Genomic DNA, 57,671 nt, shown 5'->3' with positions numbered 1-57,671 from the left:
CCCTCGGCGGGACGGGAGGAGACGGCCATGCCGCCATCCTAGGAGGCACGCCCGCAGCAGGCCGGAAGGACGGTCTTGTCGAGAATGATCATCATCTGGACGGCCTGCGTCGCTGGCCGAGAACTGGGAGGATCGCTCCGTGATCGCCACTCTGCTGACCCGGGTCGGGTCCACCGTGCTGACCGGCTTCGTGGGCGCGGTCGCCTACGACGGTGCGAAGAAGGCCGTCGGCGACGGCACCGCTCGCGACGGTGCCGTCTCGGCGCTCGCCTGGGGCCTGCGCGGCAAGCGTCGCCTCGAGACCGGAGCCGAGCACGTCCGACTGGTCACCGGCGACCTGGTCGCCGAGGCGCGCGAGCGGGTGGGCGAGCAGGCGCCGCCGCCCGGCACGGGCGACGTGGGTCATGACCACGACCACTGAGCCCGGCACTCGGCACAGGGAGCCCGACGCGTCGGCGCTCGTCGAGGTCCGCTGCGTCGCCGAGGCCGCCGGCCGGGCGCGCTACGCCGCACCGTGGCTGCGGTCGTGCCCGGGGCGCGCGGTGGCCGTCGAGGACGCCGTCACCCTGGTCGACGGGGTGCGGGCCGTCCACGCCTACCCGCGCACCGGCTCGGTCGTCGTGTGGTCGCGCCCCGGCGGGGTGGACCCCGACACCGTGGTCGCCGCGATCGCGGGCGCCCGGTCCGTGTCCGCCGCCGCGGTGCCGGCGCGGGCGCCGTGGTCGGCCGACGTGAGCAACGGTGACCTGACCCGGATGGTCGTCGGCGGGCTCGCCCTGCTGCTGCTCGGCGGCCGCCGCTACGTGCTGCGCCGTCCACCCGTGCTCGGACCCACCTCCCGCACGGTCGCGACCGGCGTCACGATCTTCACCGGCTACCCCTTCCTGCGCGGTGCGCTGCGCACGCTCGCGGGCCGGCGTACGGCGGGCACCGACGCGCTGGTCTCGGCCGCCACGGTCGCGAGCCTGCTGCTGCGCGAGAACGTCGTCGCGCTGACGGTGCTGTGGCTGCTCAACATCGGGGAGTACCTCCAGGACCTCACCCTGCGCCGCACCCGCCGCGCCATCCGCGACCTGCTGACCGGCACGCAGTCCGAGGCGTGGGTGCGCCGTGCCGACGGCACCGAGGAGCTGGTCGACATCACCCGGCTGCGGGTCGGCGACCACGTCGTCGTCCACCAGCACGTCGCCGTGCCCGTCGACGGCGTCCTGCTCGAGGGCGAGGGCGTGCTCGACCAGTCGGCCATCACCGGCGAGACGCTGCCGGTGACCGTGACGCTCGGCCAGCACGTGCACGCCGGCAGCGTGCTCATGCGCGGACGCGTCGTGGTCGAGGCGACCGCGGTCGGTCGCGACACGGCCATCGGACGCGTCATCACCCGCGTCGAGGAGGCGCAGTCCGACCGCGCGCCGGTGCAGACCGTGGGCGAGAGCTTCAGCCGCCGGTTCGTGCCGGCGTCGTTCGCGCTCGCGCTGGCGACGTACGCCGTGACCCGCGACGTGCGCCGCGCCATGACGATGCTGCTGGTCGCGTGCCCGTGCGCGGTCGGCCTCTCGACCCCGACCGCCATCAGTGCGGCGATCGGCAACGGCGCACGCCGCGGCATCCTGGTGAAGGGCGGCTCGCACCTCGAGCTCGCCGCGCGCTTCGACGCGGTGGTCTTCGACAAGACCGGCACGCTCACCGTCGGGCGCCCGGTGGTGACCAACGTCGTCAGCTTCGACGACGACTGGACCCCCGAGCGGGTGCTCGCCTACGCCGCGAGCTCCGAGATCCACTCGCGCCACCCGCTCGCCCAGGCGGTGATCCGCTCCACCGAGGAGCGTCACATCGCGATCCCCGAGCACGAGGAGTGCGAGGTGCTGCTCGGGCTCGGCATGCGCACCTTCGCCGACGGCCGGGTGCTGCTGCTCGGCAACGCCGAGCTGCTGCGCGGTGAGGGGGTCGAGCTGTCCGAGGACGCGCTCGGCTGGGTAGAGCGGCTGCAGGACGAGGCGGAGACGCCGCTGCTGCTCGCGACCGACGGGCAGCTCACCGGGCTGATCAGCCTGCGCGACACGGTGCGCCCCGAGGCGGCCGAGGTCGTGCGGCTGCTGCGCGCCGACGGCGTGCAGCGGGTCGTCATGCTGACCGGCGACCACCCGCGCACCGCCGCCGCCGTGGCCGGCGAGGTCGGCATCGACGAGTGGCGCGCCGAGGCCCTGCCCGAGGACAAGCAGGACGTCGTCGCGGCGCTCCAGGCGGAGGGGTACGTCGTCGCGGTGGTCGGTGACGGCACCAACGACGCCCCTGCGCTCGCGCGCGCCGACGTGGGCATCGCGATGGGCATCAGCGGCACCGACGTGGCCCTAGAGGCTGCCGAGGTGGCGCTGGCCGGCGACGACCTGCACCGGCTGCTCGACCTGCGCGACCTGTCACGCCAGGGCGTGCGGGTGATCCGGCAGAACTACGGCATGTCCATCGCGGTCAACGCAGCGGGCCTGGTCGTCAGCGCGGCCGGCGGCCTCTCCCCTGTCGTCGCGGCGCTGCTGCACAACGCCTCGTCGGTGGCCGTGGTCGCCAACAGCTCGCGGATCACTCGCTACCGGCTGGAGGAGCCTCCTCGCGGCTGACCGCTCCGCCGAGCAGCACCGCCGCCAGGGCCGTGGTGATCGGCACGGCGGCGACCAGCCCCAGCGTGCCGACGATGCTGCGCACCACCTCCTGGGCGACGAACTGGTCGGTCACGACCCCGCCCAGCGAGGCACTGTCCGCCACGGTCAGCACGATCAGCGGCAGCGACGAGCCGGCGTACGCCAGGACGATGGTGTTGACCACCGACGCGACGTGCGCGCGCCCGACCCGCTGGCCGCCGGCGAAGAGCTGGCGGGCGGTGTAGCCGGGGTTGGCCCGGGCGAGCTCGGCCACGGTGCTCGCCTGGGTGACTGTGACGTCGTCGAGCACCCCGACGGCCCCGATGACGATGCCCGCCAGCAGCAGTCCGCTCATCTGCACGTCGAAGCGGGTCGCCACCGACATCGCGATGTCGTCGGTGATGCCGCTGAGGTGCAGCGCCGAGACGCTGAGCGCGCCGACCAGCCCGGTCACGAGGAAGCTCAGCAGGGTGCCGAGCACGGCCACGACCGTGGTCAGCGACAGCCCGTGGGTGAGCGGCAGCACCACGACGATCACCGCGGTCGAGCCGACGATCGCCACCAGCAGCGGGCTCTCGCCGGCCAGCACCGCCGGCACCACGAAGGCCCCCAGCACGCCGAACGTCACGGCCAGGCCCACCAGCGACGACACCCCTCGCCAGCGCCCGAACGCGACCAGCGCCAGCACGAACGCCCCGACGAGCACCCACATGCCGGTGCCGCGCTGCTGGTCGACGATCGCGTAGACCACTCCGTCGGGCGTCGCCCCGCGGGTCACCACCACGTCGTCGCCCGGCTCGACCTGCGGTGCCCCGGCGCCGGTCGGCAGCGGGACGGTGGCCCGGCCGCCGCTGTCGGTGCCGCTCGCCTCGAGGTCGACGTCCACCTCCCCGCAGCTCTCGTCGGCCGCACTCGCACCGTCGCCGGTCGCCGGTCCCCCGGCGCACTCGACCGTGCGTACGGCGGCGACCCGCCCCGACAGCTCCTCGTCGGCGCTCGTCGCCGTCCGCTCGGGCAGCCCGCCCGCCGGCCACAGCAGCACCATCGCGACCGCTACCGCCGCGGCGACCGGCGCCAGCACGAGCCACGCCAGCCGTCTGAGCCGCCTCGGCTCCGGCGCCGCGTGACGGGGCCCGCCGTGGTGGTGCTGGTGGGTGTCGTCGTGGGCGTGGTCGTGGGCGGGCATGAGGCGCCCAGGGTCCCACGGGCTCGGTTGTGGTCGTTGCGGTCCGTGGCGGTAGTCACCGACGTTCGGTCGGTAGTCACAGACGTTTCGGGGGCCTGAGACACCTCTCACCCACCCGGAACGTCGGTGACCACCGCCACGGACCGGCTGGACCCCGTGGAGACAGAGGCCGGCCTGCGAGGATCTCGCCCGTGCGCGCGATGGTGGTCGACTCCGAACGCTCCGAGCCCCAGGTCCGCGAGGTGCCGGCGCCGAGCGCCCCGGACGGCGGCGTGGTGGTGCGCGTGGCGGCCACGGGCCTGTGCCGCAGCGACTGGCACGCGTGGGCGGGCCACGACACGATCTTGTGGCCCCACGTGCCGGGGCACGAGCTGGCCGGGGACGTCGTCGAGGTCGGGGCCGGGGTGACCCGCTGGTCGGTCGGCGACCGGGTCACGGTGCCGTTCGTGTGCGGGTGCGGGCGGTGCGAGTGGTGCCGCGCCGGTGACGCGCAGGTCTGCCCCGACCAGCAGCAGCCGGGGTTCACGCACTGGGGCTCGTTCGCCGAGCTCGTCGCGCTCCACGCGGCCGACACCAACCTCGTCGCCCTCCCCCACGAGGTCGAGCACGTGACGGCGGCCAGCCTGGGCTGCCGGTTCGCGACGGCGTTCCGGGCGCTGGTCGGGCGGGCCCGGGTCGCCGAGGACGAGTGGGTCTGCGTCGTCGGCGCGGGCGGGGTGGGGCTCAGCGCGGTGATGATCGCCCGCGCCCTCGGCGCCCGCGTCGTGGCCGTCGACCGGCACGCCGGAGCGCTCGCCGTGGCCGCGGAGCTCGGCGCCGAGCACACGGTGCTGGCGGAGCACGGCACCGACGTCGCTGCCGCCGTCACCGACCTGACCGGCGGCGCGCACGTCGGGGTCGACGCGGTCGGCAGCGAGCAGACGTGCGCCGACGCCATCCACAGCCTGCGCCGGCGAGGTCGCCTGGCCCAGGTCGGGCTGCTCCCACCGGTCGACGGCCACCCCCGCGTGCCGATGGACCGCGTCATCGGCTGGGAGCTCGACGTGCTCGGCAGCCACGGCATGGCCGCAGCCGACTACCCGGCGATGATGGCGCTGATCGCCAGCGGCGCGCTCCAGCCGCAGCGGCTCGTCGAGCGCGTGGTCGGGCTGGAGGAGGCGGCGACCCTGCTGCCGACGTACGACACCGCGGCGGTCGCCGGGATGACGGTCATCGACCCGAGCCGCTGACCGGGCCGCTGACCGGGCCGCTGACCGGGTAGCGCTCGGCCACGAACGCCGACAGCCGCCGCGCCAGCGCCTCGAGCGCGTCGGCGGCGGCGCTGCGGGAGTCCCAGGCCGCCCGCAGGCGGACCCCGAGCGTCGAGTCCCCCGCATCGATCGCGACCGGGACGAGGTCGAAACGCGGGTCGTCGGAGACGACGGCGACCCCCCGCCCCGCGGCGGCCATCGCCTGCGCGATGGTGCCGTTGGCGACCTCGAGCACCGGTCCCCAGGCGGCGCCGCTGCGCTCGACGGCGGTGTCGAGGGCCTGGCGGGAGGTGAAGGCCGGGGGCAGGCAGATCAGCGGGCGGCCCATCAGCTCGTCGAGACCGACGCGCACCCGGCCGGCCCACGGGTCGTCGGGCGGCACGAAAGCCCACACCGGCAGCTCCGCCAACGGCGTGGAGGCGTACGGCGATCGCACAGCGCGCGCGCCGATCGCCAGGTCGGCTCCGGCGTCGAGCATCTCGCCCGGGCTCAGCCCGTCGGCCGCGCGGACGTCGACGACCGGGTCCTCGGGCGGCATCGTCGCGACGAACGGCGCGACCACGTCGGTGAGGGTCACCGTGGGCGCGGCGATGCTGAGACGCTCGAGCCGTCCGGCCGCGAGGACCCCCGCCCGCGCCTGCAGCCCGTCGGCCGCGGCGAGCACCGCGCGGGCCTCGGCCAGCAGCTCACGCCCGGCGCGGCTGAGGGTCAGCCGCCCGGCGGACCGGTCGAAGAGCGCCACGCCGAGGTCGGCCTCGAGCTGACGGAGCTGGCGCGAGAGCGCGGGCTGGGTGACGTGCACCGCCACCGCCGCGCCGCTCACGGTGCCGGCGTCGGCGGTGGCCACGAAGTAGCGCAGGTGACGCAGCTGCACCCATGCCTCCTGGGCATCACGACGAGCGAGAACAGGTATTGGACAGCATAGGTGCCGCGGTTCGACGCTGGGCGCATGACACTCACCGCAGACCAGACTGCCGTGGACCAGGGACGTCGCCTCGTCACCGAGCTCCCCGGCCCGCGCTCACGCGAGCTGATGGCCCGCAAGAGCGTCGCGGTGGCCGGCGGGGTCGGCACGACGATGCCGGTCTTCGCGGCCCGCGCCGCGGGCGGGATCGTCGTCGACGTCGACGGCAACCACCTGATCGACCTGGGCTCCGGCATCGCGGTCACGACGGTCGGCAACAGTGCCCCGCGGGTGGTCGACGCGGTGCAGGAGCAGGTCGCGGCGTTCACCCACACCTGCTTCATGGTCACCCCCTACGAGGGCTACGTCGCCGTCGCCGAGGCGCTCAACCGGGTCACCCCCGGGGACCACGAGAAGCGCTCCGCGCTGTTCAACTCCGGCGCCGAGGCCGTCGAGAACGCCGTCAAGATCGCCCGCGCCGCCACCGGCCGCGACGCGGTCGCGGTGTTCGACCACGCCTACCACGGTCGCACCAACCTCACGATGGCCATGACGGCCAAGGTGATGCCCTACAAGCGCGGCTTCGGCCCCTTCGCGGGCGAGGTCTACCGCGCGCCGGTCTCCTACCCCTTCCGCGACGCCGGCCCGGACGGCGCGCTCGACGGCGCGGCCGCGGCCCGCCGCGCGCTCGACCTGCTGGACAAGCAGGTCGGCGCCGACCAGCTCGCGGCGCTCGTCATCGAGCCGATCCAGGGCGAGGGCGGCTTCATCGAGCCGGCACCCGGGTTCCTGCCGGCCCTGGCGCAGTGGTGCCACGAGCACGGCGTCGTCTTCGTGGCCGATGAGGTGCAGACCGGCTTCGCCCGCACCGGCGACTGGTTCGCCTGCGACCGCGAGGGCGTCGTGCCCGACCTCATCGTCACCGCCAAGGGCATCGCGGGCGGACTGCCGCTCTCGGCCGTGACCGGCCGGGCCGAGCTGATGGACGCCGCACACGCGGGCGGCCTCGGCGGCACCTACGGCGGCAACCCGCTGGCCTGCGCCGCCGCGCTGGCCGCGATCGAGACCATCGAGGCCGAGGGGCTGCTGGGCCGGGCCCGCGAGGTCGAGGCGCTGATGACCCGCCGCCTGCGGGCGCTGCAGGAGCGCGACCCGCGGATCGGCGACCTGCGCGGTCGTGGCGCGATGATCGCCGTCGAGCTGGTGCGTCCCGGCACCACCGAGCCCGACGCCGACCTCGCCAAGGCGGTCGCCACCGCGGCCCACCGCGACGGCGTCATCGTGCTGACCTGCGGCACCTACAGCAACGTGCTGCGTTTCCTGCCGCCGCTGTCGATCTCCGACGCCCTGCTCGAGGACGCCCTCGACGTGCTCGACACGGCGTTCGCCTCGGTCCCGGGCAAGGCTCGCTGATGAGCACCTTCGACGTCGTCGACCCGGCCACCCTCGAGCTGGTCGCCCAGCTGCCCGACCACGGCGCCGCGGAGGCCACCGCGGCCGTCGACCGCGCCGCCGCAGCGTTCCCGCTGTGGGCCGCCACCCCGGCGCGGGAGCGCTCCGACGTGCTGCGCCGCGCCTTCGAGATGGTGCTGCGCGACCGCGAGGAGCTCACCGCGCTCATCTCCCGCGAGAACGGCAAGTCCCTCGCCGACGCCTCGGCCGAGGTCGGCTACGCCGCGGAGTTCTTCCGGTGGTTCTCCGAGGAGGCCGTCCGACCCGGCGGTGAGTACGGCGAGTCGCCGGCCGGCGGCACCCGCGCCATCGTGCGCCACCGACCGGTGGGCGTCGCCGCGCTCGTCACGCCGTGGAACTTCCCCGCCGCGATGGCCACGCGCAAGCTCGCCCCCGCACTGGCCGCGGGGTGCACCGCCGTGCTCAAGCCGGCCGCGGAGACGCCGCTGACCACGCTGGCCGTCGTACGCCTCCTGCACGAGGCGGGACTGCCCGAGGGCGCGGTCGAGGTCGTCACGACCACCCGCGCCCCCGAGGTCGTGACCGCCTGGCTCGAGGACGACCGCGTGCGCAAGGTGTCGTTCACCGGCTCCACCGGCGTCGGTCGCGTCCTGCTGCACCAGGCCGCCGACCGCGTGCTCAACGCCTCGATGGAGCTCGGCGGCAACGCCCCGCTGGTCGTCACGGACGACGCCGACCTCGACCAGGCCGTGGCCGGTGCGATGGTCGCGAAGTTCCGCAACGGCGGCCAGGCGTGCACCGCCGCCAACCGCCTCTACGTCCACCGGGACGTGGCGGACGAGTTCCTGGCGCGCTTCGGGGCCGAGGTCGAGAAGCTCAGCGTCGGCCCGGCCGTCGACGGCGCCGCCATCGGCCCCCTCATCACGGCCGCGGCCGTCGAGCGGGTCCAGGCGACCGTCGACCAGGCGGTCGCCGAGGGAGCGCGCGTCTCCCACCGCGCCGCGCTGCCGGACTCCCCCGGCACGTTCTTCGCGCCCACCGTGCTCGCCGACGTGCCGGCCGACGCCACGATCCTGCGCGAGGAGGTCTTCGGACCGGTCGCGCCGGTCGTCGTCTGGGACGACGAGGACGAGCTGGTGCGCCTGGTCAACGACACCGAGTTCGGCCTGGCCGCCTACGTCTTCGCCGGTGACCTGGGCCGCGCGCTGCGCCTCGGCGAGCGGATCGAGGCCGGCATGGTCGGCATCAACCGCGGCCTGGTCTCGGACCCGTCGGCGCCGTTCGGCGGGGTCAAGCAGAGCGGGCTCGGGCGCGAGGGCGCCCGTGACGGGATCCGGGAGTTCCAGGAGACGCAGTACCTCTCCGTCGACTGGCCGGCCTGATCCAGGTCACCGCCGGGTCACCGCCAGGCCGCGACCAGGTCGGCGTAGGGCCCGGCCACGCCGAGGAGGTCACGGTGGTGGCCCGACTGCGCCAGCCGGCCGTCGGCGAAGACGAGGACGCGGTCGGCCTGCTCCGCGGTGACCATGCGGTGGGCGATGGAGATGGTCGTGCGCCCCTGCGTCAGCACCGACAGGGCCTCCTGGACCCGCACGTCGGTGGCCGGGTCGACCGCGCTCGTCGCCTCGTCGAGGATGACGAGGTCGGGGTCGACCAGGGCCGTGCGGGCCAGGGCCACGAGCTGGCGCTCGCCGACCGACAGCAGGTCGCCGCGGGAGCCGACCCGGGTGGCGAGGCCGTCGGGCAGGTCGGCCACCCATGCGGTCAGCCCGAGGGCGTCGAGGACCCCCCGGACCGCGGCCTCGTCGGCCCCGGGCTGTCCCACGGTGACGTTGTCGCCCACGGTGGTGTCGAAGAGGAACGGGTCCTGCGGCACGATCACCACCCGGCGGGCGAGCGAGGCGTCCGCCAGCTCCCCGAGCGGCACCCCGCCCAGCCGTACCTCGCCCGCGAGCGGCTCGAGCCGCCGGGTGAGGAGCTTGGCGAAGGTGCTCTTGCCCGATCCGGACTCCCCCACCACCGCCACGTGCTCACCGGGCTCGATGCGCACGGTGACGTCGTGCAGCACCGCCGGGCTCCCGGCGTACGCCGCCGACACGCGCTCGAGCTCCACGGCGACCGGGCCGTCGACGAGGTCGCCCGGGCCACCCTCGACCACGGCCGAGGGGGTGGTGACGAGCTCGAGCACCCGCCGCCACCCGACGAGCGCGTTCTGCGCCTCGCCGAGCGACTGCACCAGGAACTGCAGCGGCCGGACGAAGAACGTCACGAGGAAGACCATGGCGACCAGCTGGCCGGAGGTGAGGTCGGGCGCCGGCCCCCAGTCCTGGTGGGTGGTCCACGCGCAGCCCAGCAGGATGACGACGACGGTCATCGTCGAGATGGCGACCTCGCCGAGCGCGGTGTTGCCGTGGAGCGGCACCAGCGTGCGCAGCTGGGCTGCGCGGGTCCGGTCGAGGGCGTCGTCGAGGTGGCGTCCGGTCCGCGCCGCCGTGCCCGTCACCCGGATCACCGGGGCTCCGATCACGGCCTCGGCCACGACGCCCTGCATCGCAGCCACCTCCGTGCGGACCCGGACGAAGCGACGGGCCACGACCCGCTGCAGGCGCACCATCGCGACGAGCAGCACCACGGCGAGCAGGACCACCGGCACGGTCAGCTGCCAGCAGAAGACCGCCATCACCGCCGTCGCGACGGCCAGCTGCGCGAGGTTGGTCAGCATCTGGACGCCGCCGTTCTGGGTGAACGTCGTGACGGTGTCGACGTCGCTGGTGAGACGGGCGACCACATCGGTGCTGCGCACGTGGTCGGCGGTGGCGGCCGACATCGCGTGGGCCCGGGCGAGCCCCTGGCGGCGCAGCGAGGCGAGGGCGTGCTCGGTGCGGGACTGGACGCGCCGGTTGAGCGCCCACGACGACAGCCCGGCGAGCACGACGGCGAGGGCGCCGACGCCGAGGGCGTGGGAGACGGCGGCGGGCTCGAGGCCCCGGTCGATCGCCCGCTGGACGGTGAGGGGCGCGACGATGCGCCCCGTCCCCGCGGCCAGGGCGAGCAGCGCGGTCAGGAGCAGCCCGGAGCGCAGTACCGGGGTGACGCCGACGCCGAGGGCCACGAGGGCGCCCGGTGTCCGCTCCCCCAGGTCGGCCAGGCCGGGCTCAGCCGGCGAGGGCGCGGTCACCGTCACGACCCGGCCTCCCGTCGGCGTACGCCGTGACGATCCGGCGGTACGCCGGTGCGCGCTCGAGCAGCTCGTCGTGGGTGCCGGTCGCGGCGACGGCCCCGTCGGCGAGGAACACGACCCGGTCCGCGAACGAGAGCGGCGCCGGCCGACTGGCCACGAGCACCACGGTGCACGCGCCCGCGTCGACGCGCCTGCGCAGCCGCCGGAGCACCCGCAGCTCGACGCGCGGGTCGAGGGCCGAGGTCGCGTCGTCGAGCACGAGCAGCCGCGGGTCGCGCAGCAGCGCCCGGGCCAGGCAGACGCGCTGCCGCTGCCCGCCCGACAGGGTGGCTCCCCGCTCGCCGACGACCGAGTCGAGGCCGGCCGGGAGGTCCGCGACCACGTCGGCGACCTCTGCCTCCTCGAGGGCGGCCCACAGCCGCTCGTCCGCGACCTCGAGGTCGAGGGCGAGGTTGGCCCGGATGCTGTCGGCGAAGAGGAACGGCGACTGGCCGACGAGCCCGAGCGCCCGGGAGCGCGCCGCGATCGACAGCTCAGTCAGCGGCCGACCGTCGACGAGCACCTCGCCGCGCGCCGGAAGCGCGAGCCCGAGCAGCAGGTCGACGAGCGTGGTCTTGCCGGCGCCGGTGGCGCCGACGACCGCGAGGAGGGTGCCGGGCTCGACCCGCAGGTCGACGTCGCGCAGCAGCGTGGCACCGTCACGGTGGACGCTCGCGCCGCGCACCTCGATCCCCGTCGGGAGGGGCGTCGCAGGCTCCGTCGGCGTCTCGGCACCGATCGCGGCCAGGGGCGCCGCGAGCACGTCCGCGACCCGCTCGTGACCGGCGACGGCCAACGGCAGGATGGACAGGAACCGGCTCAGCACGCTCAGGGGGATCGACACCGTGAGCAGGAGGTAGCAGACCCCGACGAGGGTGCCCAGGCTCAGCTCGCCCGCCGTGACCGACCGGGCGCCCAGGCCGAGGACCGCCAGCACCGCGACGGTCGGCAGCAGCTCGAGGAGGGGGTCGAAGACCGCGCTGACCGCGGCGATGCGGGTGTTGGCCAGGCGCACCCGCTCCACCCCGGGCGCGACCCGTGCGTCCTCGACGTCCGCGAGCCCGAGACTGCGCACGACCGGACCGCCCTCGATGCTCTCGTGGACGGTGCGGGCGACCTCCCCGCGGGCGGCCTGGCCCTCCCGCGTGCGCGGCGTCAGGAGGCGCTGCTGGACGACGTTGACCGCGAGCACCGACAGCACGAGCCCGGCCCCGACGCCCGCGAGCGACGGCGACGCCTGGGCGAGCTGCACCAAGGCGCCGACCAGCATGCATCCCATCCCGAGGGCGAAGTAGAGCCACTGCACCGGCGACCAGACCGCGTCGACGTCGGAGACGGCGTGGGCCAGCAGGCGCCCGGGCGGGTGGCGACGGTGCCACCCGAGGTCCAGGTGCAGGTAGCGGTGGACCACGGCCCGGCGGGTCTCCGCCTGGGCCCGGTGCTGGACCCGGCCGGTCGCGACGCCGCGGATCCAGATGGTGGCGCAGCGCACCGCCGAGACGCCGAGGACGACCCCGGCGGCCTGCCACCACGTCGATGCGGGCACACGGCCCCCGTCGAGCAGGGGCAGCACGAGATGGTCGGTGGCCCAGCCGACGGCCGCGGCCCCCAGCACCATCGTGGCGCCGTTGACCACCCCGGCGCCAGGAGCGCCGGTCCGGGGTGGTCGAACGACGCACGCGCCATCAGCGGGAGGCCGCGCCTCATGGTGCTCACGTCACCGTCCTGGCACCGAGCCGCTCGGACACCGGGCCGCTCAGACGAGGGCGGGGCCGGCGGCGAGCAGGCCCTCCAGGGTCGCCCCGGCCGCAGCACCGGCGGGGCCGAGCAGCCGCTGCACGGCCTCGTTGAGCGGAGCGGGCACGCCGTGGCGCCGGGCGAGCAGGACGATCTCGCCGTTGAGGTAGTCCACCTCGCTCGATGCGCCGCGGGCGAAGGACTGCCAGGTCGACAGGCGCCCGGCGACGTGGCCCTCGACGGGCAGCACCCGGAAGTCGACGGCGCCGTGGTCGAGGACGCCGCTCGGGGGCAGCGGGTGACCGGCCGCCTGCAGCACAGTGAGCGCCTCGTCGCGCAGCCGCGCCCGCGCCTCGGCGCGCAGGTCGTCGTCACCGGCGACCAGGTCGAGGGCGTTGGCGACGTTGGCCAGGAGCTTGGCGCCCTTCTGCGCGCGCACGTCGGGCACGGACCAGGCGGCGAACCCCGCGTCCGACAGGTCGGCGACGAGGTCCTGCTGCAGCGCGTCGGCCGGCGCGCCGTAGCGACCGAGCCACACCATGCCGACGGCGGGCGGCTCGGACGGCGACACGACCTCGCCGGGCGTGAGGTGGCTGGCCGCGATGCCGATGGTGGCGCCGTAGACGCGGGCGAACCTGCGCAGGGCGAGGTCCTCGGTCAGCAGGCCGTTCTGGAACGTCACCACCGGCAGGTCCGCGGCGACTCCCCCGCCCTCGACCGGCCGCCAGGCCCACGCGGCCAGGGCGGCCTCGGCGTCCTGGGTCTTGACCGTGAGCAGCAGGACGTCGTCGGGCCGCAGGGCGACCTCGTCGGGACCGCTCGCCACCGCGACGGGCACGACGTCGACGCGACCGGGGCGGCGTACGACGAGGCCGCGCTCGGCCACCGCGCGGCCGTGCTCGCCGCGGGCGACGAGCACGACGTCGTGACCGGCCGGCACGAGCTGGGCGGCCAGCGCGCCCCCGACGGCTCCCCCGCCGATGACGACGTAGCGGGTCACCGGTCCTGTCACTGGCCCAGGACCCGGCGGCCGGCCGCGAGGAGGGCGGTGTCCTCCTGCGGGGGGTGGATGCGCACGCAGAGCACGTCGCGCAGGTGCCGCTCGAGGGGGTTGGCGCGGCTCAGGGCCGGGTTGCCGAGCGCCGCGACCGCGGCCTGCACGGCGGCGACCACCGAGCGGGCGATCTGCACCTTCACGACCGAGAGCTGCGGGCCCACGTCGTGGCCGGCCTCGAGGCGCAGCAGCGTGCCGAAGAGCAGCGCCTCGGCCTGGCCGATCTGCGCCTCGATCTCACCGGCGACGCTCTGGATGCGCTCGGTCGTGGCGATCGGGCGGCCGAGGGCGGCCGGCACCCGCTCCTGGGCGTAGGTGACGAACGCCGTGCGGGCGGCCCGCGCCACGCCGAGGTAGAGCGCGGGGTGGCCGAAGCTGCCCGGGCCGGCGGTGGCGGCCGGGTCGCGGTAGACGCCGTCGGTGAGCGGGATCTCGACGAAGTTCTCCGCCGGCACGAGGACGTCGTCGTAGACGACGTCGTGGGTGTTGGACGCGCGCAGGCCGAGGTGGTCCCAGGTGCGGATCCAGCTGATGCCGGGCGCGTCGGCAGGCACGAGCAGGTGCCCCACCCGTGGCGTCGGCTCGTCGGTCACGACCCACACGACGTGGTAGGCCAGGGCCTCGCCGCCGGTCGCGTAGGCCTTGTGGCCCGACAGCGACCAGCCCTCGGCCGCACGCCGGGCCGTGGTCTTCGGCAGCCCGCCGCGGGCCGGCGCGCCGAGCTCGGGCTCGGCGCGGATCGCGTTGGCCAGGGCCGGACCGGTCTGCGAGCGCCGCAGCAGGTCGTCGTACGCCGCCTCGGGCCAGTGCGGGTGCGCGGCCTGGGCCTGGTGGGTGTTGAGGTTGTTGGCCGCCATGAGCGCCACCGACGGGTCGCCCTCACCGAGCGCGACGAGCACCCGGGCGGTGTCGACCAGCCCGAGGCCCGGGCCGCCGTGGCGTGTGGCGACGGTGGCGGTCAGCAGCCCGGCCCGGTGAGCGGCCTCGAGGCCGGCCCAGGGGACGTCGCCGGTGCGGTCGTGCTCGGGCGCGGTGGCGGCCAGCTCGGCCGTCACACGGGCGAGCGCCTCGGGCGAGACGTCGGGCTCGGCGAGCCGCGCTCTCTCGTCGGTGACCGTCACCTCAGGCACCCGCCGTGGCCAGCGCGCCGAGGTGCTCGGCCTGCAGCGTGCCCCGGCGGCCCGTGGTCTCACGGTGGGCCAGCTCCTGGCGCACCAGGGGCAGCACGTAGCGGCCGTAGTCGACCGCGTCGTTGAGCGTGTCGTAGCCGCGGATCGAGATGAGGTCGGCGCCGATGTCGACGTAGTCGAGGATCGCGGCCGCGACCGTCTCCGGGCTGCCGACGAGCGCGGTGGACGCCCCGCCGGCGTTGGTCGCCGTGGCGGTGCGCATCCACAGCGCCCGGTCGTAGACGTCCTGCTCGGCGGCGAAGCCGAGCAGGCGCTGCGAGCCGACGTTCTGCGGCGGGGCGGCGCTGTGGTGGCGCTTGTGGAAGCTCCCGGCCTGGAAGGTCCGGGCGATCCGCTCGACGTAGTCGTGGGCCTTGGCCCAGGCGAGCTCGTCGGTCTGCGCGGTGATCGGGCGGAAGGTCACCCAGATCCGCTGGCGCGGGCGGCCCGCGGCGTCGGCGATGGCGTGCACCCGCTCGATCTGGGCGCGGATGTCGGCCAGCGGCTCGCCCCAGAAGCTGAAGATGTCGCCGAGCTGGCCGCCGAGGGTGAACGCCTCGTCGGAGGAGCCGCCGATCGAGATCGGGATCGTGTCGCCGTACGGCGCGAAGCCGGGACCGAAGTCGTCGAAGTCGTAGTAGGTGCCGTGGTGGCTGAACGCCGCGGGCTCGTGCCAGGCGCGGCGCAGCAGCTCGACGTACTCGGTGGAGCGGGCGTAGCGCTCCTCCTTGGGCAGGTAGTCGCCCTGGCGGGCCTGCTCGGCGTCGCTGCCGCCCGAGATGATGTGGACGACGGCGCGGCCCTCGGTGAGCTGGTCGAGGGTGGCGAGCTTCTGCGCGCCGACGAGCGGCGGGGTGGTGTTGGGCCGCAGCGCCACGATCGGCTTGATCCGCTCGGTGAGCTGGCCGACCGCGGAGGCGACGACGAAGGAGTCGGCGGTCGAGGAGCCGTAGGGCAGCAGGGTGTAGTCGTAGCCGCCGTCCTCGAGCGCGGCGACGTAGCGGCGCATGTAGCGCAGGTCGATGCCGCGGGTGGGGATCGGCTCGAGCTCGGTGGAGGGGTTGAGGTGGGAGAGGCTGATGAACTCCACCTGGCGGGCCGCGGTCTCGGGCACGCTGTCGGACGGGTTCTCGGACGGGTTCTCGGACACGGTCTCGGACAGGGTCATGCGAGGGCTCCTTCACGAGCGGGGGCCAGGGCGCCGAGGTGGTCGTCCTGGAGGGTGCCGCGCTCTCCGGTGGCCGCGCGGTGGGCCAGCTCGGAGCGCACGAGGGGCAGCACGTGGCGGCCGTAGTCGATGAGGTCGTCGAGGTTGTCGTAGCCGCGGATGGAGATCAGCTCGGCGCCGAGGTCGACGTAGTCGAGGATCGCGGCAGCCACCGTCTCCGGCGAGCCGACCAGGGCCGTGCTGGCCCCGGCGGCGCCCGTCGCCGCGGCGGGCGCGGTCCACAGCGCGCGGTCGTGCACCTCGCCGCGCGCGGCGATCTCCAGCAGCCGCTGCGAGCCGACGTTGGCCGGAGCGTCGCCGCCGAGCGACAGTCCACGCCAGCCGGAGATCCCGGAGATGCCGCCCGACAGGGCACCGAGGGTGCGCTCGGCCTTCTCCCACGCGAGCTCGTCAGTCGCGGCGACGATCGGTCGGAAGCTCACCCAGGTGCGCGGCACGTCGGTGCGCCCGGCCTTCGCGGCCTCGGCGGCGACCCGGTCCATCTGCGCACGCGTGTCGGCGAGCGGCTCGCCCCACAGGCCGAAGATGTCGGCGCGCGAGCCGCCCACGGCGTACGCCTCGGCCGACGAGCCGCCGACCGAGACCGGGATGGTGCCGCGGGTCGGGCGGATCGCGCTGACGAAGTCCTCGAACCGGTAGTAGGTGCCCTCGTGGTCGAAGGGCTCGGTGCTCGTCCACACCTTGCGCAGCACGTCGATGTACTCCGCGGTGCGCTCGTAGCGCTGGGCCTTGGTGAGCCGGTCGCCCTCGCGGGCCTGCTCGCGGTCGCTGCCGCCGGCGATGAAGTGGACGGCGATCCGCCCACCGCCGAACTGGTCGAGCGTCGCGAGCGCCTTGGCCGCCACCGTCGGGTAGACGGTGTTGGGCCGCAGCGCCACGATCGGCGAGATCCGCTCGCTCACCGCGACGATCGAGCTGGCGACGACGAACGGGTCGTGGAACGACGAGGCGTAGGGCACCAGCGTGTAGTCGAACTCCGCGGCCTCGAGCTCGCGGACGTAGCGGCGGAAGAAGGCCGGGTCGACGGCGGACTTCCCGAGGCGGTTGACCTCGTTGCTGGCGTTGACGTTGATGGCGCTGATGAACTCGACGGCCACGAGTGACCCTCCTGGGGCGGGGACGGGCAGGGGCTGGACAGGACGCTCATGACGCTAGGTGCGGCGCGCGGCCGGGGTCCAAGAGCAATGGGTGAAGCGGATCGATAGTCGACCGTGATGCTTGACTTTCAGGCGCCGGTCGCGACCGGCTTGTCGAGGTTGCTCCACTGCGACCACGAGCCGGGGTAGAGCGCGGCCTCGATCCCAGCGATCTCGAGCGCGGCGACCTGGTGCGCCGCGGTCACGCCCGAGCCGCAGTACGCCGCCACCCGGGTCCCGTCGTCGACGCCGAGCGCGGCGAAGCGCTCGCGCAGCTGCTCGGGAGGCAGGAACCGACCGTCGGGGGCGAGGTTGCCCCCCGTGGGAGCGCTGAGCGCCCCGGGCACGTGTCCGGCCTTCGGGTCGACCGGCTCCACCTCGCCGCGGAACCGCTCACCGGCCCGGGCGTCGAGGAGCGTCCCGTCGAAGGCTTCGACGTCGTCGACGTCCAGGATCGGCAGGCCGCCGCCGGCGAGCTCCACGTCGCCCTCGGGCGGCACGACGTCGTCGGTCCCGAGCGGGCGACCGGCCCCGACCCACGCCGGCAGGGCGCCGTCGAGCAGGTGCACGTCGGCGTGACCGCCCCAGCGCAGCAGCCACCAGGCGCGCGCGGCGGCCATGTTCCCCTCGCCGTCGTAGGCCACCACGGTCGTGGCGGGCCCGATCCCCCACCGCCGCGCGGCCCGCTGGAGGTCGGCGAGGTGCGGCAGCGGGTGCCGCCCGTCGGTCGGCTCCCCGTGGCGCGCGAGCTCGGTGTCGAGGTCGACGTAGACCGCGCCGGGCACGTGCCCCTCGAGGTACGTCGCGTGGCCCGGTGGGCCACCGAGCTTCCAGCGCACGTCGAGCACGACGACGTCGCGATCGGGGTCCTCCAGCAGGGCGGCGAGCTCGTCGCCGGTGACCAGGACGCCCATCTCAGGCCCCCGAGGTGGTGCGGGCGGCGAGCGCGAAGCCCTCGGTGACCAGCCGCAGGCGCGGCCGGGTGCTGAAGAACCTGGCGACGGCCTCGGCCGCGGCGAGCTCGACGTCGGGCTCCAGGCCCCGGCGCACGACCATCCGCAGGCTGGTCTCGCCGGTCTCCGGGAGGTCGTCGCGCACGACGAGACCGTGGGGCAGGCCGCCGCTGCTCGGCAGCAGCGCGACGCCGATGCCGGCTCGGACCCCGGCGGTGACCCCCTCGAGCGTCGAGGACTGGGCGGTCACCTGGACCCGGTGGCCCTCGCCGTCGAGGGCGACCAGCGCCCGCTCGCGCAGACCGCACGGCTCCTCGAAGGCGACCAGCGGCCAGGGCTCACCGGCCTCGGGCGGCGTCCACGACGGGGCGGCGTACCACGTCAGGGGCAGGCGGGCGACCTCGTGACCGGCTCCGGCCGAGCCGGGGTCGAGCACGAAGGCGAGGTCGAGCGTGCCCTTGGCGACGGCGTCGGACAGCGCCGTCGACCGGCCGATCTCGAAACGGGTCGTCGCGCCCGGGAACGCCGTGCTCAGCACGCGCAGCATCTCCGGGAGCACCTGCTCCGCGGCGTGCTCGGTGCAGCCGACGACGATCGTGCGCGTCTGCTCGACCGTCAGCCGCTCCATCGCCTGGTCGTGCACGGCGAGGATCTGGCGCGCCTCGGCCAGCACGGCCTCGCCGTCGCGGGTGAAGCGCATGACGCGGCCGTCCTTCTCGAACAGCTTGCGCTTGAGCCCCCTCTCGAGCAGCCGGACGTGCTGACTGAGGGCAGGCTGGCTGATGTGGCGCACGGCGGCCGCCCGGCTGAACCCACCGCACTCGGCGATCGCGACCAGGGTCCGCAGGTGATCTATGTCGAGTGAGTTGGTCATGTTTGAAGACTACGCCTTCCGGAGCGACTTCCCGCCACCGGCCACGCCGTCGGACCGATCACGATCGGGCATGGGAAGCGATCGACGACTGCTCTTGGACGCGGTCGTCCGAGCGCTGCCAGCCTCGGAAGGGTGACCACCACCCTCCTCCCCCAGTCGATCCCCGCGGCCCCGGGCCCAGCAGCCGGAGACGCCCCCACGGCGTACGACGAGCCGGCGGGCGTCGCCGCCCGCGGCACGCTGATCGTGCTGACCGGCCGCGGCGAGAGCGCCGCCGCCTACGGCCGCTTCGGGCGCCGGATCTCGGCCGACGCCTACAAGGTGCGCGTCGTCGAGGTCGACCTCGACGACCTCGGCGCGACCCGCGACCGCGTCCACGAGCTGGTCGCCGACGCCACGCTCCCCGCGCCCCGCGTGCTCGTCGGCACCGACTCCGGCGCGACCTTCGCCGCGGCGCTGGCCGAGGGCGGGCAGCACGCGGTCGACGGCGTGGTGCTCGCCGGGCTGGCCCTGCCCGAGCAGGCCGCCGCCGCGGCTCCGGCCGCGGACTGGGACGCGGAGCTCGAGACCCGCTCGGCGTGTCCGGCCCACCGCCGGGTGCTGAGCGAGGACGAGGCGTTCGAGCGCGGCGCCCTGCAGCGCGACCTCCCGAGCGCCTGGGCGGGCTACGTCCCCGGCCCGTCGGGGCTGCCCACGCTCGTGGTGCACGGCTCCGAGGACCCGCTGAGCCCCGTCGACGTCGCCCTGGCGCCGTTCACGGGCGCTCCGGCCACCCAGACCTGGGTCGTCGAGGGCGGGCGCCACGACGTGCTCAACGACGTGACGCACCGCTCGGTGGCGGCGACCGTCGTGCTCTTCCTCGAGCGCCTCAAGCTCGGCGCCGACCTGCCCGTGATCGTGCGGCCCGGGGCCTGACCGTGACCGAGCCCGCGTCGGACCAGGCGATCGTCGCCCTCCTGCGTGCCCGGGTGCCCGGGGTCAGCACCGACCCCGCGGCGCTCGCGGCGCACGCCACCGACCGCTCGGGCGCGGGAGCGCCCGGGCGGCCGGTGGCCCTCGTGCGAGCCACCTCGGTCGCCGACGTGCAGGAGACGATGCGGCTGGCCCACGCCCACCGCGTGCCCGTCGTGCCCCGCGGCGCCGGCAGCGGGGTGGCGGGCGGCGCACTCGCGACCGAGGGCGCCATCGTGCTCGACCTGAGCGCGATGGACCGGATCCTCTCGCTCGACCCGCTCGACGAGGTCGCCGTCGTCGAGCCCGGCGTCGTCACCGCCGGCCTCGACGCCGCCGCCCGCGAGCACGGGCTGATGTACGCCCCCGACCCGGCCAGCGGGGCGTTCTCGACGCTCGGCGGCAACATCGCCACCAACGCCGGTGGCATGCGCTGCGTCAAGTACGGCGTCACGCGGGAGGCCGTGCTCGGCCTCGACGTCGTGCTCGCCGACGGGCGGCTGCTGCGCACCGGTCGGCGCACCGTCAAGGGTGTCGCCGGTCTCGACCTGACCTCGCTCTTCGTCGGCTCCGAGGGCACCCTCGGGGTCGTCGTCGGTGCGGCCCTGCGGCTGCGACCCCGACCGCAGACGACCCTCACGGTCGCGGCCGGCTTCGCCGACGTCGAGGACGCGGCCGCGGCCTGCTCGGCCGTGGCGCGCGAGCGCCTGCAGCCGAGCCTGCTCGAGCTGCTCGACCGGGCGACCCTCGAGGTCGTCGACCGCGCCCAGGGCACCGACCTCGCCTCGCGCGGCGGTGCCCTCGTCATCGCCCAGGCCGACGGGACCGGCGCCCACGAGGAGGTCGAGGCGCTCCTCGCCGTGCTCGGCAAGGAGGCGACCTGGTCCGAGCTCGCCCTCGACGAGGCCCACGCGGCCGAGCTGCTCACCGCCCGCCGTCTGGCCCTGCCGTCGATCGAGACGTTCGGGCGCGCGCTGATCGAGGACATCTGCGTCCCGCGGTCACGACTCGCGGAGGCGTTCCGCGGCGTCGAGGCGATCGCCGCGCGCACCGGGGTCGCCATCTGCTCCTTCGCCCACGCCGGCGACGGCAACCTGCACCCGATCGTCTCCTTCGACGCCGGCCTCGCCGAGGTCCCCGCACCCGTGCTCGAGGCCGCCGACGCGATCTTCGCGCTGGCCCTCGAGCTCGGCGGCACCGTCACCGGCGAGCACGGCATCGGGTTGCTGAAGCGCGACTGGCTGGCCCGTGAGGTCGGCCCCGAGAGCCTCGCCGTGCAGGCCGACCTCAAGCGCGCCCTCGACCCCCACCTCGTCCTCAACCCCGGGAAGGCCCTGTGATGGCACAGACCATGGGCACCGACCTCCTGCCCGAGCTCGACCTCCAGGTCCAGACGGCGTTCCGCGCCGCGATGGGTCACGTCGCGGGACCGGTCTCGGTCGTGACCACGCTGGCGGCCGGCACCCCGGCCGGCACCACCGTGTCGGCGTTCGTGTCGCTGTCGATGGAACCGCCCATGCTGCTGGTCTCGCTGATGCGCGGCTCGCACCTGCTCTCGCTGCTCTCCGTCGGCACGGCGTTCGGCGTCAACGTGCTGGGTGCCCACCAGGCCGACCTGGCGACGCAGTTCACCGGCCGCCACGACCAGCGCTTCGCCGGCGTCGAGTGGCACCTGTGCGACGGGGCGCCCCGGCTCAGCGGCAGCCACGCCTGGGTCGGGCTGCGCGTGGCGCGGCTCGTGCCGGCCGGTGACCACGTGCTGGTGCTCGGCGACGTGGTGAGCGCCGACGCCGACGGGGAGGCGCCGCTCACCTACCACCGCCGCTCCTTCGGCACCCACCTCGACGCCGGTCCGGAGCACTGAGATGCGCGTCCGTGTCCTCGAGACCCCCGAACTGGGCAACCGCAGCTACGTCGTCGACGACGGTGAGGTCAGTGTCGTAGTGGACCCGCAGCGCGACCTCGACCGCCTCGAGCCGCTGCTCGAGCACGACGTGTCGCACGTGCTCGAGACCCACCTGCACAACGACTACGTCTCCGGCGGCCGCGAGCTCGCCCGGCGCACCGGGGCGGCGTACGCCGTCAACGCGGCCGACGACGTCACCTTCGAGCGGCTGCCCCTGCACGACGGCGAGACGCTGCGCGCCGGCAGTCTGGCCGTGTCGGTCCTCGCGACGCCCGGGCACACCCCGACCCACCTGTCCTACGTCGTGCGCGACCTCGCCGATCCGCTCGCTCCCCCGGCCGTCTTCAGCGGCGGCTCGCTGCTCTACGGCACCGTCGGGCGGACCGACCTGGTCGACCCGGCACTGACTCGCGAGCTCGCGGCCGCCCAGCACGCGTCCGCCCACCGGCTCGGCGCGCTGCCCGGCGACGCGACGCTGCACCCGACCCACGGCTTCGGCTCCTTCTGCGCCGGGGGCGGCGGCACCGGCGCGTCCGCCTCGACGATCGCGGACGAGTGGCGTCACAACACCGCCCTCACCACGGTCAACGCCTCGGTCTTCGTCGACGAGCTCGTGGCCGGCTTCACCGCCCACCCCTCCTACTACGCCCACATGGCGGGACTCAACGCGCTCGCCGAGCCCGGCGTCGACCTCGACGCGCCCCTGTCGCCGGCCTCGCCCGCCCAGGTGAGCGCCCTGCTCGCCGCCGGCGCCAGCGTCGTCGACCTCCGACCGCCCGCCGACTTCGCCGCCGACCACCTCTCCGGCACGGTGAGCGTCGCGCTCGGCGCCCAGTTCGCGACGTACGTCGGCTGGGTGACGCCGTGGGGCCGCCCCCTGCTGGTGCTCGGCGCCCACCGCGACGACCTGGCCGAGGCGCGGCGCCAGCTGACCCGGATCGGGGTCGACGACGTGACCACCGCCTGGGGCCCGGTGCCCGAGCTCGCCGGTGACGACGACGCGCGGAGCAGCTACCGCCGCGCCGACTTCGCCCAGCTCGCGGCCGAGCGCGGCCCCGACGACGTCGTCCTCGACGTGCGTCGCGCCGACGAGCACGCCGCCGCCCGCGTCCGCGGCGCCGTCAACGTGCCGGTGCACGAGGTCGAGCAGCGCCACCACGAGCTCCCCACCGGCGCCCGGGTCTGGGTGCACTGCGCCGCGGGCTTCCGCGCCGGCATCGCCGCAAGCCTGCTCGAGCGCGAGGGCTTCGACGTCGTCCACGTCGACGACCCGTTCGACTGCGCCGTCGAGCTCGGCCTCACGGACGGATAGTCCGCGACGTCCCGTACACACCTCCCCCCCGCCGCCCCGCCCGCTTGTAACGCGGGGTTGGAGGCCCTCCCGACCCGTCGCAACGGGTCGGAACAGTCACCAACTCCGCGTTACAGCTGGGTGGCGGACCTCCGAGGGAGGAGGGGCGGGGGCTCGTGGGCCCGCACGGGCGGCAGGACGCCGTCGTAGCGCTCGACCCGCACGAGCACGTGGGCACCGCTGGTGGCCTGGGTCAGGCTCGAGGTCGGCTCGTCGGGGGTGAGCACGTTGACGTTGCCGTGCACGCAGGTGGCGATCTCGGGTGCGGACGGGTCCCACCACGCCCCGGTGTGCATCTGTGCGACGCCGGGCAGCAGGGCGTCGCTCACCACGACGCCGGCGAGCAGCGAGCCCGTCGGGCTGGTGACGCGTACGACGTCACCGGTGGCGAGCCCGCGTGCTGCGGCGTCGTCGGGGTGGAGGCGGATCGGCTCGCGCCCGGCGACCTTGGTGGACCCGCTGGCCTCCCCCATGTCGAGCTGGCTGTGCAGCCGGTGGCTGGGCTGGTTGCAGAGCAGGTGCAGGTCCCACTCCGCGGCGTCCGGCGAGCCCCACCACCGCCGCGGCTCACGCCACTCCGCGTGCGGGGCGAGATCGGGCAGCGCGGCGGCCTCGATCGACGACGACCAGAGCTCGATGCGCCCGCTCGCCGTGTCCAGCGGGTGCGCCTCCGGGTCGGCGCGGAACGCCGTGAACACCGGGTCGTCGTACGCCGGGGCGACGAGGTCGAGTCCCCCGTCGCGCCAGAACTCCGCGAACGCCGGGGCGCCCGGCGGGGCTGCTCCCGCCGCACGCCACTCCTCGTAGATCCGCTCCAACCACGCCGACGAGGAGAGCCCGTCGTCGTGGCTGACCCCGAGCCGCTCGGCGAGCCGGCCGAAGATCCACAGCTCCTCGCGCGCGTCGGCGTACGGCGCCGAGACGCGCCGCGAGGCGCGCAGCCGGCGGTCGGCGTTGCCGGCGACGAGGTCGTCGCGCTCGAGGCTCGAGGCGACCGGCAGCACGACGTCGGCGTGCTTGGCGGTGGGCGTCCAGTGGGTCTCGTGGACGACGAGGGTGTCGAGCCGGGCGAAGGCGCCGCGCAGCCGCACCAGGTCCTGGTGGTGGTGGAACGGGTTGCCGCCGGCCCACCAGGCCAGCCGCACGTCGGGCAGCCGCAGGGTCGAGCCATCGAAGGCCAGCTCCCCGCCGGGCGAGAGCAGCAGGTCGGCGATCCGCGCACACGGGATCAGGTCGGGCACCGGGTTGGCGCCCTGGCGGAACGTCGGCAGCGGCGCGCTGACCCGGCCGGAGCCGTAGTCGCCCATCGACCCCAGCCCGTGCGCGAACCCACCGCCGGGCAGCCCCACCTGACCCAGGAACGCCGCGAGCGTGAGCGCGGCGAAGACCGGCTGCTCGCCGCGCTCGCCGCGCTGCAGGGCGTAGACGACGTTGATCAGCGTGCGGCCGGCCGCCATCTCGTGGGCGAGGCGGCGGATCCGCTCGGCCGGGGTGCGCGAGACGCCCTCGGCCCACTCGGGCGTCTTGGCGACACCGTCGCTCTCGCCGAGCACGTAGGCGCGCACCCGGTCGGCCCCCACGGTCCAGCGCGCGAGGAACTCCTCGTCGGCCAGGCCGTCGACGACGAGGACGTGCACCAGCGCGAGCATGACGGCGGTGTCGGTGCCGGGCATGACGCCGACCCACTCTGCGGCCAGGTCGGCCATCGCGTCGTCGCGCTGCGCCGATAGCGAGACCACCCGCGTGCTGCCCGCGGCCCCGCCGGCGAGGGCGCCGTTCTCGTGGCGCGACTGACCGCCCGGGACGACCCAGCCGTTCGACCGGCGTACGCCGCCGAAGGTCACCAACAGGTCGGTGTGCTCGGCGATCTGCGCCCACGACACCGGCCGGGTGCGCACGTCGGCCGCGGCGGCCGCCCCGACGAGGTGCGGCAGCAGCACCTGGCTGGCGCCGCGGCTGTAGTCCGCGACAGAGCGGACGTAGCCGCCGGTCAGGTTGAGGAAGCGGTGCACCTGGCTCTGGGCGTGGTGGAGGCGCCCCGCGCTCCCCCAGCCGTAGGAGCCGCCGAACACGGCGTCGTCGCCGTGCTCGCGGCGCACCCGCGCGAGCTCGGTCGCGACGAGGTCGAGCGCCTCGTCCCAGCCCACCTCGACGTACTCCGAGCCGGGCGCCCCCCGCCCCTCGTCGGGCCCGGGTCCGTGCTCCAGCCACGCGCGTCGTACGGCGGGGCGCGCGACGCGCGAAGGGTGGCGGTGGGCGGCCGCGACGTTGCCGGTGGCGGGCGAGAGCTCGTCCCCCTCGTGCGGCCGGACGCCGACAACCTCACCGTCGTCGGAGACCTCGGCGAGGTAGGAGCCCCAGTGCGCACTGGTCTCGACGAGCCGTCGGCGCTGCGTATTCACGACCGTCGAACCTAGCCCGCTGCGACCCGCCCGCGAGGGTCCCGAGCCGTCCGCGGCGATCAGACAAGGCGATGGGAACGCATCGACGTCTGCTCTTGGACCCGGCCCCTCGGACCCGTCTACAGTCGGGCCGACCGCAATCCGTACAAAGTCGGTCGACATACTCAGCGAGACGCGGACCCCGATCGCACGCGTCCACACCTAGGAGCACGCCGCATGAGCCACACCCGACCACGCCGCCTCTGGCGCTCCGTCGCCGCACTGACCGCCGCGCTCGCCCTCAGCGCCGGTTGCGCGAGCTCCGGCCAGGGCGGCGCCGCGCAGGGCAACGGGCAGAAGCAGGAGGGCGGCGACGTCACCTTCCTCATCGACTCCCTCGGCGACACCTGGATCCCCAACAACAGCGCCATCTCGAGCTTCCAGGGCCACATCTGGGGCCACGTGACCGACAAGCTCGTCTACGTCGACGAGAACGGCGAGGTCAGCCCCTGGGTCGCGGAGAGCTGGGAGCAGAACGACGACGCGACGCAGTTCACACTGCACCTGCGCGACGGCGTGACCTTCTCCGACGGCTCCCCGGTCGACGCCGACGCGGTCGTCGCCAACCTCGACATCTGGGCCAAGGGCCGTCCCGACGACGGGATCAACCCGATCGGCCTGTTCCCCAAGACCTACCAGAGCGCCACGGCCGTCGATCCGCTGACTGTGCAGGTGAGCTTCAACGCGCCGACGCTCGGCTTCATCCCGACGCTGGGCTACCACGGCTCCATCCTCATCTCCCCGGAGACCCTGGCGCTGCCGGCCGAGGAGCAGGCCGACCTGAGCAACGACATCGGCAGCGGCCCGTTCACCGTCGCCTCGTGGAAGGAGGGCGACAGCGTCGTCCTCGAGAAGCGCGACGACTACGACTGGGGCCCCGAGGCCCTCGACCACGACGGTCCGGCCACCCTCGACACGCTCACCTACAAGCTCGTCGCCGAGCCGTCCGTGCGCACGGCGGCCGTGCAGTCCGGGCAGGCGCAGGTGGCCTACAACCCGTCCCCGCAGGAGCTCGGCCCCTTCAAGGAGCAGGGCTTCACCGTGGCCGCGCCGCGCTACCTCGGCTTCGTCAACGGCTTCGCGCTCAACACCCAGGTGGCGCCGTTCAACGACGTCAAGGTGCGCCAGGCGGTCCAGCACGGCATCGACCGTGACCAGATCCTCTCGACGGTCTACACCGACGACTGGCTGCCGGCGGAGTCGTTCATCCAGAGCAACGTGCCGGGCGCGACCGACCACAGCGCCGACTTCGCCTTCGACCCGGACAAGGCCGCGGTCCTGCTCGACGAGGCCGGCTGGAAGGCCGGCGCTGACGGCAAGCGCAGCAAGGACGGCACGCCGCTCTCGCTGACGCTCTACCCCAACCCCTACCTCGCGACCTCCAAGTCGGTCGACGAGCTCGTCGCCCAGCAGCTCGGCGACCTCGGGTTCACCGTCGACATCCAGGCCTACGACGTCGTGACCTACGGCGAGAAGGTCGCGATCGGCAACCCGTCGGTCCCGGCGTACGAGGTCACCCGCAGCTTCATCGACGCCGGCACCGTCGCCGGCGTGCTCACCGACGCCAACAACGGGGAGGACTGGTTCAACCTCGGGCAGAGCGACCCGGAGCTGACCCAGCTCGGCAGTGAGGTGGCGAGCTCGGTCTCGACCGACGAGCGGGCGCCGGTGCTCGACGAGCTCCAGGGCTACGTGCTGCAGCAGGGCTACTTCGTGCCCCTGACCCAGATCGTGCAGCGCCTCTACCTGCAGTCGCCGAAGCTCAAGGGCGTCACCTACAACGGCGTCGCCTACGCGAACTTCTACACCGCCTACCTGGAGGGCTGAGCCGTCATGGGAGTCACCCGGCAGCCGCGGCGCGCACCGCGTCCCTACCTCACCTACGCCGTCCAGCGCGTCGTGCAGGCGGTGGTGGTGGTCCTGCTCGCCTACTGCTTCACCTTCCTGGTGATCAGCGTGCTGCCGGGTGACCCCGTCACCGCCACCCTCCGCAACCCGCAGAACAACTTCACCGAGGAGGAGGTGCAGCGCATCGTCGCCTACTACGGGCTCGACCGGCCCGTCTGGGTGCAGCTCTGGGAAGCGCTGTCGCGCTTCGTCCAGGGCGACCTCGGGGTCTCGCTGCGCAGCAACCTCCCGGTCAGCACGCTCATCGGCGACGTGCTCGGATCGACGGTCGTCCTCGCGGTCAGCGCCCTGGTCGTCGCCCTGGCGCTCGCCTTCGGCATCGCCTACGGCACGCGCAACGCCCCCGCTCCGGTCGCGAAGGCACTGCGGGCCTTCCCCTCGCTCTTCCTGTCGGTGCCGAACTTCGTCATCGGCCTGCTGCTGATCAACGTCTTCGCCTTCAACCTCGGGCTGTTCCAGGTCATCGACTCCGAGGGGCCGGCCGCGACCTTCTTCGCCGCGATCGCCCTCGGGATCCCGGTCTCGGCGCAGGTCGCCGAGGTCCTGATCGCCAACCTCGACCACGAGGCGCGCCAGGACTACGCCGGGTTCGCCACCTCGCGGGGACTCAGCCGCTCCCGGCTCTTCTGGCGCCACCTGCTCAAGCCGTCGTCGCTGCCCGTGGTCACCGTCATCGCGCTGACCGTCGGGGAGCTCCTGGGGGGAGCCCTCATCACCGAGACGATCTTCGGTCGCACCGGCATCGGCAGCCTCGTCCAGCGCTCGGTGACGACCCAGGACCTCCCGGTGCTGCAGGCCGTCGTCGTCCTCGCCGCCGTCGTCTTCGTCGTCGTCAACCTCGTCGTCGACCTCGTCTACCCGCTGCTCGACCCGCGGGTGGACCTGCGCGGCGCGGCTCGTGCACCGCGCACCGCTGCCGAGCAGCCCCTCGAGACCACGCAGGGAGCCTCTGCATGACCACCATCACCACCGAGCCCGCGGGCTCGACCGGCTCCGCCGGACCCTCCGGGGGCTGGGTCCCGTCGGCCCTGCGCCGGCGCGGCTCGCGCCGCCGGGCGCCGTACGGCGTGCTGCTGTCGTTCGGCGTGCTGCTGCTCGTCCTCGCCTGGTCCCTGGCCCCGGGTCTCTTCACCCGTCAGGACCCGGCCCACGGCGTGCCGGCCGACGCCTTCCAGGGCCCGAGCACGGCGCACTGGTTCGGCACCGACCACCTCGGGCGCGACGAGTTCGCCCGCGTGGTCCACGGCTCGGCCTCCTCGGTGACGAGCGCGCTCGTCGCCGTGGCCATCGGCGTCCTCGTCGGCGGCCTGATCGGGCTGCTCGCCGGCTTCCTGGGTGGCTGGGTCGACGTCACGCTCGCCCGCGTCGTCGACGTGCTCCTGGCCATCCCGAGCTTCCTGCTCGCGGTCGTCGTCGTCAGCGCACTGGGCTTCGAGACCATCAACGCTGCGATCGCCACCGGTGTGTCCGCCGTGGCCGTCTTCGCCCGGGTGATGCGCTCGGAGGTCCTCAAGACCCGGCGCGCGGTCTTCGTCGAGGCCTCGCTGCTGCTCGGCGGCTCACGCTGGCACGTCCTGCTTCGCCACGTCCTGCCCAACGCCTCCCGGTCGGTGCTCAACCTGGCCGTCCTGCAGTTCGGCCTGTCGATCCTGGTGATCGCCGGCCTCGCGTTCCTCGGGTACGGCGACCCGCCGCCCGCCTCCGACTGGGGCCTGCTGGTCTCCAGCGGCAAGGACTACCCCCTCGCCCCCTGGCTGGTCTACGCGCCTGCCCTCGTCACGATCGCCACCGTCCTCTCTGCGAACAGGATCAGCCGATGGCTCCGCAACGCCGACTGAGCACCCCGACCTCCGACTCCCCCGCCGTCCAGCCGCTGCTGCGGGTGCGCGACCTCTCCGTCTCCTACGGCGGGCACCAGGTCGTCGACCGCGTGTCCTTCGACCTGCCGCGCGGGCACAGCCTCGCCCTCATCGGCGAGTCCGGCTCGGGCAAGTCGACGATCGCCCGCTCGGTGCTGCGCCTGCTCCCCGCCGGGGTCGGGCGAGCCACGGGAACGGTCGAGCTGCAGGGACAGGACGTGCTCGCCCTGCCCGAGCGGCACTTCCGCCCCCTGCGCGGACGCACCATCGGCTTCGTCCCGCAGGACCCGTCCAGCTCGCTCAACCCCGTGCGCACCATCGGCTCGCAGGCGCGCGAGGCCTCCGCCCTGCTGCGCGACGAGGCCGGGCACGAGCTCGACGGGGCCGCCCAGCGTCAGGCCGTCGTCGACGTGCTCGCCCGGGTCGGCCTCGACGACCCCGAGCGCGTGCTCGCGTCGTACCCCCACCAGCTCTCGGGCGGCATGCTCCAGCGGGTGCTGATCGGCCTCGCGGTCCTGCCCCAGCCCGCGCTGATCGTCGCGGACGAGCCCACCTCGGCCCTCGACGTGACGATCCAGAAGCGCATCCTCGACCTGCTGTCCGAGCTGCGGGACTCGCTCGACATCAGCATGCTGCTCATCACGCACGACCTCGCGATCGCGGCCGAGCGGGCCGACTCCGTCGTCGTCCTCAAGGGCGGGACCGTGCAGGAGTCGGGTCCCACGTCGCAGGTCTCGACAGCACCGACGTCGGCCTACGCCCAGCGGCTGCACGACGACGTGCCGGCCCTCAACCCCGACCGCTACGCCGACCTGCGCGCCGTCGGGGAGGCACGCCGCGCGGACCCGGCCAGCGCGCCCAAGATCGAGGTGCGTGGCGTGACGAAGCGGTTCTCGGTGCACGGGCAGGAGCTCACCGCCGTCGACGACCTGTCCTTCGCGGTGCCTGCGGGCACCACCCACGCGATCGTGGGCGAGTCGGGGTCGGGCAAGACGACCACGATCCGCCTGCTGCTCGGCCTCGAGACCCCCGACTCCGGTGAGATCGTCGTCGCGGGCGAGCGCGTCGACGGCCGCTCCCACGCCGAGCTCCGCTCGGTGCGCCGCCACCTGCAGTTCGTCTACCAGAACCCCTTCACCTCCCTCGACCCGACGTGGAAGGTCGAGCGGCTGGTGCGCGAGCCGCTCGACCGGTTCCGGGTGGGCGACAAGGCCGGGCGCCGCGAGGCCGTGCGGGAGGCGCTCGACGCCGTCGGCCTCGACCACGCCCTGCTCGCCCGGCGCCCCGACGCGCTCTCCGGCGGGCAGCGGCAGCGGGTGGCCATCGCCCGCGCGCTGGTGCTCAGGCCCGACGTGATCGTCCTGGACGAGCCGACCTCGGCGCTCGACGTGAGCGTGCAGGCCGACATCGTGCAGGTGCTGCTGCGCCTGCAGGCCGAGTTGGGTCTGACCTACGTCTTCGTCTCCCACGACCTCGCCCTGGTGCGGCAGCTCGCGCACACCGTCAGCGTCGTGCGCCGCGGGCGGGTCGTCGAGGACGGCACGGTAGAGCGGATCTTCGACGCGCCGCGCGAGGACTACACGCGCACGCTGCTCGCCTCGATCCCCGACGCCGGCGCGGCCCGCCGACCCGCGCTGGCCGAGCAGGCGTCGTGACCACCGCCGCCCTCGCCCCACCCGAGACCGGTCGTCGCCTCGTACGCCGGATCGGCTTCAACACCCGCGTGTCGTTCAGCGACGCCGCCGGGCCCGCCGCCGGTCTCCGGGACGGGGTGTCGCTGTTCCGGGCGGCCGAGGAGCTCGGCTACGACTCGGGGTGGGTCTACCAGCGCCACTTCGACCACTACCTCTCCTCGCCCCTGCCGTTCCTCTCCGCCGTCGGCCAGCACACCTCCTCCATCTCGCTGGGCACCGCGGTGCTGCCGATGCGCTACCAGGAGCCCGTGCTCCTGGCCGAAGCCGCCGGGGTCACCGACCTCCTCGTGGGCGGGCGCCTGCAGCTGACGCTGTCGGCCAGCGGCACGGCGTCGTTCGACTCCGTCTTCGGCGCGGTCGACGCCGACGCACGGGAGGAGGCGCAGCACCGGCTGCGCCGCTTCCTCGCCGCGGTCGAGGGCGAACCCCTGCACGTCGTCGACGGTGAGGGCCAGGGAGCTCCCGTCGGCACCGCCCTGCGCGTCACGCCGCACAGTCCGGGACTCCGCTCCCGGGTGCGCCAGGGGGTCGGCAGCGTCGGCTCCGCGGTGCACGCCGCCGAGCTCGGTCTCGCGGTGATGCTCGGCACGGTACTCCACGGGCTCGACCACGGGGAGTCCTTCCCGGAGCACCAGGCCCGGGTGATCGCGGCCTACCGCCACCGGTGGGCCGAGGTGCAGGCGGGCGACCCGCCCCCGGTCGTGGTCGCCGCGTCGGTCCTGCCGGGCACGTCGGCGGACCTGCGCGAGCGCTACGCGGCGTACGACCACCAGCGGCGCACCGAGGGCATGGCGGCCTCCCGGCCGGCTGGAGCCCTCACACCGGTGGTCTCGGCCGACCTGCCCGCCGGGATGCGGATCAGCCCCGTCCACCACGGGACGCCGGACCAGGTCGTCGCGTCGGTCCTGGCCGACCCCGGCCTGGCCGCGACCGACGAGCTGGTGCTGTTCCTGCCCCCGGCGTTCGGTCTGCGCGACAACACCCGTCTGCTCGCCGACCTCGCTCGCGAGGTCGCGCCGGCGCTGGGGTGGGTGCCGCGCCCGGGCTGAGACAACCACGGGATCCGGCGGATCAGGCCTCAGTCCGCGGGGCGCACCGAGACCGACCCGACGACGACGTCGAACAGCTCGACCAGCTCGTCCGCCACCGCCGTCGCGGGGCTCCCGAACTCCAACATGCAGACCTTGCCCTGATCGGGCGGGAGGAGCCAGTACGCCACAGCGAGCTGGTCGAAGGCCCCGGCCTGAGTGTCCTCGCCTCGACGGACGACCCTCGACCGCACGACGCCCCAGTCCTCGAGCAACGCGACGACCTCGACCTGTCCCCCGCCGGCCCGCCCGATCCCGTCTGCGAAGGCCGCCGTCTCGGCGTCCAGGTCGGTGACCGCGCTGTCACGCTCGACCTCCGGCCAGTAGACCGTCAGGTTGACGGGCAGGTGGAGGTCGGGAACGAGCTGGCGCGCGAACCAGAAGTCCGTGCCTCCGGCACGACGGGCGGCACGAGCCGCTCGCACGACGTCCTGACGCAGCTCCATCCGGACCTGGGCGAAGGCATCGTGACGGCCGGTCACCTCCTCCGCCAGCCGCTTCGCGGACCGCGCGATCCCCACATCGGAGTCCAGCGCGACGTGCCACCAGCTCCCGATGAGCATGAAGTCCAGCAGTGGGGTCGCAGCATCTGACGAGACGGTCTCGGTCACGCCTGACCTCCCCACTGGAACGCCGCCAGGAAGCTCGTGGCCGACGCTGTCAGGTCCGCGAATGCCGCCAGGTCCGAGGTGCTGACCTCCATCGCGATCCTGACCCCCGCGGCGTCGTCGTACCCCAGAGCGACGACGCGCTCACGGACGACGTCGTCGGCGCCCACCAGCAGGTCGTGGCGCACCAGGGTGGGACGGCCCCCGACGTCGTGCTGGCCGACCGAGACCGTCATGACACCGGGCAGCGCCGAGGTCGAGGTGTCGTCGAGCGCCGCCGGGCGGGGCGCCCGGGCGACCTCGACCCAGCCGACGGCGACCACGACCGGCACCGGCGAGCTCATCGCCTCGCTGGTCACCAGGAACCACTGCGCGTCGCGGGCCGAGGACCGCATGAAGGCTCGCGCCCGTTCCAGCTCCCGATGGATGCGGTCGACGGTCGCCTCGCGGTGCACGAGGCCGGCCAGCACCGTGCGCACCAGTCCTTCCCAGGCTGCGTCGTCCTGAGGGTCGGCGAGATGCCAGCCGGAGGGAAGCGTCCCCCTGACCGCAGTCGCTCTGGCTGTCACCATCCGCCACCACCCCCGCTGGCCGAACAGACCTGCATGCGCAGGTCCAGCCGCGGCTCACCGGGCGTTCCGAAGGACTTCGCCATCAGGGCGTCCAGGTCCGCGGTACGGACGTCTCCCAGGACATCGGCGTCGTGCGTGGCGAGGTCGTCCGTCGACCACGCGTGGTCGGGTGGGAAAGCACTGTCGATGGCGTACTCGGTCGCCGCGGCTCCGAGTCCTCCCATCAGCGAGATCGCCGAGACATCGGCGTTCGAGTAGTCGAAGGCAATCTCGACGAGGTAGTCGCTGACCACCTTGCCGGAAGACCCCGCGGCAACCTCGCCTACCTTGCCGCCCCCAAACTGGAGCCCCTCCTTGGCCAACTCGCCAAGCCCAGCCTTCGCATCCGTTCCGCCTCCGACGAGGTAAGTCTTGGCGTAGCGCATCGAATCCTTGAATTCCATACCCTTCATGAGGTCCGAGCCATCTAGACCCTTTGCACCGGTCGCGGTCTGCTTCGACAGCGCATACTTCGCCCTGCCCAGCGTCACGAGGGCGAGGATGGAGGCGCTGGCGAACTGTCCCCAGGTCCGCTCGCCCAGCAGCGCCAGTCCGCCCTGAGCCAGGACGGACGCGATCGTCATCACCCGTCCAGCCGCGAACAGCACAGCGGCGAGAGGCTGCAGCCCGGGGATGAAGGCGCACACCACGGAGGCGATCGTGCAGATCGTGCCGACCCACTCAGCGACGGTGACCACCGCCTCGAGCGCAGGCACCAGGTACTTGTCGCTCCAGCCTCGGGCGTTGTCCCAGAAGGTGTCGTTCAGACCGCTGTGCCGCACGGCGTCCTCGATCCGCGAGGCCGCGACCGCCGCGGCGGCGGACACCTTCGCCTGGGCGGCCTCGTAGGCCGTCTTGGCTGCTCTCTGCTGGGCCACCTCTTGGTCGAACGCGGCCTTCGCCTGGACGAGGTCGCGCTGCAGGTCGACTCGACTGGGCTCGTCGAGGAGCGGGTTCATGAGGGCGACGCGCGCCTCCCGGACACGGGCGGCCGGAAGTGCGGTGTCCGTGGACGCAGCAGCGCTTCGTGCACGCTCGGCCTCGAGCTGGGCCTCGTGGAGCACGCGGGCGTAGACCGTCAGCGCCTCGCCGGCCCCGCGGTAGCGGGTGGCAGCGTGCGTGACGACCTGCTGCATCTCGGCCGCGTTGCCCTCCAAGGCGTCGGTCGCCTTGGAGGTGAACTCCTCCGAGGCCGCGATCCGGCCCAGGATCCGGGCCGCGGCCGACATCCTGTCGGCCGCGGCCTGCATCTTCTGAGCCTCGCGCGACACCGTGTCCGGGTCGCCGGGGAGGGGGGCGAGGTCCATGTCAGCCGTCCTGCCCGTTCATCTTCTCGGTCAGTTTCGTGTCGGCTCCGACGAAGGTGTCGTGCGTCGAGTTGACCGCCTTGTAGAGAGCCTCGAGCGACAGCTGGATCTCGACGCGCCGATCGTCCCAGCCGTTGGCCCAGTCGTGGATCCGGGCCTTGAGCACATCGTCGCCGACCGCCTCCTGCAGCCCCTGGTCGACCTGCGAGATCGCGTCGAACTCCATGGACACGTTCAGCAGGTCCTTGAACAGCTGGTCGAGTGCGGCGAGGTCCAGATCGAGATCGGGCACGGGGTCGGCTCCTCAGCGGGTCTCGGCGTCAGGCCCGGATCTGGTTGGCCAGGTCCTGGTCGGCGGTCTGCAGGGCGGAGGCGGCACCGTCGAGGAAGGAGGAGAGGCCGTCCAGGCTGCCGACGACAGTGGTGGCGCCGGTCTTAAACTCGTGGAACTTCTCGGAGTAGGCGCCAGAGGCGGTGTCGGTGACGAAGCCGCTCGAGACGAGGTTGTCGATCTGGCTCGAGAGCTCCTCGAGCTTGGCGATGAGCTCCTCCTTGCCGTTGCGCAGACGGTTGGCGGCGTCCTGCATCTCGGCGAAGGTGACGTTCATGTTCGGCATGGCTGATCTCCTTGGAATCGGAACTTGGTCCGGAAGTGAGCGGTGCGATGGTTGACGGTGCCGATGCAACCGTCTGAGCGTGGACCTGTCGATGGGGACAGGTCCCCTGTCTGGCTCGTCAGACCAGGGGGAGCTGAACGCGGACCACCTTCCCGCCACTCACGTAGTAGCCACGACCGGGCGGGAACTCGTTGCGCGAGGCCCGCGGCAGCTGGACCCTGAGCAGATCCCCGTCAGCCGGCTCGGGCTGGAGGAGCAGGCCCCGGCGAGACCCCCTCACCTCGGTCAGCAGCGACGCGCCGAATCCCCCGAACTGGCTGTTCTCGGCCTCGCCGATGAACAGATGGTCACTGCGCTTGACGGTGCGCACCAGCTCCACGAGCAGCTCTGCGACCTTGGGGACCTGGAAGTCCGAGAGCCCTTCGACGATGACCGCACTGCGCGGCTCGCCGGACCGGCCGAGGTGCTCGATGAGGGACGGCACGAGCTCCTGGACCTCCTCGAGGGTGCGCGCGGTGCCGGTCCAGTCCTCGCGGGCACCCAGCGCCGAGCGCGAGCCCCCGACGTACCACGTCTCGATGCCCGGGTCGCAGCGCCGCAGCGACTGAACCAGGCCCGACAGCGCCATCGAGCGCCCGCTCCCGGGCCCGCCCGTCACCAGCAGGACACCCTGGGGGTCGAAGCCCATCGGCTCGAGATCCTCGTCGGACACGCCGAGGAGCGGGCGTCCGTCGACCTGCGTGGGCAGGTCCACGAGCTTGACCTCGGTGGGCAACGAGCCGACCGGTAGCGCCGGCCGGCGTCCCGTCCGCGCGATCGACTCGCCCAGGCGCCGCAGGGCCGAGGCCTGATCGGCGACGTCGGCCGCGCCGCCGAGGACAGCGACCTGCACCTCGCGGTCGTCGAGCAGCCCACGACCGGGGGGCGACGACGACGACAGCACGTCGCGCGGCACGTCGAGTGCCGCGTAGGAGCTCTCGTCGGCCATCCGGAGCACGACACGACGCGGCACGCTGCTGCTGACCGAACCGGGGACGCTGGCCGGACGGTCGGCGGTGAGGATCACGTGGATGCCCAGCTTGCGTCCCTCCGAGAGCAGCTGCTGGAAGGCGGCGTAGTTGTGGGAGCGTCCGATGACCCCGTCGTAGTCATTGCGGAACGCCGGGAAGTTGTCGATCAGGAGGAGGATCCTCGGCTCGTCCGGCTCCCCCGCGGCCCGGCGGTAGTCACCGATCGTGCCGGCCTCAGCCGCCGTGAAGGTCCCGGCGCGGCGGTCGGCGACGGCCTTGAGCCGCCGGAACAGGCGTGAGACGCGGTCGGTCTGGTCACCGTTGACCACGGCCCCGACGTGCGGCAGCTGCTCGAGCATGCGTAGCCCTCCGGAGCCGAAGTCGAGGCCGTACACCTCGACGGGCCCACCGCGCGGCGTGACACCGGCAGCGGCGGCCAGGGTGCGGAGCAGGACCGACTTGCCGCTGCCGCTCGTGCCGAACACCGCGAGGTTGCCGTCGACGTCGGGCACGAAGTGCACGGCGTCCTGGCGCTGCTGGTCCGGCAGGTCGGCCACCCCGATCACCAGCCGGTCATCGCTGCGCGGGTTGAGCAACTTGAGGTCGTAGACCTTGCTCAGCTCCGGCAGCCAGGGCCGGCGCGGCACGCGCAGGGCCCCTTCCCGAGCGGCCACGGAGATGGTGCCGACGAGACGCTGCAAGTCGGTCGGACCCGCCTCGAGCTCGACCTCCGTGGCGACAGCCGCCGGCCGCCACGGAGTCTCGGTGCCGAAGCGCAGCTCGTGGATCGCGATGGACGACGTCGACGCGTCAGCGTCGCTCCACCCACCGGCGTACGCCGACTGGAAGGGCACGAGCCGACCCGGACCGGTCTTGGCCAGAGCGCGGCCGGGTGCGTCCGGATCGAGGTGCGCCGCGACGGGTGAGCCGAGGACGTCCTGGCTGTCGGTCTCGTCGGCCATGCGCAGCGCGATGCGGAGGTTGGTGTTGGCGCGGATGTTGTCGCGGATCACGCCTGCCGGACGCTGCGTCGCCATCACGAGGTGGATGCCGAGCGACCGCCCGCGCTGGGCGATGTCGACGACGCCGTCGACGAAGGCGGGGACCTCCGCCGCGAGCGCCGCGAACTCGTCGATCACCAGGACCAGGGCTGGCGGACAGTCCGGGTCGCCGCGCCGCTCCAGCTCAATCAGGTCCTTGGCCTTCTTCTGGTTGAACAGGACCTCGCGATGGTGCACCTCTGCCGCGAGGCTCGTCAGTGAGCGCTGCACGAGGTGCGGGCTGAGGTCGGTGACCAGACCGACGCAGTGCGGGAGGTCGACGCACTCGGCGAACGCCGCCCCGCCCTTGTAGTCGACGAAGAGCATCGTGACTCGGTCCGGGCTGTACTCCGCCGCCATCCCGAGCACCCAAGCCTGCAGGAACTCGCTCTTGCCCGAGCCGGTGGTGCCCGCGACGAGGGCGTGCGGACCGTGGGAGCGGAGGTCGAGGTGGAGGGAGTCGGCCCCCACCTTGCCCACCAGGGCGCGCAGCGTCGGCTTCTTGTCCTTCTTCGCCACGGCCTGTCGGCGCGCGCCACCCGACGCTCTCGAGACGATCGAGTCGTTCTGGTCCCAGCGGTCGAGCACTGCCTCCGGCCGGCTGGCGAGGGCCTCTCCCAGCAGGCTCAGCACCGGGACGTTGCGCGGCAGGTCGGTCGCGTCCTCCACCAAGGCCCCTGCGTCGACCATCGCCGCCATGCGCCGGCTGAACTCGAGAGCATGGGCTGCGCTGACACCCTCGACCGTGACGTCGAAGACGCTGGACCCCAGCCGGACGTGGTGCACCGAGGCCGCGCTCGGACCACCGGACACATCGACGTAGCTGCGGCAGACCGCAGGCAGCTCGCCCACGGTGTCGGCCACCCAGATCAGGTGGACCCCCACGTCTGCCCCGCGCTCGGCCACGCGCACCAGACGGGCGCGGTCGACGTGGGTACCCTCCTGGACCACGACGACCACGCTCGGGGTGACCGGGACAGGTCGCTCTGACCCTGTGCTCCCGACCCGGCCCCCGCTGTTGCCTGCTGCGAGGTCCTCGGCCATCGCTCCGCGTGACTGCTGCGCGGCTCCGCGCTGTCCGAGCCGGTGGTCGATCAGCTCGTCGAGCTCGGCGACGAGCGAGTCGCCCGCGGCGGCGGAGTCCGCGAGGTGGCTACGAGTCAGAGGACTGTGGGGCGAGGACGTGTGTGGGAGCCACTTGAGCCAGTCCAGGTCGTCAGACCGGGTCGCCGGGGCCACCGCGGCGAGGATCAGCTCCGCAGGCGAGTGCAGGCCCGACAGTTGCACGACGACCGCTCGCAGCAGGTCGCCGACGTGGTCACCGTGGCCGACCAGGCCGAGCGCGCCGGCCGCCTCCAGTGACTCCACGACGGGCACGCCCACCACGGTCGCGTGCTCGGCGACCACGGTCTCGAGCCGATCGGCGTGGTCGATCAGACCGTCGACAGGCCCCTCCCGTTCGGCGACGGTCGTGCGGGAGGGCAGAGTCGCGAGCCCGAGCCGCAGGTGGAGGAAGCTCCAGTGCTCAGGTCGTCGAGTCCAGGTGAGCGGTCCGCGGACCAGCACCTGCTCGTAGACCGCGAGGACCGAGGGCGCCTCTGCGAGGCGGGCTGGCTGCTCGGCCGCGCGCAGCCCGCCGAGCTGCTCCGCGAGGCGGGAGAGGTGCGCCTCGAACCTGCCGATCTCGGACTCCTGCTTGCGCGCGCTCCGCTGACGGGACATGACGAAGTTGGCGATCATCATCATCGGCGAGAGGGCGACGAACATCAGCGACAGCGGGTTGCGGGTGGCGGCGTACATCGCGCCGCCCATGGCGATCGGCGCCAGCATCAGCAGCCACGGGAACGGCGGGGTGTCGGACTCGGTGGGCACCTGAGGTCGAGCCAGCTCCCGGAAGGGGAAGCGGGCCTCGACGCGGGGCGAGCGGTTGAACGGCACAGCGGCGTTCTGGAAGCCCCCGACAGCGGCCTCGACGGAGATCGAGCGGTTCAGCGGCTCGATCGCCAGTTCGGTGTCGCCGATCACGACGGTGTGCCCCGGCTGTGCAACCCAGCGCGTCACGGTCTCCCCGTCCGCCTCCAGTCCGTTGGCTGAGTCGAGGTCGACCACCTCGATCGTCTCGGCGACGTCGATGCGGGCGTGGGTGCCGGAGACGTACGGGTCGACGAGGACGACGGCGCACCCCGGATCGCGACCCACGGTGCTGGAGCCCGGGGACAGGCGGAACTCCCGACCGCGCTCCGGACCCGCGACGATGCGGACCACCGCCACGTGCCCGGCGTCGGCAACGGCGTCGTGCCCCGCCTTGACGGCCCGGGCCGCGAAGCCGGATGCCACCCGGGACTCGCCCACCGCCCGCTCGGGCGGCAGCACCACCCGGTCGTGGCTCGCCGGTGGGCCGACCGCGAGGGTGAGGCCGTCACGTGGGACCTCCCTACCCCGCGTGACCGGGTCCGCGGCCCACAGTGCGTTGGCGATCTCGCCGACCGTCGATGTGGCGTCCGCCGTGACGGCGATGTCGGCCGTGGTGCCGTCCGAACGCTCGTAGGCGATCTTGAGCTTCACCGCTGCTCGACCTCGATCTCGAGCTCGCCCAGCATGACGCGGTCCCCTGCCATGAGCTCGAACGACTCCTCGCGCTCGACGAGGGTGGGCCGCTCGTCACGCACCACGGCCACACCGTTGGTCGAACCGAGGTCGTGGACCCAGAGCTTCCCTCCTCCGCGGACGAAGGCGGCGTGGGTCTTCGACAGCGAGCGTGCGGGGTCCTCGAGACACGCTCCTACCTCCGCGCCCGAGGTGACCGGGTCGCGTCCGACCACGACGTGGTCAGCGTCGGGCAGGGTGGTGCCGGATGCCGTCACGAGGCTGAGGCGGGCTGGTCCTGACGGGGCCGCGACGGGGTCCGCGACGGAGGCGGGTGCGGGCGCGGGCGGGTGTGCAGGCGCGGGCGCCGGGAACCCCGGCACCGAGGTGATCAGCGGCACCGCGGTCGGCGTCCGTGGAGCCGCAGCCTGCGCCACGACCACGGGCGGCGTCAGACCCGGAGCGGTTGCACGCGTCACCACAGGGACGTCGCGGGCAGACGTCGGCTGCGGGGTGGCGAGGGAGGGGGGTGCAGGGACACCCGGCAGGGGCCGCGGCTCGAGGCCTCGGGCCGGTGCGGCCTCGATGCCGCGCGCGGGCGTTGAGCCCTCGGCCCCGCGGCGGGTGACGGCGACGCTGCGCCCTACCCGGTCGTGCCAGCCTCGGCCTCGTGGGTCGCCGGAGATCACGAACGCGTTGGCCAGCAGGCCCACCCCCGTGAAGGACAGCAGCGAGAGCACGAGGTTGCGGACGAAGGCGCGTCCCCACCCGATCGGTGCCTGCGTCTGCTCGTCCAGCACCCACACACCCATCCACCTCTGGCCGACGGTGTAGCCCCGGGTCGCGGTGAGGCCCCAGTTGACCATGCCCATCACGAGGTTGTTGAGCAGACCGAGGACGTAGGCGGCGACCGCCAATCCGAGGCTCTGCGAGGCGGTGGCGATGGCGACCAGGAACGGCCAGACGAGTACCGCCGTGTCGAGCAGGTTGGCCGCCACCCGGCGGCCCAGACCGGCGACTGTCTCGTCGTTCTCTGCGACGGTGGTGGTCACTGCTTCCCCCTCTTGCGGCCCGCGAAGAGCCCGGTGATCGTGCGTCGGCTGCGCCGCCACACTCGGCTGGCGGGCGCGACGAGGACCCGTGCCAGGCGGCCGAGCGTCGCGCGCCACGGGATCGAGGCGGGTGAGAACACCGCGAGAGGGCGACGCCACAACGGGGCGCCCCGACTCATCCGACGCATCGCCGTGCGTACGTCGCGCCAGTAGTCCTCGACCTCCGCGGGGTCCGGCTGGCCCGGACCGAAGACGAACCGGTCGGCCTTGCTGGCGAGCGCCACCGGAGATGCGGCGGCGTGGCGCTCGTTCATCAGCAGACCGTTCTCGACCCTCGTGCCGCCGGCGGGGATCCTGATGCCGAGGTCACGTGCACGGTCGGCCACCTCTCGCCAGGCCCCGCTGGCCCGGGCAACCTGGTCTCGCCTCGACCGGCGGCGACGGCGACGGATGGCCTTGGTCGCTGGGATCAGCCAGATGGGCAGACTGAACGCAGCGATCTTGCCGCCGAGGGCCACCGACTCGACGATCGCGTCGACGGCCGACGGCTGCGGAGGCTTCGGCGTGGTCCCGGCGCCTTGTGGCGGTGCCTGCTCGACGTCGTCGGGCTCCTCCGGCGGGTCGGCCGGCTGCAGCACCTGGGGCTGCGGGAGCGGTTCGGGATCCTGCTGCTCGTTGGGAGGTGTCTGGTCCTCGGGCGGGGTGGGATCGAAGGACACCCAGCCCAGCCCCTGGAGATCGACCTCGACCCACGCGGTGACGTCCTGCCCCCGGACCGGCAGACCGTCCGCAGCAGCGAAGCCGAGGACGACCCGAGCGGGGTGACCGAGCTGCTGCATCGCCATCGCCATCGCCGAGGCGTACTGCTCGGCATTGCCCACCATCTGAGTGCGCCCGACCAGTTGGGCGATGCGAGCACTGCCGTGTCCCGACGGCGAGGTGGAGTCCCCCTCGAGTCCGTCGCTGAAGAAGCCCTGGTCGTGGAAGCTCTCGGCGATGACGAGGGCGTCGGAGCCGGCGCTCGTCGAGCCTGCGGCCTCCAGCCATGGGCGGACCCGCTTCATCAGGACCTCCGGGACCTGCGTCGGAGGCGTGAAGACCGCGTCGCCCGCTTGCGCGTCGCGGATCTCCGGGTCGCTCGGTCGGGTCTCGCGCACCGCGTCGAGGCGGTACGTCGCCCCCGAGGCGACGCCGCCGATCTGGGCCAGGGTGCCGTCGTCGTTCCCGACGACCCCCACCGCCCCGGCGTCTCCCGACGCATCGGTCACGCTCGCCGTCACGCCCACCGAGGGGACCCACACCCCGGTGTAGTCACCGATGCGTACGCTCACCCCGGAGCCGACCGGGTCACCCAAGGGTGGTCGGACCCGGCGGAACTTGCTCGACTCGCCGTCCCCGCCGACGTTCCACACGACCCCGTCGAAGGTGTCCATGGTCGCGATCCGGACCGGGACGTCGGCCGGGAGGCCGCTCACGGTGAACAGCTCGGTGTCGGCCAGGTCCTTGGTGTAGGCGCGGTAACGGGACAGCGGACTGGGGTAGTCCAGCGGGTCGAACGGCGGCTCGACCCGGTCACGCAGGACCGCCCGTGCCACCGGCCGGTCCGTCGCAGCATGGAGTCCGAGGGCGACACCGCCCGCGATGCCCACCAGGCACAGCGCACCGGCCCCTCGACGCGCCCAGTTGATGCGCAGACCCCGGACCGCTCGGAACTGCGTCCACGCCAGGGTCACAGCGACGAGCAGCACCCCGCGCACGGCGTCGTGCTGGGACACCCGGTCGCCGAAGGCCGCTGACACCAGGAACAGCGCGGCGACGACGGCAGCGACCAGGGCCGGGTGGCGGGTACGCCACAGGAGGGTCCCGCCGACGAGGCCGGCCACCAGCCCGAGCACGAACGGCACGACCAGCACGACGCCGACGGTCCCGAGAGGGGGGATCCCGGTCAGCGCGTCACGCCAGGAGTTGACCAGGCCGTGCAGCAGGGCGTCTGCGGCGTCCGGGCCGGGCAGCACACCTCCGCTCGCCAGAGCGGGCACGGCGAGCGCCGGTCCAGCGACGAAGTACCAGACGGCGCACAGCAGCACCATCGGCCAGGCCCCCCAGCGCAGGCCGCGCGCGAGGAGTACCACCGCGAGGCCTCCCAGGACACCGCCGGTGAGGGCCACCGCCCACCGCGTCCCCCCGTAGGCGTCGACGAGCGGGCTGGCCGCCAGGACCAGCAGGACGATCAGGACCACTGCGTCGGTGGCGACGAGACGACGGCTGGGCGGCCTGTGCACGACCTGAGCTCTGCGGACGGTGCGGCTGCGACTCGACGTCGGGGGTCGCGGGTCGGTCAGCGTCACGACGCTCGCCTCATCAACCGACCGAGTTCCTCGAGCGAGGCGAGGGTCGCCACCGTCAGGTCACCGAGCGGACGGAGCGAGCTCTCCTCGGCGCCGGCGCACCGCAGGACGATCGTGCGCACGTCGAGTGGGAGGTGCTGGCGCGCGCGCCGCATCTCGTGGGTCGAGACCAGTGAGCCGCAGACCAAGATGGCGACACTGGCGCCGGTGACGTCGCGAGCCAGGCGTCGGACGGCCTCGGGTAGCCGAGGGGCGGCCGCCTCGAAGCCGAGTGCTGCGAACTCGTCCATCAGCCGGGTGGGCGTGGTGACCCGCACGGTCTCGCGCGAGGTGGCGACCGACAGCTCGTGACGGTCGGCGAAGGTCTGCAGGGAGAGCGATCCGCCGGCCGACACCGCGAGCTCGAACTCCTCGTCGTCGGCGTACTCGTCGATGCGGGTGCTGAGGGCCAGGAGGAGGTGGGACCGCCGCGTCTCCTCGAACTGGCGCACCATGAGGCTGCCCGTCCGCGCGCTGGTCTTCCAGTGGATGTGGCGGCGGTCGTCCCCCGGTACGTAAGCCCGCAGGGCATGGAAGCTGATGTCGGCGTCCGTGACCCGGGGGACCGGCTGACCCTCCAGGTCGCGGATGAGACCCGCGGCGGTGCCCTCGACGCGGACGGTGCGCGGGTGCACGTACAGCAGTTCGGGGTCGCTGAGGTGCTGCTCGCGCCGGAAGAGCCCCAGCGGGTCGGCGCGCACAGCCGTGACCGGTCCGACGTCGAGCACGGCGCGCCGCTCGGTGGGGATGACGAAGACGTCCTCCACCTCACCGCTCGTCGCGAGCGAGGGGATGTCGAAATCCGCGCGGGCGATGCCGACCGGCAGCTCGATGGACCCGGGCAGGCTGCGCCGCCGGGACACGTTGCGGACCACCACCCGGCCGACCGCACGCTCACCGACGACCACCCGGTCGCGGGTGAGATCGAGATCGGCCTCGAGCTGGTAGCGGCCCAGGACGAACAGCGCGGCAAGGCCGAGCAGAGGCACCACGAACGTCGCGACGGTGGTGAGCTCGGCCCAGCGCAGGAGCACGCCTCCGAGCAGCCCGACCGGGGCCAGCGCGGCCAGCACCCACGCAGCCGGCGACACGATGCCCGTGACCGGTGCGGCCAGGTCACGCGCCCTCGCCGTCCGGTCCGCGAGCGCGCCGCGCACGTCGGCGACGCGTGCCACGGCCCGTCGCCGGGCTACCAGGACGGTGCTCATGCGCTCGCGCGCTCCTGCGGCGCCGGCACCGTCGAGAGCAGGCGGTCCAGCACGCCGGCGGCCGTGGTTCCGCGGAACTCCTCCTCGGGGTCCAGGACCATGCGGTGAGCGAGGACGGGCTGGGCGAGCCGCTTCACGTCATCCGGGACGACGTAGGACCGGCCTGCGGCCAGGGCCCACGTCCGCGCTGCCCGGGTGAGAGCCAGTCCCGCCCGGATGCTGCAGCCGAGCACCGTCTCGTTGGCCTCCCGCGTCGCCTCGACCAGCCGCGCGACGTACTCGAGGACTGCGGTGTCGACGTGGACCTGGGTGGCCATCTCGACCATGCTCGCGACGGCGTCCGTGGTGATGATCGGGTCCAGCTCGATCCCGCCCCGACGGGCCGGCGGGGCGGAGAGGATCCGGACGGAATCGTCGTGGTCGGGATAGCCGAGGCTCGACTTCATCAGGAACCGATCCAGCTGCGCCTCAGGGAGGCGGTAGGTCCCCGCCTGCTCGATGGGGTTCTGGGTCGCGATGACCATGAAGGGCCGCCCCACCTGGTGGGACACACCGTCGACCGTCACCTGGCTCTCCTCCATGACCTCGAGAAGGGCCGACTGCGTCTTGGGCGAGGCGCGGTTGATCTCGTCGGCCAAGACGACATTGGCGAAGATCGGACCCTGGTGGAACTCGAAGCGCTCGGTGCGCTGGTCGAAGATGGTCACGCCGGTGACGTCGCTGGGGAGCAGGTCTGGCGTGAACTGGATCCGGCTCTGCTTGCCCTGCAGTGACTGTGCGAGAGCACGGGCGAGTGAGGTCTTGCCGGTGCCAGGGAAGTCCTCGAGCAGCATGTGCCCCTCCGAGAGGAGGCAGGTGAGCACCAGCTGCACGACCTCGGTCTTGCCGAGCACCGCGCGCTCGATGTTGGCGACCAGTTGGCCGAAGCTCGTGGCGAACCACGCGGACTGTTCGGTGGTGAGGGTCATGACGGGCCTTCCGCGTGTTGTGGGGTGGTGCGAGTGCTGGTCACCAGGTGATCCGGTTCGAGTCGCGGCCGTTGATGTCGATCCACACCGCGGCCCCGGGATAACCGAAGGCGCGCCCAGCGAAGTGCACGGACCCGCTCTCGCCGACGTTGACCTGCTCCTGCTGGTAGTGCGCGGCGCCGCCGTTGTTGCCGCCGAGGCAGGCGGACCTGTTCTGGGTGTTGCAGTCGGTGTTGTAGAACATCGTGTAGCTGCCGGGGCGGAGTCCGACCAGGTCGACCACGATCGTTGCGCAGCTGGCGGCGGTGCAGTATCCGGTCGTCGTAGCCCCTCCCTTGGACACCGTGAAGTTGGTCCCGGGCGCGGTGAACGACGTCCCTGCGGAGCTCTGGCCACCCGCTTCTGCCACGACCTCGACCGACACGGTGTGGCGCTCTCCCCCGTCGCCGGACACGACGACGCTGCCGCTGTCGGGCCCACTGACGGTCCTGGAGCTGCCGTCGACGGTGATGACGGTCTTGGCGATCGGGCGCCCGTTGGCCGAGGCCGCCGAGTTCCAGCTGAACGTCCCGGACACGCCGTTCTGGTTCACCTGGACGGTGGGGTCGCTCGGCTTGCCGAAGGGCCTGATGCCCTCGACCCGGGTCGCATCACCCGTCACCAGCTTGGACCCGTCCGGTGCCTTCGTGATCGGCACGATGGTGACCGCGTAAGGACCGGCGTTCGCCCCGAAGTCGTAGACGAGCGAGGGGCTGGTCGTGCTCCTCGTACCGCTCGGGCCGGTGACCTCGTAGTGGTCGAGCGTGGTCCCTCGCAGGTCGGCCGGCGGGTCCCAGGTGAGCTGAGCCTTCTGGTCCTGGTCGGCGGCCTTGGCGTTGCGGGGCTCGGTGGCTCTGCCGTACGGCGTGACCGGCGCCGACGTGCCCGTCCACTCACCGGGACCGGCTGCGTTGGAGGCCCGCACCCGGAACGAGTAGCCGACACCGTTGCTCGCGTTCAGCGGCAGTGACCGAGCAGTCGCCGGCTGGGGGACCGTGCGCGTCAGCTTGCCGTCCTCGTAGACCTCGACGTCGTAACCCGTCACCGGGTTGCCGTTGTCGTCGGCCGCCTCCCACTCGACGGTGACCGATCCACCGAGCTGTCCGTCGTTCTGGGTCGCGCCCTGGGGCGCGGAGGCCGACGGCTTCGGCGGCCCGAAGGGGTTGACCGCCTCGGTCTGAGCCGACCACTCCCCCGGCCCTTCGGCGTTGACCGCACGGATCGAGAAGGAGTACTGCGTGGTGTTCGACAACCCCGCCCAGGTGTAGGCGTGGGACCCGCGCGGCAACGACTGGGGGGTCGCCCCGCCGCGGGACCGCAGCTCGAACCGCTCCACCTCGGAACCCTCGTTGACGGGGTCGCCCCAGGTCAGCTGCAGCTCACCGTCCTTCTTCGTCGGCACCACGGTCAGCCCCGGGACGTCACCCGGCACCTCGTCCGGGACCACGGCCTCGGAGTCCGGGCTCGGCTCGCTGCGCCCGACGTCGTTCACGGCAGTGACGTTGAACGCGTACTCCTGCCCGTTCTGCAGGTCGTCGAGGGTGCAGGAGGTGAGTGGGCAGGTGCGGCTGTAGCCACGACTTCCGCGGATCTCGTACGACGTGACGGGCGAGCCGTTGTCGACGGGCTCGCGCCACGAGAGGGTCGCGGTGCCGGAGGAGACCCCCGTGACCGTGGGTCGTGACGGGGCCTCCGGCGGACCGGTCACGGTCACGCGGATGAGCCCCGCCACCGCGCGGGCGGGGTCGCCGAGTCCGTCGTTGACCTGGAAGCGGACGACGGCGGTGCCGGACATCGACGGGTCGGTGCGGATCACGACCTCGGAGCCCTTCGAGGAGACAGCGGGCTGAGGACCCTCACTCGAGTCGACACCGACGCCGGTCACTCGCAGCGGCTCACCGGGGATCGGGTTGGTGGCGTAGTCGGCGACGTCGACAGTGACGGTGTCACCCTGCTGAGCGTCGCGCTCGATGGGACGAACGGTCACCAGAGGACGCGTCGTGGGGAGCACCCGCACCTTGAGCGTCCCGGTCGCGCTGAGGCCCCCCGGGTCGGTCACGGTCGTCGTCACGACGACGGGCTTGCGGGGCGTCCGGGCCGCCCCGGTGCCGGTGACCTCGAGGACCGAGCCGTCCTGCGAGATCTCAAGGTCGTCGCCTCCGCCCACAGCAGCGAAGCTGAGCCCCTCACGGTCCTCGGCGTTCGGGTCGTCGGCGAAGTTCGCCAGGTCGACCGTGGTGGTCGATTCGCCGCTCCCGTCGACGGTCAGCACCCCGCTGCGCATCGTCGGGGGAAGGTTGTCGGCGGGCAGGACCTCGATCGGGATCGTGAGCCGCGAGGTCAAGCGGGTGGGATCATCGAGGTAGGCCCCCTCGACGCCGTTGCCGTCGGTCACCTCGGCGATGATCGCCGCCGCGCCCACGTAGCCCGGCTCGGCTGCGAACCGCAGGGTGGCGGGGTCCACGACCAGCTTCGAGCTGTCCGACTTGTTGGCCTCGACCTCGCCGGCCGTGGTCAGGCGAGGCTGGCGCCCGGCCCGCACGAGGACGTAGTCGGCGAGAGGGAGCTGCACCGAGCTGCCCGAGACCACCTCCACCGGGAGAGCCGCGCCCGGGTCCAGCACCGGCGGCACCGTGTCCGTCCCACCGACGAAGAGGAAGCCGTAGGAGAACTGGCCGTCCGCGTCGGTGACCTGGTAGGCGAGCACCTGATCGCTCGCGGCGAGGGTCACCTCGATCTCACCCCTGCGCACCCGGCTGACCGTCGGGTCCAGGGTCTGGATGCTCAGCTCCGAGCGCGCACCGTCGATGTCCCCGTCGTTGCGGAGCACGTCGACCGAGACGGTGTCGCCCGGCTTCTTGCCCGCGATCTCGGCCAGGTCGGCGGCGTCGTCTCGGGTGATGGGAGCGTAGAGCGGCGCCGACTCGTCCGCGGTGACGGTGAGGTACGCCGTGTCCGTACCGCCGAGGCCGTCGGCCACCGTGTAGCCCACGGAGGTCCGGGCCACGCCGGTCCCGTCCGGCTTCGGCGCCGGCACGGTCACCAGACCGTCTCGCACCGAGGCGTCCACGCCCGCGGGAGCCTCGAGGTCCGCGGCCACGCTCAGCGCGTCGCCGTCCACGTCCACGTCGTTGGCCAGGACGCCGTACTCGATGGTGCGATCGGGTCGCACGACGAGGTCGTCGTCGAAGGCAACGGGAGCCTGGTTGTCGGCGGCTCGGGGGGCGATGCCGATGCGCACATCGACGATCGCCTCGGCGCCGTACTTGTCGGCGACGGTGACCTGGAAGACGTCCGTGCCGAAGCTGTCCGGGAAGGACTCGTAGGAGAACCAGTCGAGGCCGGACTGCACGATGCGGCCCTTCTGCGGGGCCCGCGCGATCCCCTTCAGGCTCACGGCGTCACCGTCGGGGTCCGAGCCCGCCGTGCGGATCTGCACCCTGGTCGTCTGCTCCGAGATGGCGCGGGCCTGGATCGGCTCCGGGTTGGGCGGCGAGTTATCGACCGCGGTGTCGGGCAGCACCTTGATCCGCACGGTGGCCGAGTGCCCTCGGCCGCCCGGGTCGCGCACGCCGTACTGGAGCTGGTACTGGCCGGGCTCCTCCGGGGCACGCAGCCGCACCTGGCGGCCCGACACGAAGGCGATCATCGACTGGTCCGGCACGACCAGCTCGGACTGCAGGAGCGAGAGGGCGTCGCCGTCGGGGTCGCTGTCGTTCGCCAAGACCGCCACGGTGCCGACCGCGCCGGCCCGGATCCGCACCCGGTCGTCGACGGCCTGTGGAGCCCGGTTGCGACCGGCCTCGTCGCGGGCGATCACACTGACCGACCCGGTGGAGGACGCCAGACCGTCGGAGACCACGTAGTCGATCCGCTCGACGCCGGTGAGCTCGCGGGTCGTCTGGATGCGGAGCATGTGCTTGTCGACCAGGGACGCCTTGATGCCCTGGGGGGCGGACACCTCCGGGACCACGAGCACGTCGCCGTCGGGGTCGAAGTCGTTGGCGAGGACATCCACGAGGACCGATCCACCCCCGGTGAGGACTGCCTGGTCCTTGACCGCCGTCGGCGGGCGGTTCTCCGTGGCGTCGTTCAGCACGTCGACACGGATGAAGGACTCTGCGGTGCCGGAGTCGTTGTAGGCCTTGTAGGGCAGGTAGTAGCTCTGGACCCCGGTCGCGACGAGGGTGAAGGACTGACCGTCAGGGCGCCGGGTGAGCTGGATCCCCGGCTGCTTCCCGACGGAGGCCAGGCCGAGGCTCGACCCGTCCGGACTCGCGTCATTGCGCAGTGGCTCCACGGTCGTCGCCTGACCAGCGGTGACCGTCACGTGGTCGGCGACCAGGGCCGGGAGGGCCTTGCCCGCGGTCACCGTCACCGGGAGCGTCGCGGCGTAGGCCAGCCGCCCGTCGCTGATCGAGAGGCTGACGTTCTTGATCCCTGTCGAGCTGCCGGAGTCGTGGAAGGTCAGCGTCCCGTCGCTGCGGAAGTCGACCTCGCCCTGGCTGGGATCGATCCGCGCGTCGTCGAGGACGAGATCGTCACCCTCGGGGTCGACGAACGCCGGCAGCACGTAGGCCTGGACCGACGCGCCTCGGGAGACGTCGGCCGAGAGAGCGACGTCCGGGTCGAGCGGCTGCGGCGCGGTGTTCTCCTCCGCGGACCTGATGCGGACCGTCACGGTCGCCTCGTCCTCGCCCTGACGGCCGTCGGAGACGGTGTAGTTGAGCTGCGCCGTCTGTCCGGCCGCGTCCGCCGGGAACTGGACCTGCAGCTGGGTGCCGCTCCCGACGACCTGCACCGGGATCTGCGGGGCCACCCCGCCGATGCTCTTCACGGTGGCGACCGTCAGGACGTCGCCGTCGGGATCGCGGTCGTTGGAGGTGACGGGCAGGACCGTCGGCTGCCCGGCACGAGCACCCAGATCGTCGTCCCGCGCGTCGGGGTCGTGGTTCTCCTCGGTGCGCTCGGTCGTGTCGATCTGCTCACGACGTTCGGTCCGGTCCTCGATACGAGGGTCGATGTCCGTCCAGTTCTGGATCTTCTCGAGCGTGCCGTCCTCGATCATCCACGCCGCGCCGCTGGCCACGTCGTTCAGCACCGTGTACCCGCGGTTGGTGCGGAACACCAGCCGGGCGTTCTCGGCCACCCCGGGAATGGGCAACCGGGTGACGGAGCCATCGCAGTCGCGGTAGAACCCGTTGACGTCTGGATCGGCCCAGGCGGCGTAGACGCAGCCGTTGTCGACCACCGGCGCGGCGGGACCCCCGTCCAGCACCCCGGTGTCGACCCGCTTCAGGCTCTCCCCGCCGGCGTCGACGGTGTAGAGGCCGGCGTTCGTCGCGACGTAGGCACGATCGCCGCGCGCCGCCGGCTGTTGCAAAGTGAGCCCCGCGGGCTCCTCGACATCGACGCGGGTCGAGGGCCCGGTGACCAGCGACCCCGCAGCGCGGTCGAAGACGAACCCGTGTCCACCCACAGCGGTGAGGTCGCTCTCCGCTGAGAGCGGCTCACCGAGACCGATGGGCGTCTCGAGCGTGACGACCCCGTCGACGCCCACCTCGCCCTGCGTGAGCTCGGCGTCCTGCGGGTCGAGCGCCAGGACGACACCGTCCGGTTGGACCGCGAAGCGGCCTCCCGTGCCGAGCTCCAGGTCCGGGTCGGTCGCCTGCTGGCTGAAGCCGGCCAGGTTGTCGACCGAACGCACCCAGGCGCTGCCGCCCTTCGTGTCGACGAGCGCGACGACACGGCCGCCGTACCGGGCCATCGTGGTGGGCGTCAGCTCCACCGCGTCGCGGAGCGTGCCGCTCGCGACGTCGATCGGGACGATCTGGCGCAGCTCCAGGTCGGGTTCGACGCCGTCCAGCGGGTCGAAGGGGGACACATCGGCCAGCACGGTCGTCTCGGTCTGGAAGACGTCGAACCTACTGCCGGGTGCCACCACGCCGAGGTCGAGCTCGGACACCTGGCGGTTCAAGCGGCCGATCATGGGAGCGGAGGCGCCGGACTGGTTCGTGACCCAGACGCCGCCGTCGTTCAGATCGACCTCGGAGACGGGGGTGCCGTCTGCTCGGACGGCGAGAACCACCAGGGTCGTGGTGACAGCGGCCAGGGTGGTCGCCGACGCGACGCGGCGCAGCGCCGGTCTGCGAAGCGTGCCCAGGACCCGTGCGACGGGCGCGAACGGACTCATGGCGTGACCTCCTGCTGACGGGGGGTGTCGAGGTCGGCTAGGTGCTCTGGGCGGACGATGCGGGCGGCCACGGCGTACTCGACCAACCGCGCCCGCCGAGACGTGGCGAGCCCGTCCCGTCCCCCGCGCAGCCCTTTGACACCGGCGCGGTCGTACTTGTCGCAGACGTTGTCGAGCTTGCGGTTGAAGGTGGTGAGCGACCAGCCCAGCCGGGACGCCGCGGCAGCGTTCGTCGGCAACTCGATAGCGCCGGTGCCGGTCCGACGCAGGACACCCTCGGCGAGCGCGACGAGCAGCAGCAGCTGCGACGGGGTCAGGTCGACCGCGCCCAGAGTGGCATCGCCCGCCGCTTCCTCTGTCTCGGGATCCGCGACGTCGAAGACCGTCCCCGCGGCGTGGACGTCCTGGGTCAGCTCGAGCTCGTAGGTGGTGGCCGCAGCCGTGAAGAGAACGGCGACGCGGGCCAGCACGAGCGGCATTCGTGTCCCGGGCGCGACCCATGCCTGCAGTGAGCCGGCGCCCCCGCTGACGGTGACCGCCAGCCGCGAGCCGACGTTGGAGATCCACCAGAATCCGGACTCGTGGGTGAGCTGGATCAGGCGCCGGTGCAGGAAGGGGTTGTCGTCGACGGCCAGGTCGGCGTCCCGGCCGATGCTGAAGCTGTCGCCCGGGGACAGCGTGTGCACCTCGCCGCAGTACTCCACCGTGAGCCCGGTCACGAGCCCGCCGCGCAACTGAGCGGCGACGGCGCCGACTGCTGTCCGGATCGCACCGTCGTGACGACGATGCAGGCACGCCGGCCCGGTGGCACGTCGACCTGCGCGCCCGCCGAGTCCACCAAGGTGTAGGCAGGCTGCCCACCGTCACCCGCGAGCGTCCAGCGGAAGGTGTCGCCAGGTTGCGGGTCGGTCTGGCTCCACGTGAACCTGGCGGTCCTGCCGTTGAGCGTCCCCGTCACCTCGGTGGGCGTCATGGGGGCCGGGATCACCACGGTGTCTGACGGCGGCGCCTGTGTGCTGCCGCCATCGAGGCGCGCCGTCGGCACCTCTTGGTCTCCACCGTCGCCACCCCCGAGCAGCGAGACCGCGCCGACACCAGCGAGGACCACGATCGCCGCACCCACCACCCACGCGAGCGGTCTGCGGCCGCGAGGGGTTCCGGGCGGCTCGGGGATCGGTTCGAGCTGAGACGCGGCGGTGCCGGCAGGGGCCGCATCCTCGGGCAACGGTCCCGCTGCGGCCTCGAACCGTGGTTGCGACGTCGTCACAGCACGCACCGGCTTGGACAAGGTGAGATCTCCCGCCGCAGGGCGCGGCGGGGCGGGCGGAACGACAGACGGGACGGCGAGGTCGATGACAGTGATCGGCCGGACAGAGGTGCCTGGGTCGTCGTCGTCGTCGTCAGCGGACGCAGAGGCCGACGGCCGGGACGCGTCGAGGACGTCGATGCGCGTCGCGGGCAGGTGGAGCTCGAGCTGCACCTCCTGCAGCGATCGCGCGAGTGCCATGGCACTGGCCGGACGTCCATCGATCCGCTTCGTCATGGCCTTGGCCAGGACCCGATCGAGCGACGCGGGCACGATCGGTCGACCGATCGGGGCGAGAGGACTGTGCAGGATCCGGGAGATGAGGGCAGCCGCGTCGTTCGCCGCTCCAGGCACCTCGAACGGCGAACGACCGGCCAGCACCGTGTAGAGGGTGGCGCCGAGGGACCACACGTCCGACCGCGTGTCGACGGTGCCGTCCTCGCCGACCACCTCGGGCGGTGACCAGGGGACCGAGAAGCCGATGGCCGAGTCACCGGGCTCGGCCAGTACGCGCGAGATCCCGAAGTCCGCGAGCTTCGGGTCACCGAACGCCGTCGACAAGATGTTGCCGGGCTTGATGTCGCGGTGGATGATCCCCGCGCGGTGGGCGGTCTCGACGGCGGCACAGATGCGCACCCCGGCTTCGAGCGCCTCGGGGACCTCGAAGGCCGCGCTCCGGTAGCGCTCGGCGAAGCTCGGGCCGGGGCAGAGCTCCATCGACATGTAGGGGCGGCCGTCCGTCGCGGTGCCGACCTGGAAGATCTGCACGATCGACCCGTGTGACGACAGTTGGGCCATCACGTTGGCCTCCGCACGGAAGGCCGCCTCCTCCTCAGCGCTCGGCGGCTGAGCCAGCACCTTCACCGCGACGTCGCGGCCCAGGGCCGACTCCGTGCAGAGGAAGACGTCGGCGAACCCGCCCGAGCCGATCAGCGACCTGTGGACCAGCCCCGCGATCTGCGGCGGCGCCGACGGCGCACGCCTAGCCACGGGCAACTCCTGCCAGAGCGACGGTGATCGTGACGTCGTCACCCAAGATCAGCTTGTGTCCGTCGAGGAGCGGGAAGAGTTGGCGTGCCGGCAGCCGCTGCGGCTCCTCGTCCGACCCTGTTCGCTCCAGGAGCGTCCCGTTGCGCGACACGTCCTCGACCAGCAGGTGCTCGTCCTCGACGGAGAAACGCAGGTGAGTGCTCGAGACGTAGCCGTGCGGACTCGAGACCGGAACCAGTTGGGGCGGGACACCGACCGAGTGCTGGGCGCTGGGCTTGCGGCCAACCACGACGAGGCTCCTCACCTCGACCACGGCCCCGTGTGAGAAGTGCAGCCGTGGCGCCGGTGGGGCGGCCTGTGGCTCGGTCGAGCGGGCTGCCCGTCCGCGGAGCTCGGCTGCGAGCCCTTGCCCCGCGACGGTGTCGTCGTCGATGTCGGTCTGCACCGACGCGGCAGAGACCGGCGCACCGGCTCCGAACGTCGGGACGCCGATCATCTGCGGAGCCTCGTCCTCGCGGACAGCGGCGTCCTCGGCCGTCCGGGCGATCGTCTCCCCGAACATGTCGTCGAAGGTGTCCCCGACCGGGTCGATCCTGGTGACGTCTGCCCGCGAGGAGTCCTCTCGATCGGCGTCCGCCTCGAACTCGGCCTGAGGCGCCGGCTCCGGCTCGGAGGCCGGTTCGGGCTGGGGTTCGGGCTGGGGTTCGGGCTGGGGTTCGGGCTGGGGTTCGGGCTGGGGTTCGGGCTGGGGTTCGGGCTGGGGTTCGGGCTGGGGTTCGGGCTGGGGTTCGGGCTGGGGTTCGGGCTGGGGTTCGGGCTGCGGAGCCGACTCCGGCGCGAGACCGGAATGGCGGGCCTCGTCGGAGCTCCGTTCGACGTCGGGACCAGGCGCGCGAACGACGAGCGGCTGCGCTGGAGCCGGCGGTCCCGACTGGCCACCCGTCATCCGGATGGCTCCGGCCAAGACAACACCCCCGGAGATGGGCCACCACGGGCTCGAGCCGGCGCCGTCGTCCTCGGCGAGGGTGACCTCGAGGGTCGCGCCGATCGGGAGGTCCAGGGAGCGCTCGATCCAGGTCACGGCGTCCCTCCCGGAAACGAGCTCGGTCCCTACGCGGACCTCCCAGTCGCCGCGTAGCACGACCTGCACGCGCCCGGCTCGAGACTCCACCAGGGCGAAGTCGGGGAGTGTGGCCAGCCCGCGCCGCATCAGGGAGTCGAGCAGATCGGGCGTGGTGCGCTCGGCCAGAGCCAGGACGTCGACGTCGGCGTCCGCGCGGACGACGAGAACCCTCCCGGGGACGACGACCGCGACGGCGGGGCCGGGACGATACGTGACCATGTCAGCCCACCCGCGTGGCGTGGTGGTGTTCGTTCGCGAGGGCCGAGGCGGACTCGATGGTGTCGTCATCGATGTGCCCCCCGTCGGGGCGAACGTCAACGACCAACGCGGTGGCGTTGTCCCGCCCACCAGCGGCCAGGGCCGTGGCGACCAGCCGCGACGCTGTCTCAGGCGCGCTCTGTCCTGCACCGACGACCTCGAGGATCGCCGCGTGGCTGAGCGGCGTACTGACGCCGTCGGAACACAGCAGCAGTCGGGTGCCAGGCTCGACGGGGAGCATTGCGAAGTCCGCGGGAGACGACAGGGTCGCCCCCAGCGCCCGGGTGATGACGTGCCGCTCCGGGTGCGACCGGGCAGCGGCAGCGGTCAGCTGCCCGTCGTCGATCAGCTCCTGGACCACCGAGTGGTCTCGACTCACTTGGGTGAGGTGACCATCAGCGAGCAGATAGGTTCGCGAGTCGCCGATGCTCGCGAGGCACCAGTACGGCACTCCGTCCTCCTCGACGTGGGCCGCCAGCGCCACCGTCGAGCCGGGCGCTTGTCGCCCGCTGCCGGCGGGCAACTGCTCGATCAGCTCGGCCGCGCGTGCCAGCCCCGCACGTACGCTCTCGGCGTCGATCGCGCCCCTTCGGACCAGCTCGTCGAAGACCTCGACCACGATGCCGCTCGCGACGTCGCCGGCTGCATGACCACCCATGCCGTCCGCCACCACGAAGACGGGCGGCGCAACGAGATAGCTGTCCTCATTGGTCCGCCTGTGGGTGCCGGCGTCGGAGGCGCCGCCCGCATCGAGCACCGGCCCGAGCGGTGGCGCCCACATCTGGCCCGCGACCAGCGGGCGTGTCTCGTCGTGCACCTGTGATGAAGCTCCCCGTGAGGTGACGGCACTGCGGGGGCCCATCTTTCGGGCGAATCCCTGCGGCGGAAATACCCGCCGTCGAATATGACGTCATCCGACTAGGCGACCTAGTCCTCCGGACCAGGACGACTAGTCACACATGACACCTGTCGCGGGACGTGTCTTCATGCAGAGGTGACGCAGACGCGGGGTTCAGGCGGTGGTCCACGACGTCCTGGCCCTTGGGGGCGACCTGGCAGGGCGGGTTCGTCACGGACTACGACTCCCCGCCCACCACCTCTCCGGTGAGGCTGTCGACCACCTGCGCGCCGGCGGGCGCGGAGCGCAGCGCGCGCAGGGCGATGGCGCGCCGGTCGTAGGACTCGACTCCCCCGGCCTCGCCGGCGCCGGTCAGCACCCAGCGCCGGGTCGGGCGCTCGCCGCGCGCAGGTCGCTCGGGCTCGGGGTCGCGTTCGTCCCTGCCGACGTACGCCGCGTGGAGGGCGAGCGCGAGCCGATCCGCGCGCACCCGCCCGATGCCCGGGTGCGAGCGGAGCCCGTCGGGCGCGGCCGCCGCGACGGCGGCCACGGACCCGTAGGCCGTGAGGAGGCTGCGGGCCATCCCGGTGCTGATGCCCGGCACCACCGACAGCATCGCCTCCGCCTGCGCGGACGGGTGCCGGGGCGCCCGGCGCGGGCCCTCGGTGCGGACGGTGGGTGCGGCCCGCCGCGCCCGCTTGGCCAGCCGTGAGATCCAGGCCGCACTGTCCTCGGCGTCGAGGCTGTGCAGCACCGTCACGCCGTCCTCGACGAGCCGGCAGACCGCCCCGCGCCAGGCGTCCTCGGCGATGCCGCGCGGCTCGCCCTCGATGAGCAGCACCGCCTGGGCGAACGCCGACTGCAGCCGCACCGCCTGGTCGAAGATCCGCCCGTCGCGGATCGACGAGCCGAGGTCGTGCGGCCCCTTGCGCTCGACGGCCAACCCGGGCCCGAGCACGTAGTCGCCGACCGGCAGGTCGGTCTCCTCGACGCCGAGACCCGCCGCGACCAGCGCCTCGGGGATCCCGCTCCCGCGCTCGCGGTGGTCGACCAGGACCGGGCCGACATCGACCGGATCGGGTGGGGTCAAGGTGCCTGCACGTCGTCCACGGACGGGCAGACCCGCAGGGTCTGGTCGAGCCCCGTCACCTGCAGGACCTTCGTCACGTGGGGCGAGGCCGCGACCAGGGTCAGCTCGGCCCCACGCTCCTCGGCCTGCCGGCGCGCGAGCGCGATGGCACCGATCCCGGCGGAGTCCAGGAACCCGAGCTCGGTCAGGTCCAGCACCAGCAGCGGTGCCGTCAGGTCACTCGAGCCGGTGAGCCCGCGCAGCTGGTCGTGCGAGCGCAGGTCGAGGTCACCACGCACCAGGACCACGTCGTAGCCCTGCCCCGTGTCCGAGGCCGTCCGCAGCTCGAGCTCCGCCATGGCTGACCAGTGCCCCTCCGACGTCGACGTCAGTCTCCCCGTCCTTCAGACGGTCCCCCCGGGCCTCGGCGCGTACATGATCACCGCGACGCCCACCAAGCAGATCAGCGCGCCGACGACGTCCCACCGGTCGGGCACGAACCCGTC

At 73.3% G+C, this 57,671-nt stretch carries 44 protein-coding genes (2 of these 44 cut by a window edge); 14 read left to right on the top strand and 30 right to left on the bottom strand.

The window, feature by feature from the left end; translation table 11 throughout:
• Window positions 1–29, bottom strand: partial view of a Fur family transcriptional regulator gene (locus tag GRQ65_RS15335; protein WP_160878850.1) — the 5' portion only. Its footprint begins 397 nt before the window's first position; the window shows 29 of its 426 coding nt (coding positions 1–29); it begins with the start codon at window positions 27–29; the stop codon falls past the left edge of the window.
• 110 nt (window positions 30–139) lie between these two features.
• On the opposite strand from GRQ65_RS15335, the gene GRQ65_RS15330 reads away from it, so the two are divergent.
• Both GRQ65_RS15330 and GRQ65_RS15325 read left to right on the top strand, forming a co-directional pair.
• On the top strand, window positions 140–421 hold the full coding sequence (locus GRQ65_RS15330; protein ID WP_160878849.1) for a DUF1490 family protein: 282 nt from the start codon (window positions 140–142) through the stop codon (window positions 419–421).
• Complete coding sequence (locus GRQ65_RS15325; protein ID WP_160878848.1) at window positions 405–2,612, top strand: heavy metal translocating P-type ATPase; 2,208 nt, start codon at window positions 405–407, stop codon at window positions 2,610–2,612. Before GRQ65_RS15330 ends, GRQ65_RS15325 begins: the two co-directional genes overlap by 17 nt.
• On the opposite strand, the gene GRQ65_RS15320 is transcribed toward GRQ65_RS15325, so the two are convergent.
• Window positions 2,575–3,819, bottom strand: coding sequence for a YibE/F family protein (locus GRQ65_RS15320; protein WP_202388161.1), 1,245 nt, complete (start codon window positions 3,817–3,819; stop codon window positions 2,575–2,577). The two genes, GRQ65_RS15325 and GRQ65_RS15320, sit on opposite strands and share 38 nt — an antisense overlap.
• A gap of 200 nt (window positions 3,820–4,019) precedes the next feature.
• Between GRQ65_RS15320 and GRQ65_RS15315 the strand changes: the two genes are divergently transcribed.
• On the top strand, window positions 4,020–5,048 hold the full coding sequence (locus GRQ65_RS15315; protein WP_202388202.1) for an alcohol dehydrogenase catalytic domain-containing protein: 1,029 nt from the start codon (window positions 4,020–4,022) through the stop codon (window positions 5,046–5,048).
• Here the strand turns inward: GRQ65_RS15315 and GRQ65_RS15310 are convergent.
• A complete protein-coding gene (locus tag GRQ65_RS15310) occupies window positions 5,029–5,943 on the bottom strand; it encodes a LysR family transcriptional regulator (RefSeq protein WP_160878846.1) in 915 nt (304 codons plus the stop codon). The genes GRQ65_RS15315 and GRQ65_RS15310 overlap by 20 nt on opposite strands.
• Window positions 5,944–6,018: 75 nt before the next feature.
• Between GRQ65_RS15310 and gabT the strand changes: the two genes are divergently transcribed.
• The gene (gene gabT / locus GRQ65_RS15305) at window positions 6,019–7,386 is read left to right on the top strand and encodes a 4-aminobutyrate--2-oxoglutarate transaminase (protein WP_160878845.1); all 1,368 of its coding nucleotides are present in this window, start codon (window positions 6,019–6,021) and stop codon (window positions 7,384–7,386) included.
• The gene (locus GRQ65_RS15300) at window positions 7,386–8,768 is read left to right on the top strand and encodes an NAD-dependent succinate-semialdehyde dehydrogenase (RefSeq protein WP_160878844.1); all 1,383 of its coding nucleotides are present in this window, start codon (window positions 7,386–7,388) and stop codon (window positions 8,766–8,768) included. The genes gabT and GRQ65_RS15300 overlap by 1 nt, the downstream gene beginning before the upstream one ends.
• A gap of 17 nt (window positions 8,769–8,785) precedes the next feature.
• Here GRQ65_RS15300 and GRQ65_RS15295 read toward each other — a convergent pair whose 3' ends face one another.
• The 8 genes from GRQ65_RS15295 to GRQ65_RS15260 all read right to left on the bottom strand — a co-directional run bounded on the left by GRQ65_RS15295 (window position 8,786) and on the right by GRQ65_RS15260 (window position 18,757).
• Entirely contained in the window at window positions 8,786–10,570 is a 1,785-nt protein-coding gene (locus GRQ65_RS15295; RefSeq protein WP_160878843.1) for an ATP-binding cassette domain-containing protein, read from the bottom strand.
• On the bottom strand, window positions 10,542–12,242 hold the full coding sequence (locus GRQ65_RS15290; protein WP_202388159.1) for an ATP-binding cassette domain-containing protein: 1,701 nt from the start codon (window positions 12,240–12,242) through the stop codon (window positions 10,542–10,544). The genes GRQ65_RS15295 and GRQ65_RS15290 overlap by 29 nt, the downstream gene beginning before the upstream one ends.
• Before the next feature lie 120 nt (window positions 12,243–12,362).
• Entirely contained in the window at window positions 12,363–13,343 is a 981-nt protein-coding gene (locus GRQ65_RS15285) for a 2-dehydropantoate 2-reductase N-terminal domain-containing protein (protein WP_160878842.1), read from the bottom strand.
• Between the two features lie 8 nt (window positions 13,344–13,351).
• Window positions 13,352–14,518, bottom strand: a complete 1,167-nt coding sequence (locus GRQ65_RS15280; RefSeq protein ID WP_160878841.1) for an acyl-CoA dehydrogenase family protein — start codon at window positions 14,516–14,518, stop codon at window positions 13,352–13,354.
• A 1-nt stretch (window position 14,519) separates the two neighbouring features.
• Window positions 14,520–15,734: an LLM class flavin-dependent oxidoreductase gene (locus GRQ65_RS15275; protein ID WP_160878840.1), complete on the bottom strand. Its 1,215-nt coding sequence runs from the start codon at window positions 15,732–15,734 to the stop codon at window positions 14,520–14,522.
• Window positions 15,731–16,891 carry an LLM class flavin-dependent oxidoreductase gene (locus GRQ65_RS15270; protein ID WP_160878839.1) on the bottom strand — a complete coding sequence of 387 codons (1,161 nt, stop codon included), beginning with the start codon at window positions 16,889–16,891 and terminating at the stop codon, window positions 15,731–15,733. Before GRQ65_RS15270 ends, GRQ65_RS15275 begins: the two co-directional genes overlap by 4 nt.
• Before the next feature lie 128 nt (window positions 16,892–17,019).
• Window positions 17,020–17,844: a sulfurtransferase gene (locus tag GRQ65_RS15265; RefSeq protein WP_160878838.1), complete on the bottom strand. Its 825-nt coding sequence runs from the start codon at window positions 17,842–17,844 to the stop codon at window positions 17,020–17,022.
• Window position 17,845: 1 nt separating this feature from the next.
• Window positions 17,846–18,757: a LysR family transcriptional regulator gene (locus GRQ65_RS15260; RefSeq protein ID WP_160878837.1), complete on the bottom strand. Its 912-nt coding sequence runs from the start codon at window positions 18,755–18,757 to the stop codon at window positions 17,846–17,848.
• Window positions 18,758–18,889: 132 nt separating this feature from the next.
• Between GRQ65_RS15260 and GRQ65_RS15255 the strand changes: the two genes are divergently transcribed.
• From GRQ65_RS15255 to GRQ65_RS15240, 4 genes are read left to right on the top strand one after another with little or no spacing between them, the layout of a single operon-like run.
• Entirely contained in the window at window positions 18,890–19,672 is a 783-nt protein-coding gene (locus tag GRQ65_RS15255; protein ID WP_202388158.1) for an alpha/beta hydrolase, read from the top strand.
• A gap of 2 nt (window positions 19,673–19,674) precedes the next feature.
• Complete coding sequence (locus GRQ65_RS15250; RefSeq protein WP_337191761.1) at window positions 19,675–21,048, top strand: FAD-binding oxidoreductase; 1,374 nt, start codon at window positions 19,675–19,677, stop codon at window positions 21,046–21,048.
• Window positions 21,048–21,572, top strand: coding sequence for a flavin reductase family protein (locus GRQ65_RS15245; RefSeq protein WP_202388157.1), 525 nt, complete (start codon window positions 21,048–21,050; stop codon window positions 21,570–21,572). Before GRQ65_RS15250 ends, GRQ65_RS15245 begins: the two co-directional genes overlap by 1 nt.
• Window position 21,573: 1 nt before the next feature.
• Window positions 21,574–22,926, top strand: coding sequence for an MBL fold metallo-hydrolase (locus tag GRQ65_RS15240; RefSeq protein ID WP_160878836.1), 1,353 nt, complete (start codon window positions 21,574–21,576; stop codon window positions 22,924–22,926).
• Between the two features lie 110 nt (window positions 22,927–23,036).
• Here the strand turns inward: GRQ65_RS15240 and GRQ65_RS15235 are convergent, their stop codons facing one another.
• Window positions 23,037–25,367: a molybdopterin-dependent oxidoreductase gene (locus tag GRQ65_RS15235; RefSeq protein WP_337191760.1), complete on the bottom strand. Its 2,331-nt coding sequence runs from the start codon at window positions 25,365–25,367 to the stop codon at window positions 23,037–23,039.
• A gap of 216 nt (window positions 25,368–25,583) precedes the next feature.
• Here GRQ65_RS15235 and GRQ65_RS15230 point away from each other — a divergent pair, with 216 nt between their 5' ends.
• Genes GRQ65_RS15230 through GRQ65_RS15210 form a run of 5 tightly spaced genes read left to right on the top strand, consistent with a single transcriptional unit; the run spans window position 25,584 to window position 31,916 of the window.
• The gene (locus GRQ65_RS15230) at window positions 25,584–27,233 is read left to right on the top strand and encodes an ABC transporter substrate-binding protein (protein ID WP_160878834.1); all 1,650 of its coding nucleotides are present in this window, start codon (window positions 25,584–25,586) and stop codon (window positions 27,231–27,233) included.
• A gap of 6 nt (window positions 27,234–27,239) precedes the next feature.
• Complete coding sequence (locus GRQ65_RS15225; RefSeq protein WP_160878833.1) at window positions 27,240–28,271, top strand: ABC transporter permease; 1,032 nt, start codon at window positions 27,240–27,242, stop codon at window positions 28,269–28,271.
• Entirely contained in the window at window positions 28,268–29,152 is an 885-nt protein-coding gene (locus GRQ65_RS15220; protein WP_160878832.1) for an ABC transporter permease, read from the top strand. Before GRQ65_RS15225 ends, GRQ65_RS15220 begins: the two co-directional genes overlap by 4 nt.
• Window positions 29,131–30,828, top strand: coding sequence for a dipeptide ABC transporter ATP-binding protein (locus GRQ65_RS15215; RefSeq protein ID WP_160878831.1), 1,698 nt, complete (start codon window positions 29,131–29,133; stop codon window positions 30,826–30,828). Before GRQ65_RS15220 ends, GRQ65_RS15215 begins: the two co-directional genes overlap by 22 nt.
• Window positions 30,825–31,916, top strand: coding sequence for an LLM class flavin-dependent oxidoreductase (locus GRQ65_RS15210; protein ID WP_160878830.1), 1,092 nt, complete (start codon window positions 30,825–30,827; stop codon window positions 31,914–31,916). The genes GRQ65_RS15215 and GRQ65_RS15210 overlap by 4 nt, the downstream gene beginning before the upstream one ends.
• A 29-nt stretch (window positions 31,917–31,945) precedes the next feature.
• On the opposite strand, the gene GRQ65_RS15205 is transcribed toward GRQ65_RS15210, so the two are convergent.
• From GRQ65_RS15205 to GRQ65_RS15125, 18 genes are all read right to left on the bottom strand, one after another.
• Window positions 31,946–32,566 (bottom strand): hypothetical protein, encoded by a 621-nt coding sequence (locus GRQ65_RS15205; RefSeq protein WP_160878829.1) that lies wholly within the window; start codon window positions 32,564–32,566, stop codon window positions 31,946–31,948.
• Window positions 32,563–33,042: a hypothetical protein gene (locus GRQ65_RS15200; protein ID WP_160878828.1), complete on the bottom strand. Its 480-nt coding sequence runs from the start codon at window positions 33,040–33,042 to the stop codon at window positions 32,563–32,565. Before GRQ65_RS15200 ends, GRQ65_RS15205 begins: the two co-directional genes overlap by 4 nt.
• An 86-nt stretch (window positions 33,043–33,128) precedes the next feature.
• Window positions 33,129–34,481 (bottom strand): type 2 periplasmic-binding domain-containing protein, encoded by a 1,353-nt coding sequence (locus GRQ65_RS15195; RefSeq protein ID WP_160878827.1) that lies wholly within the window; start codon window positions 34,479–34,481, stop codon window positions 33,129–33,131.
• Between the two features lies 1 nt (window position 34,482).
• Window positions 34,483–34,773: a hypothetical protein gene (locus GRQ65_RS15190; protein WP_160878826.1), complete on the bottom strand. Its 291-nt coding sequence runs from the start codon at window positions 34,771–34,773 to the stop codon at window positions 34,483–34,485.
• Window positions 34,774–34,801: 28 nt separating this feature from the next.
• The gene (locus GRQ65_RS15185; RefSeq protein ID WP_160878825.1) at window positions 34,802–35,098 is read right to left on the bottom strand and encodes a WXG100 family type VII secretion target; all 297 of its coding nucleotides are present in this window, start codon (window positions 35,096–35,098) and stop codon (window positions 34,802–34,804) included.
• A gap of 118 nt (window positions 35,099–35,216) precedes the next feature.
• Window positions 35,217–39,713 (bottom strand): FtsK/SpoIIIE domain-containing protein, encoded by a 4,497-nt coding sequence (locus tag GRQ65_RS15180; protein ID WP_160878824.1) that lies wholly within the window; start codon window positions 39,711–39,713, stop codon window positions 35,217–35,219.
• Window positions 39,710–40,786, bottom strand: coding sequence for an RDD family protein (locus GRQ65_RS15175; RefSeq protein ID WP_160878823.1), 1,077 nt, complete (start codon window positions 40,784–40,786; stop codon window positions 39,710–39,712). The genes GRQ65_RS15180 and GRQ65_RS15175 overlap by 4 nt, the downstream gene beginning before the upstream one ends.
• Entirely contained in the window at window positions 40,783–43,068 is a 2,286-nt protein-coding gene (locus GRQ65_RS24080; protein WP_160878822.1) for a transglutaminase domain-containing protein, read from the bottom strand. Before GRQ65_RS24080 ends, GRQ65_RS15175 begins: the two co-directional genes overlap by 4 nt.
• A 62-nt stretch (window positions 43,069–43,130) precedes the next feature.
• Window positions 43,131–44,381 carry a DUF58 domain-containing protein gene (locus tag GRQ65_RS15165; RefSeq protein WP_160878821.1) on the bottom strand — a complete coding sequence of 417 codons (1,251 nt, stop codon included), beginning with the start codon at window positions 44,379–44,381 and terminating at the stop codon, window positions 43,131–43,133.
• A complete protein-coding gene (locus GRQ65_RS15160; protein WP_160878820.1) occupies window positions 44,378–45,349 on the bottom strand; it encodes an AAA family ATPase in 972 nt (323 codons plus the stop codon). Before GRQ65_RS15160 ends, GRQ65_RS15165 begins: the two co-directional genes overlap by 4 nt.
• A gap of 40 nt (window positions 45,350–45,389) precedes the next feature.
• Window positions 45,390–51,581: an Ig-like domain-containing protein gene (locus GRQ65_RS15155; protein ID WP_160878819.1), complete on the bottom strand. Its 6,192-nt coding sequence runs from the start codon at window positions 51,579–51,581 to the stop codon at window positions 45,390–45,392.
• Window positions 51,578–52,300, bottom strand: a complete 723-nt coding sequence (locus GRQ65_RS15150; protein ID WP_160878818.1) for an FHA domain-containing protein — start codon at window positions 52,298–52,300, stop codon at window positions 51,578–51,580. Before GRQ65_RS15150 ends, GRQ65_RS15155 begins: the two co-directional genes overlap by 4 nt.
• Window positions 52,297–53,919, bottom strand: coding sequence for a serine/threonine-protein kinase (locus GRQ65_RS15145; protein WP_337191758.1), 1,623 nt, complete (start codon window positions 53,917–53,919; stop codon window positions 52,297–52,299). The genes GRQ65_RS15150 and GRQ65_RS15145 overlap by 4 nt, the downstream gene beginning before the upstream one ends.
• Window positions 53,870–55,219, bottom strand: a complete 1,350-nt coding sequence (locus GRQ65_RS22185) for an FHA domain-containing protein (protein WP_202388156.1) — start codon at window positions 55,217–55,219, stop codon at window positions 53,870–53,872. The genes GRQ65_RS15145 and GRQ65_RS22185 overlap by 50 nt, the downstream gene beginning before the upstream one ends.
• A 1-nt stretch (window position 55,220) precedes the next feature.
• Window positions 55,221–56,075 carry a protein phosphatase 2C domain-containing protein gene (locus tag GRQ65_RS15140; RefSeq protein WP_160878816.1) on the bottom strand — a complete coding sequence of 285 codons (855 nt, stop codon included), beginning with the start codon at window positions 56,073–56,075 and terminating at the stop codon, window positions 55,221–55,223.
• Between the two features lie 259 nt (window positions 56,076–56,334).
• The gene (locus tag GRQ65_RS15135; protein ID WP_160878815.1) at window positions 56,335–57,186 is read right to left on the bottom strand and encodes an ERCC4 domain-containing protein; all 852 of its coding nucleotides are present in this window, start codon (window positions 57,184–57,186) and stop codon (window positions 56,335–56,337) included.
• The gene (locus GRQ65_RS15130) at window positions 57,183–57,524 is read right to left on the bottom strand and encodes an STAS domain-containing protein (protein WP_160878814.1); all 342 of its coding nucleotides are present in this window, start codon (window positions 57,522–57,524) and stop codon (window positions 57,183–57,185) included. The genes GRQ65_RS15135 and GRQ65_RS15130 overlap by 4 nt, the downstream gene beginning before the upstream one ends.
• 45 nt (window positions 57,525–57,569) lie before the next feature.
• On the bottom strand, window positions 57,570–57,671 hold the final stretch of the coding sequence (locus GRQ65_RS15125) for a YnfA family protein (protein ID WP_160878813.1). It continues 243 nt past the right edge of the window; 102 of the gene's 345 nt are visible here — the last part of the coding sequence; its start codon lies beyond the right edge, outside the window; it ends in the stop codon at window positions 57,570–57,572.

This window comes from Nocardioides flavescens, from assembly GCF_009823805.1.
GTDB classification, from domain to species: domain Bacteria; phylum Actinomycetota; class Actinomycetes; order Propionibacteriales; family Nocardioidaceae; genus Nocardioides; species Nocardioides flavescens.
This window is presented reverse-complemented; position numbering and strand designations above follow the sequence as displayed.

Coding starts and splice junctions, on each gene's coding strand:
- GRQ65_RS15240 (WP_160878836.1), top strand. CDS start 21,574: ATGCGCGTCCGTGTCCTCGAGACCCCCGAACTGGGCAACCGCAGCTAC.
- GRQ65_RS15300 (WP_160878844.1), top strand. CDS start 7,386: ATGAGCACCTTCGACGTCGTCGACCCGGCCACCCTCGAGCTGGTCGCC.
- GRQ65_RS15130 (WP_160878814.1), bottom strand. CDS start 57,524: ATGGCGGAGCTCGAGCTGCGGACGGCCTCGGACACGGGGCAGGGCTAC.
- GRQ65_RS15165 (WP_160878821.1), bottom strand. CDS start 44,381: ATGAGCACCGTCCTGGTAGCCCGGCGACGGGCCGTGGCACGCGTCGCC.
- gabT (WP_160878845.1), top strand. CDS start 6,019: ATGACACTCACCGCAGACCAGACTGCCGTGGACCAGGGACGTCGCCTC.
- GRQ65_RS15275 (WP_160878840.1), bottom strand. CDS start 15,734: ATGACCCTGTCCGAGACCGTGTCCGAGAACCCGTCCGAGAACCCGTCC.
- GRQ65_RS15230 (WP_160878834.1), top strand. CDS start 25,584: ATGAGCCACACCCGACCACGCCGCCTCTGGCGCTCCGTCGCCGCACTG.
- GRQ65_RS15320 (WP_202388161.1), bottom strand. CDS start 3,819: ATGCCCGCCCACGACCACGCCCACGACGACACCCACCAGCACCACCAC.
- GRQ65_RS15325 (WP_160878848.1), top strand. CDS start 405: ATGACCACGACCACTGAGCCCGGCACTCGGCACAGGGAGCCCGACGCG.
- GRQ65_RS15160 (WP_160878820.1), bottom strand. CDS start 45,349: ATGACCCTCACCACCGAACAGTCCGCGTGGTTCGCCACGAGCTTCGGC.
- GRQ65_RS15225 (WP_160878833.1), top strand. CDS start 27,240: ATGGGAGTCACCCGGCAGCCGCGGCGCGCACCGCGTCCCTACCTCACC.
- GRQ65_RS15195 (WP_160878827.1), bottom strand. CDS start 34,481: ATGGACCTCGCCCCCCTCCCCGGCGACCCGGACACGGTGTCGCGCGAG.
- GRQ65_RS15155 (WP_160878819.1), bottom strand. CDS start 51,581: ATGAGTCCGTTCGCGCCCGTCGCACGGGTCCTGGGCACGCTTCGCAGA.
- GRQ65_RS15215 (WP_160878831.1), top strand. CDS start 29,131: ATGGCTCCGCAACGCCGACTGAGCACCCCGACCTCCGACTCCCCCGCC.
- GRQ65_RS15185 (WP_160878825.1), bottom strand. CDS start 35,098: ATGCCGAACATGAACGTCACCTTCGCCGAGATGCAGGACGCCGCCAAC.
- GRQ65_RS15220 (WP_160878832.1), top strand. CDS start 28,268: ATGACCACCATCACCACCGAGCCCGCGGGCTCGACCGGCTCCGCCGGA.
- GRQ65_RS15260 (WP_160878837.1), bottom strand. CDS start 18,757: ATGACCAACTCACTCGACATAGATCACCTGCGGACCCTGGTCGCGATC.
- GRQ65_RS15245 (WP_202388157.1), top strand. CDS start 21,048: ATGGCACAGACCATGGGCACCGACCTCCTGCCCGAGCTCGACCTCCAG.
- GRQ65_RS22185 (WP_202388156.1), bottom strand. CDS start 55,219: ATGGTCACGTATCGTCCCGGCCCCGCCGTCGCGGTCGTCGTCCCCGGG.
- GRQ65_RS15315 (WP_202388202.1), top strand. CDS start 4,020: ATGGTGGTCGACTCCGAACGCTCCGAGCCCCAGGTCCGCGAGGTGCCG.
- GRQ65_RS15265 (WP_160878838.1), bottom strand. CDS start 17,844: ATGGGCGTCCTGGTCACCGGCGACGAGCTCGCCGCCCTGCTGGAGGAC.